At 73.2% G+C, this 57,461-nt stretch carries 50 protein-coding genes (2 of these 50 only partly in view); 35 read left to right on the top strand and 15 right to left on the bottom strand.

Annotated features, from left to right (window positions below; genetic code table 11):
• The 7 genes from ABD948_RS05745 to ABD948_RS05775 form a co-directional block, all read right to left on the bottom strand.
• Window positions 1-802: the 5' portion of a sensor histidine kinase gene (locus ABD948_RS05745; RefSeq protein WP_345263547.1), read on the bottom strand. 461 nt of this gene lie to the left of the window's left edge; only the first 802 of its 1,263 coding nucleotides appear in the window; it begins with the start codon at window positions 800-802; its stop codon lies beyond the left edge, outside the window.
• Window positions 799-1,818: an acyltransferase family protein gene (locus ABD948_RS05750; RefSeq protein ID WP_345263549.1), complete on the bottom strand. Its 1,020-nt coding sequence runs from the start codon at window positions 1,816-1,818 to the stop codon at window positions 799-801. Before ABD948_RS05750 ends, ABD948_RS05745 begins: the two co-directional genes overlap by 4 nt.
• A complete protein-coding gene (locus ABD948_RS05755) occupies window positions 1,815-2,783 on the bottom strand; it encodes a D-alanine--D-alanine ligase family protein (RefSeq protein WP_345263551.1) in 969 nt (322 codons plus the stop codon). The genes ABD948_RS05750 and ABD948_RS05755 overlap by 4 nt, the downstream gene beginning before the upstream one ends.
• The gene (gene alr, locus ABD948_RS05760; protein WP_345263553.1) at window positions 2,780-3,955 is read right to left on the bottom strand and encodes an alanine racemase; all 1,176 of its coding nucleotides are present in this window, start codon (window positions 3,953-3,955) and stop codon (window positions 2,780-2,782) included. The genes ABD948_RS05755 and alr overlap by 4 nt, the downstream gene beginning before the upstream one ends.
• Window positions 3,952-4,575: a M15 family metallopeptidase gene (locus ABD948_RS05765; RefSeq protein ID WP_345263555.1), complete on the bottom strand. Its 624-nt coding sequence runs from the start codon at window positions 4,573-4,575 to the stop codon at window positions 3,952-3,954. Before ABD948_RS05765 ends, alr begins: the two co-directional genes overlap by 4 nt.
• 90 nt (window positions 4,576-4,665) lie before the next feature.
• Complete coding sequence (locus ABD948_RS05770; protein WP_345263557.1) at window positions 4,666-5,097, bottom strand: CoA-binding protein; 432 nt, start codon at window positions 5,095-5,097, stop codon at window positions 4,666-4,668.
• Window positions 5,098-5,107: 10 nt separating this feature from the next.
• Complete coding sequence (locus tag ABD948_RS05775) at window positions 5,108-5,815, bottom strand: TetR/AcrR family transcriptional regulator (protein ID WP_345263559.1); 708 nt, start codon at window positions 5,813-5,815, stop codon at window positions 5,108-5,110.
• Window positions 5,816-5,946: 131 nt separating this feature from the next.
• Here ABD948_RS05775 and ABD948_RS05780 point away from each other — a divergent pair, with 131 nt between their 5' ends.
• The 8 genes from ABD948_RS05780 (at window position 5,947) to ABD948_RS05815 (ending at window position 13,869) form a co-directional block, all read left to right on the top strand.
• Complete coding sequence (locus ABD948_RS05780; RefSeq protein ID WP_345263561.1) at window positions 5,947-6,921, top strand: phosphotransferase; 975 nt, start codon at window positions 5,947-5,949, stop codon at window positions 6,919-6,921.
• A gap of 257 nt (window positions 6,922-7,178) precedes the next feature.
• Entirely contained in the window at window positions 7,179-8,354 is a 1,176-nt protein-coding gene (locus ABD948_RS05785; protein WP_345263563.1) for an acyl-CoA dehydrogenase family protein, read from the top strand.
• A gap of 221 nt (window positions 8,355-8,575) precedes the next feature.
• Complete coding sequence (locus ABD948_RS05790) at window positions 8,576-9,364, top strand: hypothetical protein (protein WP_345263565.1); 789 nt, start codon at window positions 8,576-8,578, stop codon at window positions 9,362-9,364.
• On the top strand, window positions 9,331-9,567 hold the full coding sequence (locus tag ABD948_RS05795) for a hypothetical protein (RefSeq protein ID WP_345263567.1): 237 nt from the start codon (window positions 9,331-9,333) through the stop codon (window positions 9,565-9,567). Before ABD948_RS05790 ends, ABD948_RS05795 begins: the two co-directional genes overlap by 34 nt.
• 16 nt (window positions 9,568-9,583) lie before the next feature.
• Entirely contained in the window at window positions 9,584-9,763 is a 180-nt protein-coding gene (locus tag ABD948_RS05800; protein ID WP_345263569.1) for a hypothetical protein, read from the top strand.
• A gap of 493 nt (window positions 9,764-10,256) precedes the next feature.
• On the top strand, window positions 10,257-11,684 hold the full coding sequence (locus ABD948_RS05805; RefSeq protein WP_345263571.1) for a hemolysin family protein: 1,428 nt from the start codon (window positions 10,257-10,259) through the stop codon (window positions 11,682-11,684).
• A complete protein-coding gene (locus tag ABD948_RS05810; protein WP_345263573.1) occupies window positions 11,681-12,721 on the top strand; it encodes a hemolysin family protein in 1,041 nt (346 codons plus the stop codon). Before ABD948_RS05805 ends, ABD948_RS05810 begins: the two co-directional genes overlap by 4 nt.
• Before the next feature lie 320 nt (window positions 12,722-13,041).
• Window positions 13,042-13,869, top strand: a complete 828-nt coding sequence (locus tag ABD948_RS05815) for a sigma-70 family RNA polymerase sigma factor (RefSeq protein WP_345263575.1) — start codon at window positions 13,042-13,044, stop codon at window positions 13,867-13,869.
• A gap of 45 nt (window positions 13,870-13,914) precedes the next feature.
• Here the strand turns inward: ABD948_RS05815 and ABD948_RS05820 are convergent, their stop codons facing one another.
• Window positions 13,915-14,790: a crotonase/enoyl-CoA hydratase family protein gene (locus tag ABD948_RS05820; RefSeq protein ID WP_345263577.1), complete on the bottom strand. Its 876-nt coding sequence runs from the start codon at window positions 14,788-14,790 to the stop codon at window positions 13,915-13,917.
• Between the two features lie 22 nt (window positions 14,791-14,812).
• On the bottom strand, window positions 14,813-16,102 hold the full coding sequence (locus ABD948_RS05825; protein ID WP_345263579.1) for an LCP family protein: 1,290 nt from the start codon (window positions 16,100-16,102) through the stop codon (window positions 14,813-14,815).
• Window positions 16,103-16,250: 148 nt separating this feature from the next.
• Between ABD948_RS05825 and ABD948_RS05830 the strand changes: the two genes are divergently transcribed.
• Window positions 16,251-17,672, top strand: a complete 1,422-nt coding sequence (locus ABD948_RS05830; protein WP_345263581.1) for an LCP family protein — start codon at window positions 16,251-16,253, stop codon at window positions 17,670-17,672.
• 199 nt (window positions 17,673-17,871) lie between these two features.
• Here the strand turns inward: ABD948_RS05830 and ABD948_RS05835 are convergent, their stop codons facing one another.
• On the bottom strand, window positions 17,872-18,687 hold the full coding sequence (locus ABD948_RS05835) for an inositol monophosphatase family protein (protein ID WP_345263583.1): 816 nt from the start codon (window positions 18,685-18,687) through the stop codon (window positions 17,872-17,874).
• 73 nt (window positions 18,688-18,760) lie between these two features.
• Here ABD948_RS05835 and ABD948_RS05840 point away from each other — a divergent pair, with 73 nt between their 5' ends.
• The 7 genes from ABD948_RS05840 to ABD948_RS05870 all read left to right on the top strand — a co-directional run bounded on the left by ABD948_RS05840 (window position 18,761) and on the right by ABD948_RS05870 (window position 28,443).
• Window positions 18,761-19,675: a glycosyltransferase gene (locus ABD948_RS05840; protein WP_345263585.1), complete on the top strand. Its 915-nt coding sequence runs from the start codon at window positions 18,761-18,763 to the stop codon at window positions 19,673-19,675.
• A 35-nt stretch (window positions 19,676-19,710) separates the two neighbouring features.
• The gene (locus ABD948_RS05845) at window positions 19,711-20,598 is read left to right on the top strand and encodes a glycosyltransferase family 2 protein (RefSeq protein ID WP_345263587.1); all 888 of its coding nucleotides are present in this window, start codon (window positions 19,711-19,713) and stop codon (window positions 20,596-20,598) included.
• Complete coding sequence (glf, locus tag ABD948_RS05850) at window positions 20,599-21,786, top strand: UDP-galactopyranose mutase (protein WP_345264475.1); 1,188 nt, start codon at window positions 20,599-20,601, stop codon at window positions 21,784-21,786. It begins immediately after the preceding gene.
• Window positions 21,783-23,870 carry a glycosyltransferase gene (locus ABD948_RS05855; protein ID WP_345263589.1) on the top strand — a complete coding sequence of 696 codons (2,088 nt, stop codon included), beginning with the start codon at window positions 21,783-21,785 and terminating at the stop codon, window positions 23,868-23,870. Before glf ends, ABD948_RS05855 begins: the two co-directional genes overlap by 4 nt.
• Complete coding sequence (locus tag ABD948_RS05860) at window positions 23,863-24,765, top strand: ABC transporter permease (RefSeq protein ID WP_345263591.1); 903 nt, start codon at window positions 23,863-23,865, stop codon at window positions 24,763-24,765. The genes ABD948_RS05855 and ABD948_RS05860 overlap by 8 nt, the downstream gene beginning before the upstream one ends.
• Window positions 24,762-25,580: an ABC transporter ATP-binding protein gene (locus ABD948_RS05865; RefSeq protein WP_345263593.1), complete on the top strand. Its 819-nt coding sequence runs from the start codon at window positions 24,762-24,764 to the stop codon at window positions 25,578-25,580. The genes ABD948_RS05860 and ABD948_RS05865 overlap by 4 nt, the downstream gene beginning before the upstream one ends.
• 676 nt (window positions 25,581-26,256) lie before the next feature.
• Window positions 26,257-28,443 carry an N-acetylmuramoyl-L-alanine amidase gene (locus ABD948_RS05870; protein WP_345263595.1) on the top strand — a complete coding sequence of 729 codons (2,187 nt, stop codon included), beginning with the start codon at window positions 26,257-26,259 and terminating at the stop codon, window positions 28,441-28,443.
• Between the two features lie 65 nt (window positions 28,444-28,508).
• Here ABD948_RS05870 and ABD948_RS05875 read toward each other — a convergent pair whose 3' ends face one another.
• On the bottom strand, window positions 28,509-29,240 hold the full coding sequence (locus ABD948_RS05875; protein WP_345263597.1) for a TIGR03089 family protein: 732 nt from the start codon (window positions 29,238-29,240) through the stop codon (window positions 28,509-28,511).
• Window positions 29,241-29,419: 179 nt separating this feature from the next.
• Here ABD948_RS05875 and ABD948_RS05880 point away from each other — a divergent pair, with 179 nt between their 5' ends.
• A complete protein-coding gene (locus ABD948_RS05880) occupies window positions 29,420-30,502 on the top strand; it encodes a mannose-1-phosphate guanylyltransferase (RefSeq protein WP_345263599.1) in 1,083 nt (360 codons plus the stop codon).
• A 12-nt stretch (window positions 30,503-30,514) separates the two neighbouring features.
• On the opposite strand, the gene ABD948_RS05885 is transcribed toward ABD948_RS05880, so the two are convergent.
• The 3 genes from ABD948_RS05885 to cofD form a co-directional block, all read right to left on the bottom strand.
• Window positions 30,515-31,285, bottom strand: a complete 771-nt coding sequence (locus tag ABD948_RS05885) for a DUF3105 domain-containing protein (protein WP_345263601.1) — start codon at window positions 31,283-31,285, stop codon at window positions 30,515-30,517.
• A 103-nt stretch (window positions 31,286-31,388) separates the two neighbouring features.
• Window positions 31,389-32,366, bottom strand: coding sequence for a coenzyme F420-0:L-glutamate ligase (locus tag ABD948_RS05890; RefSeq protein ID WP_345263603.1), 978 nt, complete (start codon window positions 32,364-32,366; stop codon window positions 31,389-31,391).
• Complete coding sequence (gene cofD / locus ABD948_RS05895; RefSeq protein ID WP_345263605.1) at window positions 32,363-33,412, bottom strand: 2-phospho-L-lactate transferase; 1,050 nt, start codon at window positions 33,410-33,412, stop codon at window positions 32,363-32,365. Before cofD ends, ABD948_RS05890 begins: the two co-directional genes overlap by 4 nt.
• Before the next feature lie 281 nt (window positions 33,413-33,693).
• Between cofD and ABD948_RS05900 the strand changes: the two genes are divergently transcribed.
• The 3 genes from ABD948_RS05900 (at window position 33,694) to ABD948_RS05910 (ending at window position 38,501) form a co-directional block, all read left to right on the top strand.
• Complete coding sequence (locus tag ABD948_RS05900; protein ID WP_345263607.1) at window positions 33,694-33,948, top strand: WhiB family transcriptional regulator; 255 nt, start codon at window positions 33,694-33,696, stop codon at window positions 33,946-33,948.
• Window positions 33,949-34,134: 186 nt separating this feature from the next.
• Window positions 34,135-37,122: a glycosyltransferase gene (locus tag ABD948_RS05905; RefSeq protein ID WP_345263609.1), complete on the top strand. Its 2,988-nt coding sequence runs from the start codon at window positions 34,135-34,137 to the stop codon at window positions 37,120-37,122.
• Window positions 37,119-38,501 carry a DUF5719 family protein gene (locus ABD948_RS05910; protein WP_345263611.1) on the top strand — a complete coding sequence of 461 codons (1,383 nt, stop codon included), beginning with the start codon at window positions 37,119-37,121 and terminating at the stop codon, window positions 38,499-38,501. The genes ABD948_RS05905 and ABD948_RS05910 overlap by 4 nt, the downstream gene beginning before the upstream one ends.
• Window positions 38,502-39,082: 581 nt before the next feature.
• Here ABD948_RS05910 and ABD948_RS05915 read toward each other — a convergent pair.
• Window positions 39,083-39,517: a metallopeptidase family protein gene (locus ABD948_RS05915; protein ID WP_345263613.1), complete on the bottom strand. Its 435-nt coding sequence runs from the start codon at window positions 39,515-39,517 to the stop codon at window positions 39,083-39,085.
• Window positions 39,518-39,567: 50 nt separating this feature from the next.
• Between ABD948_RS05915 and ABD948_RS05920 the strand changes: the two genes are divergently transcribed.
• The 15 genes from ABD948_RS05920 to secA all read left to right on the top strand — a co-directional run.
• Window positions 39,568-39,936, top strand: a complete 369-nt coding sequence (locus ABD948_RS05920; RefSeq protein ID WP_345263615.1) for a DUF3499 domain-containing protein — start codon at window positions 39,568-39,570, stop codon at window positions 39,934-39,936.
• Between the two features lie 45 nt (window positions 39,937-39,981).
• Entirely contained in the window at window positions 39,982-41,361 is a 1,380-nt protein-coding gene (locus ABD948_RS05925; RefSeq protein WP_345263617.1) for a phosphomannomutase/phosphoglucomutase, read from the top strand.
• Window position 41,362: 1 nt separating this feature from the next.
• Window positions 41,363-41,575, top strand: a complete 213-nt coding sequence (locus ABD948_RS05930; protein ID WP_345263619.1) for a Trm112 family protein — start codon at window positions 41,363-41,365, stop codon at window positions 41,573-41,575.
• A 7-nt stretch (window positions 41,576-41,582) separates the two neighbouring features.
• Window positions 41,583-42,629 carry an SIS domain-containing protein gene (locus tag ABD948_RS05935; protein WP_345263623.1) on the top strand — a complete coding sequence of 349 codons (1,047 nt, stop codon included), beginning with the start codon at window positions 41,583-41,585 and terminating at the stop codon, window positions 42,627-42,629.
• Between the two features lie 90 nt (window positions 42,630-42,719).
• Window positions 42,720-43,910 carry an acyltransferase family protein gene (locus ABD948_RS05940; RefSeq protein WP_345263625.1) on the top strand — a complete coding sequence of 397 codons (1,191 nt, stop codon included), beginning with the start codon at window positions 42,720-42,722 and terminating at the stop codon, window positions 43,908-43,910.
• A 33-nt stretch (window positions 43,911-43,943) separates the two neighbouring features.
• Window positions 43,944-44,888 carry a DUF808 domain-containing protein gene (locus tag ABD948_RS05945; RefSeq protein WP_345263627.1) on the top strand — a complete coding sequence of 315 codons (945 nt, stop codon included), beginning with the start codon at window positions 43,944-43,946 and terminating at the stop codon, window positions 44,886-44,888.
• Window positions 44,889-45,045: 157 nt separating this feature from the next.
• The gene (gene ahcY / locus ABD948_RS05950) at window positions 45,046-46,476 is read left to right on the top strand and encodes an adenosylhomocysteinase (RefSeq protein ID WP_345263629.1); all 1,431 of its coding nucleotides are present in this window, start codon (window positions 45,046-45,048) and stop codon (window positions 46,474-46,476) included.
• Between the two features lie 157 nt (window positions 46,477-46,633).
• Entirely contained in the window at window positions 46,634-47,347 is a 714-nt protein-coding gene (gene mtrA, locus ABD948_RS05955) for an MtrAB system response regulator MtrA (RefSeq protein WP_345263631.1), read from the top strand.
• A 37-nt stretch (window positions 47,348-47,384) separates the two neighbouring features.
• Window positions 47,385-49,106 (top strand): MtrAB system histidine kinase MtrB, encoded by a 1,722-nt coding sequence (mtrB, locus tag ABD948_RS05960; RefSeq protein ID WP_345263633.1) that lies wholly within the window; start codon window positions 47,385-47,387, stop codon window positions 49,104-49,106.
• Window positions 49,103-50,881 carry an LpqB family beta-propeller domain-containing protein gene (locus tag ABD948_RS05965; RefSeq protein ID WP_345263635.1) on the top strand — a complete coding sequence of 593 codons (1,779 nt, stop codon included), beginning with the start codon at window positions 49,103-49,105 and terminating at the stop codon, window positions 50,879-50,881. The genes mtrB and ABD948_RS05965 overlap by 4 nt, the downstream gene beginning before the upstream one ends.
• A gap of 100 nt (window positions 50,882-50,981) precedes the next feature.
• The gene (locus ABD948_RS05970) at window positions 50,982-51,680 is read left to right on the top strand and encodes a ComF family protein (protein WP_345263637.1); all 699 of its coding nucleotides are present in this window, start codon (window positions 50,982-50,984) and stop codon (window positions 51,678-51,680) included.
• 411 nt (window positions 51,681-52,091) lie between these two features.
• Window positions 52,092-52,718 (top strand): ribosome hibernation-promoting factor, HPF/YfiA family, encoded by a 627-nt coding sequence (gene hpf, locus ABD948_RS05975; protein WP_345263639.1) that lies wholly within the window; start codon window positions 52,092-52,094, stop codon window positions 52,716-52,718.
• 88 nt (window positions 52,719-52,806) lie between these two features.
• Window positions 52,807-53,490: a response regulator gene (locus ABD948_RS05980; protein ID WP_345263642.1), complete on the top strand. Its 684-nt coding sequence runs from the start codon at window positions 52,807-52,809 to the stop codon at window positions 53,488-53,490.
• 363 nt (window positions 53,491-53,853) lie between these two features.
• On the top strand, window positions 53,854-55,089 hold the full coding sequence (locus ABD948_RS05985) for a winged helix-turn-helix domain-containing protein (protein ID WP_345263644.1): 1,236 nt from the start codon (window positions 53,854-53,856) through the stop codon (window positions 55,087-55,089).
• 96 nt (window positions 55,090-55,185) lie between these two features.
• Window positions 55,186-57,461 carry the 5' portion of a preprotein translocase subunit SecA gene (secA, locus tag ABD948_RS05990; RefSeq protein ID WP_345263646.1) on the top strand. It continues 556 nt past the right edge of the window, so only the first 2,276 of its 2,832 coding nucleotides appear in the window; the start codon lies at window positions 55,186-55,188; its stop codon lies off the right edge, out of view.

Below are 57,461 nucleotides of genomic sequence, written 5' to 3' on the forward strand. Positions count from 1 at the left end.
CCCGCGCCGAGCCGGCGATCGTCGCGAGCGTCGCCTTCAGGCGCTCGGGGTCGTCGTCGGGCAGGTACTGCGCCGACTCGGCCTGCGCCAGGATCACGGCGAGTGAGTGACCGACGACGTCGTGCACGTCGCGGGCCAGGCGCCCCTGGGCCTCGCGCAGGTCCGCGATCTCGCGCTGCTGCTCGGCCACCGACCGCTGCTGGTCGGCCAGCTCGCGCTGGCGGGCGGCGTCCTGCTCGGCGCGCTCCTGCGACACCTTCGAGGCGCGGGCGCGGTCGCGGAAGCGGAACGCGAGCCCCAGCGCCCAGGGCACGCCGAGGAGCGCGAGCCCCAGCAGCGTCGCGCCCGCCAGCAACCCGGTGGGGAAGCCCCGCGCCAGGTCCAGCACCGCGGCGTAGTCCGAGAGGCCCGTCTGGAGCGGGTAGGCCCGGTACGCACCTGCTGCGGCGACCGCCACGGCCATCGGGATGGAGACGCCGCTGAGTGCGACGACGACGGTGCTGCCCCAGCGCGCGGCGGAGAAGGCGACCACCACCAGCGCCACCTGCGAGAGCAGGAAGGGGGTGCCGGTGACCAGCTGGCCCAGGAACATCAGCCACACCAGCGCGAGCGACCACCCGGGCCACCGCCGGGCCACCCCTACCGCCGTCGCGGTGCCCAGCACCACGAGCACCAGCAGCAGCTTGGAGTCGGAGCCGTACTCCCAGCCCCACGAGGTCATCGCCTCGAGCAGCCCGGCGATCACGACGGCGGCCGCCAGGCTCAGGGCCACCAGCAGGCCTCGTCGCTCCGTCTCGGTCACCAGGCCAGCTCCTGCCCGGCACGCGGCCGCGGCCCCGCCGCGGTGGGGCGCTCCACCCACCGCATGCTCGCCCACGCTGCTGCCAGGGTGAGCACGGCGGCCAGCGGTCCCGCCAGCCAGGCCGGGTCGGCGTGCGGCCGCAGCCACACGGTCAGCGGGTAGTTCCACAGGTAGGCGGCGTAGCTGACGGTGCCGAGCCACACGAGTGCGTGCAGCGCGCGGCCGCGCACCTCGAGCAGGTGACGCCAGCGCAGCAGCAGCACCGCGGTCAGCGTGGCGATGAGGGGACCTCCGACGAGGTAGGTGAGGGCGTGACCGCGCAATGGAACCACGGCCAGCAGACCCAGCAGCGCGAGCGCCACGGGCGCGGCAGCGGGAGGCACGGGCAGCCGGTCCTGGTGCAGCCGCGCCGCCGCTCCGACCACGAAGCACACCGCCCACGAGGTGGGCAGCACGTAGGCCAGGTCGGGCGCCTCGGCGAGCCAGAGCAGCGTGGCGCAGCACGCCGTCAGGCACAGGGCGGCCACCCCCAGCAGAGCGGCGCCCACCCGGCCCCGCGCGAAGGTGAGGGCCAGCACGGCCGGCCACAGCAGGTAGAACTGCTCCTCGGTTGCGAGCGTCCAGAGGTGGAAGGTGGCCGCGCTCGTCCCGTCCAGCGGGCCGAACGGCAGGTTCCCGGTCCAGGTGAGGGCGACGGCGACGGTGGTGCCCAGGCGGTCCCGGTCGCCGAGCGGGTCCAGCACCAGCGTCACCAGCACGACGCCGGCCACGAGAGCCACGAGCCCGGGCACCAGCCGGCGTGCCCGGCGACGGTAGAACCGGCCCAGGTCCACGCGGCCGCTGCGCTCGAGCTCGCCCACCAGCAGCCCGGTGATCAGGTAGCCCGAGAGGCTGAAGAACATCACGACGCCGACCACGCCCGCGCCCGGGAACGCCGTGGGCCAGGCGTGGCGCAGCATCACGAGCGCGATCGCGATGCCGCGCAGCAGGTCGAGCCCGGCGATCCGGCCGGTCATGCCGCCCGACGCGCGGCGACCAGCGCGTCGCCCAGCAGCAGGTCCAGCAGCTCGGGGTAGGGCAGCCCCGCCGCGGCGAACATCCGCGGCACCTGGGAGGTCTCGGTGAACCCGGGCATGGTGTTGACCTCGTTGAGCACCCATCCCCGGTCGGTGAGGAAGAAGTCGACCCGCGCGACGCCGGCGCAGCCCAGCGCGTCGACCACGGCGACGGCGTCGCGCTCCAGGCGCTGCAGGTCGAGGTCGCCGAGCGGTGCCGGCACCTCGAAGCGCGCGGTGCCGTCGTACTTCGTGGCGTGGTCGAAGAGGCCGCTGCTGTGGATCTCGAGCGCGGGGGAGACCATCCGGGAGCCGTCGGGGCGGGCCAGGACGGCGACGTCGATCTCACGCCCCGCGACGACGTCCTCCACCAGGGCCCGGGCGTCGTGCGCGAACGCGGCGGCCAGTGCCGGCGCGAGGTCGCGCTGGTGCTGCACCAGCGAGACGCCCAGGCTGGAGCCGGCGGCCACGGGCTTGACGACGACCGGTCCGGTGAGGCGCAGGGTGCTGGCGGTGGCGGGCACCACGAGTCGTCCCGGTGCCGTGCGGATGCCCAGGGCCTCGGCCACCAGCTTGGCGGCCCACTTGTCCATCGCGAGGGCGCCGGCCATCACGCCCGAGCCCACGCAGGGCAGGCCGGCCAGGTCGCACAGCGCGGCGAGGGTGCCGTCCTCGCCGCCCGGGCCGTGCAGGGCGGGCAGGACGACGTCGCAGGTGCGCAGCACGTGCACCGCGCCGGTCAGGCCGATCGGCCGGCCGCCGCGGTCGTACCAGCTGCCGTCGCGCCCGATGGTGAGCGCGACGACGTCGTAACGGCTCTCGTCGAGCGCACCACGGATGGAAGCGGCGGAGGCGAGCGAGACCTCGTGCTCGCCACTCGTGCCTCCGCCGACGACGGCGACGCGGGTGCGGTGGTCGCGCCTCATCGGGCCACCTCGCGCTGCCACCGTGCGCCGAGACCGGTCACGACCTCGTGCGGCAGCAGCCCGCTCCAGGCGGCCCACTGCGCCACGGTCGGCTCGCCGCGGCGGCCGGCGCCGAGCAGCAGCGCCTGCTCGCCGGGCTCCGGCACGCCCCCGTCCGCGCCGTCGCCGACGTCGACGACCAGCTGGTCCATGGAGATCCGGCCGACGACGGGGCGGCGGCGTCCGCGCAGCAGCACCTCGGCCTGTCCGGAGGCGGTGCGGGGCAACCCGTCGGCGTACCCCGCCGGCAGCAGCGCGAGGTGCGTGGCGCGCCCGGTGCGGTGGGTGTGCCCGTAGCCGACGCCGGTGCCGGCGCGGACGGCCCGCACCTGCACCACCGGCGCGCGCAGCTCGAGCGCGCCCTCGAGCCTGGCGCCCGCGAGGCTGCCGCCGGGGTCGATACCGACCAGCCCGGCACCGATCCGGCTCATCGTGTGGTGGGTGAGGCGGTCGGTGAGCGTCGCGGAGGTGGCGGCCAGGTGTCGGTGAGGCGGGCGCAGCCCGGCCTCGCGAGCGCGGGCGATCCCCCAGGCGAACCTGGCGCGACCGGGGGCGTTGGCCGTGCGCGCCGAGACCGCGTCGGTGTCGGCGCAGGGCAGGTGCCCCATCAGCCCGACGACGCGCACGTGCCCGGCGCCTTCGGCGCGGCGGGCGGCGCGGCACAGCGCTGGCCAGGCGGCCGGTGCGGCGCCGTCGCGTGCCAGGCCGCAGTCCAGGTGCAGGTGCACGCGGGCGGTCCGGCCGCTCAGCCGTGCGGCCAGCACCACCGCCTCCAGGTGCGCCCGGCTGGGCACCGCGACGTCGACCTCGCGGCGCAGGGCCGTCGTCCAGTCGGCGTCAACGGGGTTGAGCCAGCTGAGGAGCGGCGCCGTGAGGCCGGCGTCGCGCAGCGGCCACGCCTCGGCCAGGGAGGTGACGCCCAGCCAGGTGGCGCCGTGCGCCAGGGCGGTGCGGGCGACGTCGACGGCGCCGTGGCCGAAGCCGTCGGCCTTGACGACGGCCATCAGCCCGCCGGTGGTCGCGGCGGCCAGCCGGCGGGTGTTCGTGGCGACGGCGGCGAGGTCGACGCGCAGCACCGGACCGGCGGAGACGCGCGCCGCCGAGGGTGAGCCCACCAGGGTCAGCGCGCTCACGCCGCGCGCTCCACGACCATCGGACCGTAGAGGGCGGCGGGGGCGCCGGTGACCAGCGCCCAGTAGCGGTCGCCGAAGCTCCAGTGCCACCACTCGGTGGGGTAGTTGACCAGCCCGGCACCGCCGAGCGCACGGGCCATCAGCTCGCGGTGCTCGCGGGCCTCGCCGACCACGAGGTCCGACCCGGTGTAGCACCGGCCCCCGCTCTGCTCGGGGGTGGCGTCGACCTCGGTGCCGAGGTCGAGAGGGGCGCCGTCCGCGGTCACGAGGGTGAGGTCGACCGCGGCGCCCGCCACGTGCGGGGCCACCTCGAGCGGGGCGACGAAGCGGCTGGCGAGCACGCGCAGCTCGGCGTCGCCTGCGTCGGGGTGTCGACGGCGCAGCTCGGCGGTGTAGCGGGTGATGATGGCCGACTGCTGCGCGGCGGGCCGCCAGCCCTCGACGACGTGCAGGCGCACACCGTCGGGCAGGGCGGTGGCAGCCTCGGCGAGGCGGACGGCGAGTCCGGCGCGCACCCAGACGTCGCCGTGGGAGAGGCCGGCCTGGAGCAGGACCGGCTGATCGCCCGTGTCGCGCACGGGGACCGCGGCCACGCGCGGGTCGGAGAGGAGGATCGTCATGACCACGATCCTGGGCGGGTGTCGCCGCCCGCGGCTCCACCTGCGGTACCGGGGTCGCAGCCCCAGGTACCGGCTCGGGTCAGACCCGGGTCAGCCCCGGCGGCGCCACTCGATGGCGGGGCAGGTGTCCATCACCATCGGCACGCCCGCGGCGGTGGTGCGCGCGAACGCCGCCTCGTCGACGACGCCGAGCTGGAACCACACCCCGCGAGCACCGATCTCGACGGCCTGGTCGGCGAACTCGCCGGCCGCCTCGGAGCGGCGGAAGACGTCGACGACGTCGACCGGGAAGGGCACCTCGGCGAGGGTGGCGTACCCCTGCTCGCCGAGCACGGTGGGCGCGGCGGGGTGGATGGGCACGATCCGCTTGCCGCGCTCCTGCAGCAGCGCGGCGATCTGGTGGGCCGTGCGGCTGGTGTCCTCGGACAGGCCGACCACGGCCCAGGTCTCGCAGTCGTCGAGCATGAGGCGCACGGCCTCGGGGTCCTGCCAGCCGGTGCCCGGTGTGTCGGTCTCGCTCATGGTGGCGACGCTACTCCGGCGCGGAGGAGGCCGGCCCCGCGCTGAGTGCCCGGCGCACCGTGGCGGCGACGGCGGCGGGGTCCTGGTCGCTGCCGATGACCAGGACGGTGCTCGCGTTGGCCCCGGCCGGACGCCGGTGGACGGTCGTGACCAGCGCCATCGCCTCGTCGAGCTCCGCCTCGGCGGCGGCGTCGTCGACCGCGCCGCGCAGCCAGCGGCGCAGCACGTGGTTGTGGCCGACCACGATGCTGGCCGCCATCAGCTCGGCGCGCAGGTCCGCGCCGGCGGGCTCGCCGGTCCAGGCGCGCAGCGCGGTGCGGAATTCCTGCATGTACTGCTGCTGCTGCGCGATCTCGCGAGCGCGCAGCAGCGGGATGGAGCGGGTCAGCCGGTAGCGGGCGCGGGCCACCTCGCCCTCGGCGAGGTAGTGGCGCAGCACGATCCGGGCGGCGTCGGCGGCAGCCTCGGGCACCACGGCGGGGTCGGTTGCGGAACGGCGTCCGGCCGCGGCCAGCCGGTCGCCGACGCTGCTGAGCACCGCCGAGTGCTCCGGGAAGATCACGTCCTCCTTGGAGCCGAACGTGCGGAAGAACGTGGAGCGCCCGACGCCGGCGCGGTCGGCGATCTGGTCGACGGTGGTGGCCTCGTAGCCCTGCTGCTCGAACAGCTCGAAGGCGGCCTGCCGCAGGCGCACGGCCGCGGGCGGGGGAGTGCTCACCCGGGCAAGGCTACGCACCGGGACGACGGGGTGGCGCTCGCGGACAGGCCCGCCGTCACGCACGGTAACGATGGAGACACGCTTCCTCGCGCCTTCCTCACCCGAACGCCCGCGCGACCTAGGGTCGCCGGGTGCCCGCCGCGATGCTCGACGCCGACGAGCTGACCCGCTTCGCGGCGCAGCTGCTGGCCCAGGAGGCCGAGCCCGGGTCGCTGGTGCCGCAGGGCTGGTGCCGGCACACGCCGTCGAGTCGCGTGCTGATGGTGACCGATCGCGAGGAGCGACGCTGGTTCGTCAAGCAGCTCGAGCGCGGCTATAAGTGGCGTCGCGAGACCTCCGCCTACGAGAACTGGGCGCCGATGCTGGGCGACCGGATGCCGCGCCTCGTGGGCGGCGACCGCGGCCGGCGTCTGCTCCTGCTCGCCGAGCTCCCCGGAGCCACCCCCGCCTCCCGGGACCCCCTCGCCTACCGCCGCGCCGGGGAGGCGCTGCGGTCGCTGCACGCCGTCGAGACCGGTGACCACTGCTGGACGCAGTGGTGCGGCCACCTGGCCGAGCGGGTCGACCGGGAGCTGCACGAGCTGAACCGTGTCGGGGTGCGGGTGGAGGAGCGGGTGCTGAGGCGCGTGGTCGACGCGATCGGGGAGCTCGCACCGCAGCCGCTGGTGGCCAGCCACGGGGACTTCCTGCCCCGCAACTGGGTGGTCGAGGGCGACCGGCTCGCGATCATGGACTTCGCCGAGGCGGGCCACCACCCCGCCGTGGTCGACGTCGCCAAGCTGCACGCCACCACCATGTGGGGTCGCACCGACCTGCTCGAGCAGCTGCTGGCGGGGTACGGACGGTGCCTCGCGGCGGAGGAGGTCCGGCTGCTCGAGCTGGTCCGCGCCGTCCCCGCCCTGGCGCTGCTGCGGCGCGGCGTCGCGCGCGACGTGCCCGCCGTGGTGGAGCGCGGTCGCGCCGTGCTCGCAGCGGTCGCCGCCGACCGGCCCTTGCGGCTGACCCGCGCGGTCTGGCGGCGTACCGCGTCGGGGGCGGTGCGCCGGCTCGTGCCGAGCCGGGTGGTGCCCCCCGAGCCCGACCCGCTGCTCCCGCTGGACACCTGACCCCGCGACCCTGCTCCCGCGGCCGGCAGGGTGCCGGCCGGGGCGGCTGGGGGCCGTGCGCTGGGGCTGGAGTGTCTCCTGGGGCGGGTGTGGCGGAGGCGATCCCACGTGGACGTGTGATCACGGAACCGGAGGGCCAGAATTCTGGCCCCCCTGTTCCGCGTTCCCACGTGAACGTGGGATCACCGCCTGGGCGAACCCCGTGGAACTGAGTACCATCGGGAGGGATCTAGTCCCGAACCCCAGCGAGGTGCCCCATGTCCGGCAACGCAGCCTTCGACGTCTACCAGCTCAGCGAGGAGCACCGTGCGATCCGCGGCGCCGTCCGCGAGCTCTGCGAGGCCAAGGTGGCGCCGTTCGCGGCCGACGTCGACGAGCAGGCGCGCTACCCGCAGGAGGCGGCGGCAGCGCTGCTCGCGGCCGACTTCCACGCCCCGCACGTGCCCGAGGAGTACGGCGGTGCCGGTGCGGACGCGCTGGCCACCTGCCTGGTGATCGAGGAGATCGCCCGCGTGTGCACCTCCTCCTCGCTCATCCCCGCGGTCAACAAGCTGGGCTCCCTGCCGGTGATGATCGGCGGCAGCGAGGAGCTGAAGAAGAACTACCTCAGCCGCCTCGCCGCGGGCGAGGGGTTCTCCTACTGCCTCTCCGAGCCCGACGCCGGCTCGGACGCGGCGGCGATGAAGACCCGCGCCGTGCGCGACGGAGACCACTGGGTGCTCGACGGCGTGAAGCGGTGGATCACGAACGCGGGGGAGTCGCAGTTCTACACCGTGCTCGCCGTCACCGACCCCGAGAAGCGCAGCCGCGGCATCACCGCGTTCGTCGTCGAGAAGGACGACGCCGGCGTCAGCTTCGGCGCCCCGGAGAAGAAGCTCGGCATCAAGGGCTCACCCACCCGCGAGGTGTACCTCGACAACGTGCGGATCCCCGAGGACCGGATGATCGGCGCCGAGGGCGAGGGCTTCGAGATCGCCATGCGCACCCTGGACCACACCCGCGTCACCATCGCCGCGCAGGCCGTCGGCATCGCGCAGGGTGCCCTGGACTACGCCCTTGAGTACGCCCAGGAGCGCCAGCAGTTCGGCAAGCCGATCAGCGACTTCCAGGGTCTGCAGTTCATGCTCGCCGACATGGGCATGAAGGTGGAGGCCGCCCGGCAGATGACCTACGCCGCCGCCGCTCGCTCCGAGCGTGGCGACGGCGACCTCACCTTCTTCGGCGCCGCTGCCAAGTGCTTCGCCTCCGACGTCGCCATGCAGGTCACCGTCGACGCCGTGCAGGTGCTCGGTGGCTACGGCTTCACCCGCGACTACCCGGTCGAGCGGATGATGCGCGACGCCAAGATCACCCAGATCTACGAGGGCACCAACCAGGTGCAGCGGATCGTGATGGCCCGCCAGCTCCTGGCGGGGGTTCAGTCAGAGCTCTGACTGACGAGCCTCCGTGTCGTGGTTCCGAACTTGGGGCGGTTGTGCCGCGGGCGTGGTGCAGTGCAGTGGCTTCGACGCGGCGGGAATCGTCATTCCCGGGGACTGACCGGCGCCGCTGGAGTGGCGCCTGTGTGACACACCGACCGAACCGTCCGGCCCGACCCTCCGACGCATCGAACACCAGGGCGCTCAAGCTGCCCGCGGTCCCGCAGCGGTGACGCGTGCGAAACGGCACGGCCGGCCGGTTCTCTTCGGTCCTCGCGGTGCTGTCGCCGGTGGATGGCACGATCTGGTCCATGACCTCGACGGACCGTGTGGAGCCGAAGGAACGGCATCCGTTCTGGATGGTCGTGTTCTGGTTGCGGCGCCTGGCTATCGGCTTGCTGCTGGTCTGGGGCGTGGGCGTGGTGCTGTTCGGCGACTCGCTGACTGTGTGCGGAGAGCAGCTGGCGGATGCCGGCGAGGCAGTCGAGGTGTGTGAGGCCCTCACGCTGATGGATCCGCCGGTCTTGCTCTTCCTACTGATTTTGCTTGTGCTCCTGCTCCCGGAGGCGGCCGAGGTGGAGGTTGCCGGACTGTTCCGCATCAAGCGCCAGCTTGAGGAGGCGGAGCAGGACGTCGCTGGACTGCGGCAGTCGGTGTCGGCTCTCCAGTCGCAGGTCGCGTCTGCGGCGGCGACATCGCGCTCTTCGGCTCACAACACGACAACGGTCATCGTCGACCGAGCGGCAGAGACGGGTGGTGTCGCTGCCGGGGAGGCGCCGAGTGTGGACGAGTCCGGCGATGTCGGCGTCGGCCCCGCCGCGGTGTTGGCGTTCAAGGCCGCGTTCGAGGGTCTGACGACCTTGTTGCCTGCGTCCTTCCCGACAGCCGAGTTGGTCGGCTTCACGCTGCAGTCCGACGGCGCTCCGGTCGCGTCCTCGAGGACGCCGTCGTCGAACGGGCGGCGGACCTCGCAGACCGCTCAGGTTCTCGGATGGCTATTGACGTCGCCGACGGCTTCGGACTGATGAGCGCGGCAGCCAAGGATGACGACGGCACCCAAGTGGGCATCTTGGTCATGGTCATCGCGCAAGAACCGAGTGAGCCGGCATCGCAGGTGCTGAACAGGTTGGGCGCTCACGTCGCGGTGCTTGCGAGCGTGTACGCCCGCCTGTTGGTTGACCTCTTGGGGGAGACTGGCCTGGCAGCTTCTGGCGTAGAGACCGCGTAGGGGGGACACTGAACATATGACCACCACCGTGCCCGTGAACGCTGAGGCGACTCGCGAAGCCGTCGCGGAGATGCTGGCTGATGAGAGCCGGGTGAAGATCCGGCCGACGAGCGGTCAGAAACGTGCTCTGACGCGATCTCGGTACGTCGCGTCCTCCGGCAAAGTCGCGGGTGGTCGGGTACGCAAGACCGGCTGACCTGCTACTGGACCGTCTGTCAGTCCGCGTCGAGCTGGCTTCGATCTCCTCCTGAGCACTTGATGTCGGTGCTGGGCGTTGCTGTGAGCCGCGTTACCAGATCAAGGCATCGGTCGACAGTCGGGCGACCGTCAAGCCGCCTCAACACGGTCATGGAGAAAGTGCGGCTCAGCGTGGGAGGGCGCGTGCTGGGCCAAGATCACACAGACCCACGAGGGCACCAACCAGGTGCAGCGGATCGTGATGGCGCGGCAGCTGCTGCAGGGTGTGCAGAGCCGGGTGTCGTAGGCCACCGCGGCGCGGAGTGGGCGGACGGTTGAACGGTCTGGGACGATGGACGTCGCGTCCTCGGACGCGCCGCGGCCGGACCGGCTGCGGCACCACACCTGACTGAGACCGGAAGGCCCCAGCCACACATGGACTGCGACAGTAGCCCGCCCCTCCCGCGCTCGATCCGCACCCGGATCGCCGACACCGGGAGGGGCCGCTCCTGATGTGGGTGTTCACCCTCCTCCTCGGCCTGCTCGTCGTGCTGGCGATCACCGCCGCCACCGGCTACTTCGTGGCCCAGGAGTTCTCCTACATGGCCGTGGACCGCTCGCGCCTCAAGGCGCGTGCGGCCGCCGGCGACAAGGCCGCCGGCCGGGCGCTGGACATCACGGGGCGCACGTCGTTCATGCTCTCCGGCGCCCAGCTGGGCATCACGGTCACGGCGCTCCTCGTGGGGTACGTGGCCGAGCCGCTGATCGGTGAGTCCCTGGGCGAGGCGCTCGGCGGCGTCGGCGTGCCCGTGGGCGTCGGCATCGCCGTGGGCACCGTGGCAGCGCTGTTGGTCTCCACGTTGCTGCAGATGCTCTTCGGCGAGCTGTTCCCCAAGAACCTGGCCATCGCGCGCCCCGATCCGGTGGCGCTGCGCCTGGCCAGCTCGACCAAGCTCTACCTGCGCGTCTTCGGGCCCATCATCACCGTGTTCGACCACGCCTCGAACCTGCTGCTCAAGGCGTTGCGCATCGAGCCGGTGCACGACGTCGAGCACGCCGCCACGGCGCGCGACCTCGAGCACATCGTGGCCGACTCCAGGGCCAGCGGTGACCTGCCGGCCGATCTGTCGGTGCTCATCGACCGCGTGCTCGACTTCCCCGAGCAGGACGTGGAGCACGCGATGATCCCGCGCGGCCGCGTCGACGTGCTGCCGGCCACCACGACGATCGCCGAGGCGTGGCAGGAGATGGCCAGCGGCCACTCCCGCTACCCGGTGCTCGACGACGAGGGCGAGGTGGTCGGCGTCCTGCAGCTGCAGGACGTGCTGATCGCCGGTGCCTCGCAGCAACCCGTGACCACCCTCATGCGAGAGCCGCTGCTCCTGCCCGAGGTGATGACGCTGCCCGACGCCCTGGCGGCGCTGGCACGCACGCGCAACCAGCTCGCCTGCGTGCTCGACGAGTACGGTGGCTTCGCGGGGGTCCTCACCGTGGAGGACCTGGCCGAGGAGCTCGTGGGAGAGATCGCCGACGAGCACGACGAGGCCGAGACCGGTGTGCGGCCCGCCGGCGAGGAGGGCGTCTGGGAGATCACCGGTGACCTGCACCTCGACGAGGTGGAGCGACTGCTGGCGCGGCGCCTGCCCCGCGGTGACTACGAGACGCTCGCGGGGCTGGTGATCGCCGAGGTCGGCGAGCTGCCGCCCGCAGGCACCGAGGTGGTGCTCGAGCTCGAGCTGGACCCGACCGCCGAGGACGACGACGAGCCCGAGCGCGTCGTCGTGCAGGTGCTCGAGGTGGACCGCCACGTGCCCTCGCTGCTGCGACTGACGGTGAGCGACCCGCCTGACGACGAGCAGGCCCCGGCCCGCGAGGAGCAGCCGGCCGCGGAGCACCGCTCCGCCCCCACCGCGATGAGCACGGAAGGCAGCCCGTCATGAGCAACCCCCTGGTCGTCGTGGCCGTCTCCGTGGCGCTCATCGCCCTCAGCGCCTTCTTCGTGGCCGCCGAGTTCGCGCTCCTGGCCGCCAAGCGGCACCGGCTCTCCGACGCCGCGCAGAACAGCCGCTCCGCCCGCGCCGCCCTGCGCAGCGCCGACGAGCTGACCGTGCTGCTGGCTGGGTCCCAGCTGGGCATCACCGCCTGCGCCCTGGCGCTGGGCGCCATCACCAAGCCGGCCGTCAAGTACGCCCTGGAGCCGCTGATCGCGGACCTGGGCGCGGCCGCCTGGGTGGCCAGCGCCGTCGCGTTCACCCTGGCGCTCATCGTGGTGACCTTCCTGCACCTGGTGGTGGGGGAGATGGCGCCCAAGTCGTGGGCCATCGCCCACCCCGAGACCGCGGCCACGGTGCTGGCGCTGCCCATGCGCGGCTTCATGTGGGTCTTCCGTCCGCTGCTGGTCGCGCTCAACGAGGCGGCGAACTGGTGCCTGCGCCGGGTCGGCGTCGAGCCGCAGGACAGCGTGGCGACCGGTCAGACACCGGCCGACCTGCGCCAGCTGGTCGAGCACTCGGCCGACGCCGGGACGCTCGACGCACGGTCCTCCGAGCAGATCACCGAGGCGCTGAACCTCGCCGACTTGACCCTGGGCGACCTGGCGCGCTGGGACGCCTCGGTGACCGCGGCCCCTCTCGGCGCGAGCGTCGAGGAGGTGCGCGAGCTCGGTCGCACCTCGGGGCACCTGCGCATCCTGCTGCGCGAGGACGACGCGCCGGGTCGTGCGCCCGGCGGCCTGCGCTCCGTCGTCCACGTGCGCGACACGCTCGCCCTCTCGCCGGACGCACCGGCGCGCGACGTCGCCAGGCCGGTCTTCCACCTGGAGGCGACGACCCCGGTCTACGCCGCGCTCACCACCATGCGCGAGGAGCGGCAGCACCTGGTCCTGGTCACCGAGTCCGGCGAGGGGGGCCGGGTCATGGTGCTCACGATGGAGGACGTCATGCGCCGCCTGTTCCCGACCCCCGCCGGCGCCGCCTGAGCCGAACGCGGCGCGGGCAGGGCCAAGGCGCCACGCCGCTGGTCTGGACCGGTGGGGAAGTTTTTCGGCCTCCGCGCGCATAGCGGCAGGGGGGCCGGGTACGGCGCAGTCAAGGCCGGGGTCGCCGAATTCCCCCCACTTCGGCGGCCGCCGGCCTTCATGCTGCCCGGACGCGGTGCGCTACCCACCCGACGTCGGGCCATTCCCGCCAGAGCACTGATCTCTCCTGGCGCCGTTGCTTCTTGTGGGGCGCACGGGACGCGTGCGACGATCGAGACTGCCGCGCCAGGGGGTGCGCAGTCCGTGGGGGAGAAGTGCCGATGAGTGGAGCCGAGGAGTCGACGGCCGCCCGGGCGCGCCCGCGCCGCGCGCCGCATCCCGCGGGTGCCCCGCTCTCCGAGACGCGTCGTCGCATGGAGACCGCGCGCCTGCTCTCGCGGGCCCGGGCCAGCCGCGGTGAGGCTCGCCGGCGCTACGAGGACGAGGTGATCGCCCTCAACATGCGGGTGGCCCACGAGGTGGCCCGGCGCTACCACGGCCGCGGCATCGCCGGTGAGGACGTCGACCAGGTGGCGATGCTCGGGCTGGTCAAGGCCGTGCGCGGGTTCGACCCCGCCCAGGGCGAGGACTTCCTCAGCTATGCCGTCCCGACCGTGCGCGGCGAGATCCAGCGCTACTTCCGTGACGCCGGCTGGGCCGTGCGCCCGCCGCGCTCGGTGCAGGAGGTCCAGTCGCGCATCACCAGCGCGGAGGCCGAGCTCTACCAGCGGCTGGGTCGCGCCCCGCAGCCGGCCGAGATCGCCCGCTACCTCGAGGTGGCGGAGTCGTTGGTGCGCGACGCGCAGTCGGCCACCGGCTGCTTCACCCCCGCCTCGCTCGACGCCTGGCAGGCCGAGGCGGCCCCGGAGGACGCACCGGCCAACCGGCTCGGGGGGCTCGACCCCGCGTTCGCCACCACCGAGGCGCGGCTGGCGCTGCGCCCGCTGATGCAGGCGCTGCCGGAGCGCGACCGCCGCATCATCGAGCTGCGCTTCTTCGCCGGGCGCACCCAGGCGCAGATCGGCGACGAGGTCGGCGTCAGCCAGGAGCAGGTATCGCGACTGCTCACCGGCATCCTCAAGCGGCTGCGCGAGAGCCTCGCCGCCTGACACCCCCTGCCCGCAGCCCGCAGGGGCAGCGGGGCCGAGGTGTCGTCAGAAGATCTCGGGCAGCTGCGAGGCGCGGCCGGTGAAGCGCGGGCTGCGCTTCTCGCGGAAGGCGGCGACGCCCTCCTTGCCGTCGGCGATCGAGGTGTAGAACATCGCCAGCGAGTCCGAGAGGTGCGCCTCGAGCGGGTCGCCGGCGGCGCCGTTGCGGTACAGCAGCTGCTTGGCCAGGCCGAGCGCCACCGGGGAGCGGTCGCGCACGAAGGAGCGCACCAGCTCGTAGGTGGCCGGCAGCAGGTCCTCGGGCTCGTGCACCGAGCGCACCAGCCGGCCGGCGTGCGCCTGCTCGGCGGTCAGGATGTCGGCGGAGTAGACCCACTCCAGCGCCTGCTGGATGCCCACGATGCGCGGCAGGAACCAGCTTGAGCACGCCTCCGGCACGATGCCGAGGCGGCCGAAGACGAAGCCGATGCGTGCCTTGGTGGAGGCCAGACGCAGGTCCATCGCCAGCGTCATCGTGGCACCGATGCCGACCGCGGGTCCGTTGATGGCGGCCACCACCGGCTTGGGCAGCGCGTGGATCGCCAGCGTCACCTTGCCGCCGGTGTCGCGCAGGCCCTCGTGGAAGGGGGCCTCCTCCAGGTGCTCGCGCAGCTGCGCGGGCGTGGGCTCCAGGGACTCGTCGAGACCGAAGACGTTGCCCTCCGCCGAGAGGTCCATGCCCGCGCAGAACGCGCGACCCTCGCCGGTCACGACGACAGCGCGCACGTCGTCGTCGCGGGCGTCGGTGAGGAACACCTGCTCCAGCTCGCGGGCCATCGTCACGTCGAAGGCGTTGAGCGCGTCGGGGCGGTGGAGGGTGAGGGTGGCGATGCCGTCCTCGTCGACGCTCCAGCGCAGGGTCTCGTACTCGGTGGTGCTCACAGGTGCTCGCTTGTCCTCGTGCTCATCGCGCGACGCCGCTGGGCGTGCACTGGTCTCGGGTGATGTCCTCGGTGCGGTCCTCGATGATGGCATCGAGCAACGGCTGGGCGCGGTCCATGTCCCACGTCTCGGCCGAGCTGCTGGTGACCGGCATCGTGCAGGTCCGGTTGTCGCCGCTGCCGGTGCGGGTCATGGCCAGCGCCCAGCGGCCGGCGTCGAGCATGTTGGTGCCGTCGCCGAAGCCGAAGAAGTCGGGCACGGAGGTGTTCAGGCGCCACCACCGCACGGGGTTGACCACGGTCCACGGCGAGAGCACCTTCGACCCGATGGCGCCCACCACCTCGCGCTGGCGACGCACCCGGTCCAGGTCGCCGAGCGCGGACTCGTAGCGCGAGCGGGAGTAGGCCAGCGCCGTCTCGCCGTCGACCTCCTGGCAGCCCTTGGAGATGCGCAGCCCGGCGCGCCGGTCGACCATGCGCTCGCGGGGGCAGACCTCGATGCCGCCCACCGCGTCGACGACGCCGGCCACGCCGCCCAGGCCGATCTCGACGTACTCGTCGACCCGCACGCCCGTGGACTGCTCGATCGTCTCCACGAGCAGCGGGGCGCCGCCGCGGGGGAACGCGCCATTGATCTTGGCCGAGCCGAAGCCGGGGATGTCGACCACCGAGTCGCGCGGGATGCTCAGCAGCACGCTCGGGCCGGAGCCCGTGTGCAGCAGCATGATGGTGTCGGTCAGGTTGGTCTCGGGGTTGCCGGTGCTGAAGCGGCGCCGCTCCTCCTCGCTCAGCGAGGCGCGGGAGTCGTTGCCGACCAGCAGGTAGGTGGTGCCGGGCTGCTCGGCCGGCCGGTCGCCCTCGGGCTCGAAGGCCACGGGGTCGTTGCTCTGCCAGGCGATGAACGGCGTGGCGATGGTGAAGACCAACCACACCACGAGCAGCGCGAGCACGGTGCGGACCCAGAACCGCGGCCGGCGCAGCCGGGCCGACCAGCCACCCTGGGTGCGCGGCGGCCGGGGCTCGCGCGGGGGCGGGACGGGCCGCGGAGTCGGAGCCGGAGCCGGCGCGGGCCGGGCGTCCCCCTGGTGCGGCTGGCGCGGCTGCGTGCGCATCACCTGGGTGGCCTGGTCGTCCGGCGATGCCCCCGCGTCCGCGGCGGGTCGCTCCTGGCGCCGGATGGCGCGCGTCGCGTTCGGGTCCTGCTCGGGGGAGGAGCCCTCGGGGCGTCCTCCGTAGAGCCACGTGAAGTCCGGCCCCTCGCCCTGCGGGCCGCCGGAGCCACCCGACCTGCCGCCTGGGGGAGTCTGAGCCATGACCACGACGCTACCGCGCCCGCGGACGGCGGGGGCTGCGCGGGCACCTCGACGTCGTCCGGCGTGGCGTGACGGTTGTGACGGGTGTGGCTGGTGATACTTGGCGCGCCACCCTGCTCCTTCCCCAGCAGAAAGGCGCACACTCCCCATGTCGCCCGTCTCCGAGCGCGCCGCCCGCGTGCGCTTCCGCCGTGCCCTCTCCCTGATGGCGATGACCCTCGTGGTGCCCGGATCCGCCCAGCTGGTGGCCGGCAACCGTCGGGTCGGGCAGGCGGCGCTGCGCACGTGGCTCGTCGCGCTCTCGCTCTTCCTGGTCACCCTGCTCGCGGTCGCGATCCGGCCCTCGCTGGGCCTGACCCTCGCCACCACCCCCTGGCTGCTGCTGGTGCTGCGCCTCGCGCTGATCGTCGGGGCCGTGGGGTGGGCCTACCTCTTCGTCGACGCCTGGCGCCTGGGCCAGCCGCTCTCGCTCGCAATGGCGCACCGCCGCGCCGTGGTCGGCGTCAACGGGCTGCTGTGCCTCAGCGTCGCCGGCACCCTGCTGTTCGGCGCCCACGTGCTGGCCGTGCAGCGCGACGTCATCGTCACCACCTTCGGCGCCAGCGCCGTCAGCGACTCCCACGGCGGCCGCTACAACGTGCTGCTCATGGGCGGCGACGCCGGTGCCGGCCGCTGGGGCCTGCGCCCGGACTCCCTCACCGTCGCCTCGGTGGACGCCGAGACCGGCCGCACCGTGCTGATCAGCCTCCCGCGCAACATGGCCAACTTCCCCTTCCGCGAGGGATCGGTCATGGCCGAGCAGTTCCCGCAGGGGTTCGACTGTGAGGGCTGCTACCTCAACGGCGTCTCGACCTGGGCCGGCGACAACACCGAGCTGTTCGCGAAGTCCGAGCACCCCGGGGTCGACGCCACGATCATGGCCGTCGAGGGCATCACCGGCCTGCGGATGAACTACTGGGCGATGGTCAACCTCGAGGGGTTCAAGAGCCTGGTCGACGCCGTCGGCGGCGTCACCCTCAACGTGCGGGACCGGATCCCGGTCGGCGGCCTCGGCTCCGACGTCTACGACTACATCGAGCCCGGCGTCCAGGAGCTCGACGGCTTCGAGACCCTCTGGTTCGCCCGCGCCCGCGAGGGCTCGGACGACTACTCGCGCATGGCGCGCCAGAAGTGCGTGATGAACGCGATGCTCGAGCAGGTCAGCCCCCAGACCGCCGTCACCAACTTCGAGGCCATCGCCCGTGCCTCGGCCGACATGGTCGCCACCAACCTGCCGGCCTCCGAGCTCGACACCTTCGCCCAGCTGGCCATGCGCGCTCGCGAGGAGCCGATGAGCACCGTCTCCCTGGTGCCTCCGCTCATCGACACCGCCGAGCCCGACATCGACCTCGTGCACAGCACCATCGAGCGCGCCATCGACGTCGCCGAGGGCGACGCCGAGCCGGCGGCGCCGAAGCGCAAGGCCAAGCGCACGGCGCCCGCGGCGGACACGATGACGGGTGGCTCGATCGGCTCGCTCAGCGAGGGCTACGCCGCCAACGAGTCGCAGGACCTCGACGCCGTCTGCTGATCGGGTGGTCGCTGTTTCCGTGGTGGGTGTCTTGTGGTGGGTGTGCCCGCGCCGGTAGCACGGCCGGTCTCCCCGTCAAGGACCTCACTGCGTTCGGCCGCTTCGCGGGCGGAGCGCAGCGGAGCTCCTTGACGGCGAGAGTCGGACGGCTACGAGGCGCGGCCCACACCCACCCGAAGACACCAACCCGGCGCGAACCTCAGCCCAGCGGGTGCTCGGCAGCGCGGGCGACCAGCTCGTCGTAGGTGGCGCGGTCGGCGGCGGCGACCAGGGCGGGGCCCTGCTCGGTGGGATCGAAGGGGCGGCCGTCGAGGCGCCCCACGTGGCCGCCGGCCTCGGTCAGCAGCAGGGAGCCGGGGGAGTGGTCCCAGGGATGGGCGTGGCCGTAGAGCAGGGCGTCGGCGTCGCCGGCCACCAGGTGGGGGTAGTCGACGCCGCAGCACACCCAGGTCAGCTCGAACGGGCGCAGGCCGGGAATGCCCTGGCCCAGCCAGCGACGTCGGCTCGTGGTCACCCGCCACGTGGCGGGGGCCCCGACGGGGGGCGTCGTCGCGAGCCGCTCACCGTTGCGGAAGGCCCCGGCGCCGTGCTCGGCCACGTAGGCGTCCTGGTGCTGGGGCTGCCAGATCCACGAGCGCGTCACGGCTCCGTCGCGCACCTCGGCCACCATGACGGCGTGGTCGGGGGAGCCGTGCACGAAGTTCTTGGTGCCGTCGACGGGGTCGACGGTGAAGGCGTGCCCGCCGGCCCCGGCCGCGCCCGCGGCCGCGAAGCGGGTCACCAGGGAGGCGTCCTGGGCGTAGGCCTCCTCGCCCAGGACGACGGCCTCGGGGTAGGCGGCCAGCAGGGCCCGGGTGATGAGCACCTCGGCCTCGTGGTCGGCCACCGTCACCAGGTCGCCGGGGTTCTTCTCGTGCACCTCGCCCTCGGCGAGGGAGCGGAACCGCGGGTCGATCACCTCGGCGGCCACCTCCTGCAGCAGGCGCAGCACGGCGTCGGTGTCCAGCTCGGTCACGTGGCCACGGTAGTGCCGCGCCGCCGCCCGGGCGGCATCGCCGACTCCCGCACGGCCCGTTAGCCTGACCGCCGTGCGGGTGACGGCGGTGGTGGTGACGTTCGACCGCCTCGACCTGCTCCGCGAGCTGTTGGCCCGGCTGGCCGAGGTGAGGCAGCTGGAGCCACGGCTGCACGAGGTGCTCGTCGTCGACAACGCCTCCGCCGACGGCACCGGTGCCTACCTGCAGACGCTCGACGACCCTCGCGTGCAGCACCGCACGCTGCCCACCAACACCGGGGGAGCAGGCGGCTTCCACACCGGCCTGGAGTGGGCCGTCGAGCGCGACGCCGACCTGGTGTGGCTGATGGACGACGACGGCCTGCCCGACCCCGGGTGCCTCGCCACGCTGCTCGAGCACGCCGGCGAGCTCGACTTCTGGGGTCCCGTGGTCGTCGACCGCGAGCGGCCGGAGCGGCTGGTCTTCCCGATCAGGCTGCCGGGGCGCACGCGGGTCGTGCACGACCTCCACGACGTGCGCGCCGCGGCGCGCGAGGGGCTGATCCGCGACGTCGTGATCCCCTTCAACGGGGTGCTGGTGACGCGTGACCTGGTGGCGAGCATCGGCCTGCCGCGCGAGGAGTTCTTCATCTGGGGCGACGACCACGAGTACCGGCTGCGCGCCGAGCGGGCCGGCGCGCGGATCGCCACCGTGGTCGGGGCCCGGGTGCTGCACCCCAGCGTGGGGCAGCTCGGCAGCCCGATGATGCTGGGGCGCACCACCTACAACCACAGCCCCAGCGAGCTCAAGCACTACTGCATGGCCCGCAACAACACCCTCAACCTGCGCGAGTACCGCGGCTGGCTGCACGTGCTGCTGTTCTGGGCCAAGACGGTGTGGTTCTACCTGTTCACCCACCCGCAGCCGGGGCGCGTGCTCACCAGCGCCCGGGCCGCGGTCGCCGGGCTGCGCGGGGACTTCACCGGCCACCGGCGGTACCTGCGGTGAGCGGGCAGCCGGCAGGGGCAGGGGCAGGGGAGACCGTGGCGGTCGCCGTCGTCACGTACAACCGCGCCGACCTGCTCGTCGGCATGCTCGCCGGGCTGGCCGCGCTGAAGCGCGCGCCCGAGGCCGTGATCGTCGTCGACAACGCCAGCACCGACCACACCGCGCAGGTGCTGGCCGCCAGCGACCTGCCCGGCCTGCAGGTGATCCGCACGGAGGAGAACCTCGGCGGGGCGGGCGGCTTCCACCTCGCGGTGGGCACCGCCTACCGGCAGGGCTTCGACCGGATCTGGCTGATGGACGACGACGTCGTGCCCGCGCCCGACTGCCTGGGCGTGCTGATGGCGCAGGACGAGGCGTGCCTGACCAGCGTCCGCGAGGACCGGCACGGCCGGCTGGTCGAGAAGGCCGCGATCCGCTTCGACCTGGCCAACCCGCTCGCTCTCAAGCCGAAGACCGCGATGGTCGAGACCACCTTCGGCACGCGCGAGGCGATGCCCGCCCGGGTGCAGGTGGAGAACGTGGCCTTCGAGGGGTTCCTGGTGCGCCGCGAGGTGATCGCCGCCGTCGGGCTGCCGGACCCGAGCTACTTCATCTTCTACGACGACGTCGACCTCGCGATCCGCGCCCGCCGCGCCGGCTACCGGATCTGGGCCGTGCGCGACGCCGTGCTCGTGCGGCAGCTGGACTTCGACCAGCAGCACGACCTCGCGGGGTGGAAGGGGTACTACATGTACCGCAACCTCTTCGCCGTGCACCTGCGCTACGGCGAGAACGTGCTCGTGCGCCTCAAGCCCTGGCTGCTCACCCTCGCGGTGGTGCTGGCGAGCCCGCTGCGCGGCGGGCGGGGTGAGGCGCGCAACGTGACCCGGGCCATGCGGGACGCGCGTCGGATGCGGAGCCTGCCCTCTTCGTCCGTAGACTGACTGATCGTGTCCACGCCAGATCTCGTCGTCGTCGGGTCCGGGTTCTTCGGGCTCACCATCGCCGAGCGCTGCGCCGAGGAGCTCGGGCTGCAGGTGCTCGTCCTCGAGCGGCGGTCGCACCTCGGTGGCAACGCCTACTCCGAGAAGGAGCCCACCACCGGGATCGAGGTGCACAAGTACGGCGCGCACCTGTTCCACACCTCCAACGAGCGGGTGTGGGAGTACGTCAACCGGTTCACCTCCTTCACCGACTACAAGCACCGGGTCTTCGGCAAGTACCAGGGGCAGGTGTACTCGCTGCCGATGAACCTGGGGCTGATCAACCAGTTCTTCGGGCGCTCGCACACCCCCGACGAGGCCCGCGCGCTGATCGCCGAGCAGTCCAGCGAGATCGCCACCGAGGACGCCACCAACCTCGAGGAGAAGGCGATCAGCCTGATCGGGCGCCCGCTCTACGAGGCGTTCATCAAGGGCTACACCGCCAAGCAGTGGCAGACCGACCCCACCAAGCTGAGCGCCGACATCATCACGCGGCTGCCGGTGCGCTACACCTTCGACAACCGCTGGTTCAACGACACCCACGAGGGGCTGCCGGTCGACGGCTACACCGCGTGGCTGACCCGGATGGCCGAGCACCCGAACATCGAGGTGCGGCTGGAGACCGAGTGGCGCGACGTCGCCGAGCAGTACCGCGGCAAGGTCCCGGTCGTCTACACCGGGCCGGTCGACGAGTACTTCGACAACTCCGAGGGCCGGCTGTCGTGGCGCACGGTCGACCTGGAGGCCAGCGTCGTCGACGTCGACGACTTCCAGGGCACCGGCGTCGTCAACGCCAACGACCAGGACGTGCCGCACACCCGGATCATCGAGTTCAAGCACTTCCACCCCGAGCGGGTGAAGACCCACCTGCCCGGCAAGACCGTGATCGTGCACGAGTACAGCCGCTTCGCGGAGGAGGGCGACGAGCCCTACTACCCGGTCAACACCGCCGAGGACCGCGCGATCCTGCTGCGCTACCGCGAGCTCGCCAAGGCCGAGCCCATGGTGCTCTTCGGCGGCCGGCTCGGCACCTACCAGTACCTCGACATGCACATGGCGATCGGATCGGCGCTCTCCATGGTCGACAACCGGCTCCGGCCCCACTTCGCCGAGGGAGCACCCCTGACCAGCGGAGGCGTCGCCGAATGACGAGCACCACCCAGCAGTCCACCGACCAGTCCAGCCAGTCCAGCGAGTCCGGCCAGTCCAGCGAGTCCGGCCAGTCCACCGTGCGGCGCCTGCTGCAGCGCCAGATCATGCCCCTGGACCGCGACTTCAGCGTCATGGCGCTCTACGTCGACCCCGAGGAGGCGCGCCTGGACGCCGACAAGTACGAGATCGGTGGCAACCGCGCGGCCAAGGACCTCAACAACGCCGCGATCCGGCAGTCCACCGCGCAGGGCAACGGCATCCACCCCGACCAGATCGAGTCGCGCACCGCGCTGCGCGTGCGCTCGGGCGAGAAGCTCTCCTTCGGCACCTACTTCAACGGCTTCCCGGCCAGCTACTGGCGGCGCTGGACCGTCGTCTCCGCGGTGACGCTGACCGTCACGGTGGAGGGCTCCGGCGCCACGCTCATCGTCTACAAGTCCATGGCCAACGGCCGCTCGCAGCGCGTGGAGTCCGCCTCCACCGGCACCGAGCCCGGCGCCACCTTCAGCTTCGACCTCTCGCTGGTGCCCTTCGTCGACGGCGGCTGGTACTGGTACGACGTCATCGCCGGCGACGACGACGTGGTGGTGGCCTCGGCCGAGTGGCACGCCGAGGTGCCGGCCGACCGCGCCGAGCTCGGCAGCGTCGACGTCGCCATCACGACGATGAACCGCCCCGACTACTGCGCCAAGCTGCTGACCCAGATCGGCGAGGACGCCGCTCTGGCGCCCTACCTCGACACCGTGATGGTCATGGAGCAGGGCACCCAGCCGGTCACCGGCTCCGAGCACTTCCCGCGGGCGCAGAGCGCACTGGGGGAGCGGCTGCGGGTCTTGGAGCAGGGCAACCTCGGCGGCTCGGGCGGCTACGCCCGCGGCCAGCTGGAGTCGGTGCGCAAGGGCACCGCGACCTACGCGCTGATGATGGACGACGACGTCGTCTGCGAGCCCGAGGGCATCATCCGCCAGGTCACCTTCGGCGACCTGGCCCGCCGTCCCACCATCGTCGGCGGCCACATGTTCAGCCTCTACTCCCGCTCGCGCCTGCACAGCTTCGGCGAGATCATCCAGCCGTGGCGCTTCTGGTGGCAGACGCCGCTCGACGGCTTCAGCGACTGGGACCTCGCCGCCCGCAACATCCGCTCCTCGCGCTGGCTGCACAAGCGCGTCGACGTCGACTTCAACGGCTGGTTCTCCTGCCTCATCCCGCGGGTGGTGCTGGAGGAGGTCGGCCTCTCGTTGCCGCTGTTCATCAAGTGGGACGACTCCGAGTTCGGGCTGCGCGCCAAGGCGGCCGGCTTCCCGACCGTGACCTTCCCGGGTGCCGCCGTCTGGCACGTCCCGTGGGGCGACAAGAACGACGCGCTGGACTGGCAAGCCTACTTCCACCAGCGCAACCGGTTCGTCGCCGCGCTCCTGCACTCCACCTACCCGCGTGGCGGGCGGATGGTCTTCGAGAGCCGCAACCACACCATCTCGCACCTGGTCTCGATGCAGTACTCCACCGTGGAGCTGCGCCTGCAGGCGATGGAGGACGTGCTGGCCGGCCCGCAGCACCTGCACGGTGTGCTCGCCACCAAGCTGGGCGAGGTCAACGCGTTCCGCAAGCAGTTCGCCGACGCCCAGCTGGAGAAGGACCGCGACGCCTTCCCGCCGGTGCGGCGCAACAAGCCGCCGCGCAAGGGTCGCGACATCGTCGAGATCCCCAGCCGCCTCTCGCAGCTGGTCACCGCCGGACTCGCCCCGATCCGCCACCTCAAGCCCGCGCGCCCGATGGCGCGGGAGTACCCCGAGGCCGAGATCCCTGCGATGGACGCCAAGTGGTACCGCCTGGCCAGCTACGACTCGGCCGTGGTCTCCATGAACGACGGCACCTCGGCGGCCTTCTACCAGCGCGACGCCGCCCGCTTCCGCGAGCTGCTGGGCCGCACGCTGGCGCTGCACGAGCGCTTCCGCCGCGAGTGGCCGCGCCTGGCGCAGGAGTACCGCGCGCAGCTGGACGAGATCACCTCGCCCGAGGCGTGGGAGCGCACGCTCGCACCCTGGCGGGAGACCACGGCAGGCACGACGGGCGATGACTGAGCCGACCAGGGCGACCACGGGGACCAGCTACCTGGTCGACGCCCCGCTGGCGCCGCCGTCGGCCACCCAGGGCCTGCTCGAGGTCTTCCGCCGCCGCTACCTGCTCAAGCTGCTGGTGCGCCGCGAGATCAACGCGCGCTACTCCGGGTCGTTCCTGGGGCTGATCTGGTCCTACATCAACCCGCTCTCGCAGCTGTTCATCTACATCGTCATCTTCGGCGTCCTGCTCGACCGCAACCGCACCGAGCAGTTCGCCGTCCACGTGTTCTGCGGCTTCATCGTGGTGCACTTCTTCACCGAGACCTTCAGTGCCGGCACCCGCTCGATGGTGCGTAACAAGGCGCTGATCCGGAAGATGGCGCTGCCCAAGGAGATGTTCCCGGTCGCGTCGATGCTGGTCTCGCTCTACCACGTGGCGCCGCAGCTGCTGATCCTGCTGATCACGGTCTTCGTGGTGGGCTGGTCGCCCACCGTGCTCGGGATGGCGGCCTTCCTGTTGGCGCTCGGCATCGTGATGCTCCTCGGCACCGCGCTGGCGCTGATGTTCAGCGTCGCCAACGTCTTCTTCCGCGACTTCGGCAGCGCGGTCAACATCCTCACCAACTTCGTGCGCTTCGGCGTCCCGATGATCTACCCCTACTCGCTGGTCTCCGAACGCTTCGGCTCCTTCGCCGAGTACTACCTGTGGAACCCGCTCTCGAACGCCGTGCTGCTCGTGCAGCGGGGGTTCTGGGTGCCCACCACCTCCGACCCCGCATCGACCGTGCGCACCGAGCTGCCCGACCACCTGTTCAGCCGCGGCTTCGTGATGCTGGGCATCTCGGCGCTCCTGCTCGTGGTGGCCCAGCTGGTGTTCCGGCGGTTCGAGGAGAAGATCCCGGAGCGACTGACATGAGCAGCACCGCAAAGGACTACCCGGCCTCGACCTCGATCGTGGTCGAGGACGTCTCCAAGACCTTCTCGCTGCGCTTCCACCGCACCTTCAAGCAGGTCACGGTCGCCAAGCTGCGCGGGCAGCGCACGCGCGAGGACTTCAACGCGGTCGACCACGTCTCCTTCACCGTGGAGCAGGGCGAGTCGATCGGCCTGATGGGGCTCAACGGCTCCGGCAAGTCGACGCTGCTGAAGCTGGTCAACGGCACGATGCGCCCCGACACGGGCCAGGTGCTCACCCGGGGCCGGATCGCCGGGCTGATCGCCACCGGCGCGGGCTTCCACCCCCAGCTGAGCGGACGCGACAACATCTACCTCAACGCCGCGGTCTTCGGCCTCACCGAGCAGGAGACCAAGGACCGGTTCGACGACATCGCGGGGTTCGCTGACATCGGCAAGCACCTCGACTCGCCCGTGGGCAACTATTCCTCCGGCATGGGCTCGCGACTGGGCTTCGCCATCGCCATCAACGTCGACTGCGACATCTTCCTGGCCGACGAGGTGCTCGCGGTGGGGGACCGGCCCTTCAAGCGCAAGTGCATGGAGAAGATGGAGGAGATCCGCGACAGCGGCCGCACCCTCTTCTACGTCAGCCACGCCGCCGCCTCGGTGCGCAAGATGTGCGACCGGGTGCTGGTGCTCGACGAGGGCCGGTTGGTCTTCGACGGCGACGTCGACGAGGGTCTCGCGTTCCTGAACGACGAGGACGACGCCGACCCCCGCAAGGTGCGCGCGGGCGAGGAGGAGCTGGACGAGGAGCTCGGCGCCGACGTCTGAGCTGACCCGTTGGGTCCTCGGGTTGGTGTCTTCGGGCCGGTGTGCCCCGCGCCGGTAGCACGGCCGGTCTCACCGTCAAGGACCTCACTGCGTTCGGCCGCTTCGCGGTGGCCTGCGGCCATCCGTTGACGGCGAGCCTCGTCGGCCGTGCTGATGGCCGGCACTGGGGCGGCGGCAGGCCGCCGCCCTCCAGGCGCGGGCCTTCGGCCCGCCCCTGTCCCAGGTGGTGAGACCGGGGCCGGACTTGTCGGCCAAAACCCTGACTTGTCGGCCAACGCGTTGGCCGACAAGCTCCACAACTGGCCGACAAGTGCCCGGCTGGTCCCGCATCCCGAGAGGAATCGCCTGCTCCGGGCCTGGTGCGGGGCCCGGAGGGGCCGCGCCCTGCGGGGCGGCGGCGGAGCCGCTGCCCCTACGTGGCGCGGGCCAACTCCCAACACAGGCACCACGGCGGCAGCACACCGGAGCAGCCAGCACGCAGCCATCGAGCCATCGACACGTCGACGCCCGAAAACCGCCCGAACGCCCTCGGAAAGTTGCAAAATCTGGGAGTCATCGGCGTGTCGACTGGAAATTACAACGTTGTAGTTACTCAGTTCCCCTTCCGTGACGGGTGTGACGGATGTGAAAGTTGAGCCTCGTGTGAACTTCCCCCGCACACAGGAGCAGCCTTTCCATGTCATTCCCGCCCGAACGCCGAGCCGCGCGCACGCCCGAGCGCCGCTCCCGCTTCGTCACCCTGTGCCAGCAGCTGCTGGCCCTCGGTCTCGTCATCGCCGCCCTCACCCCGGCCGCCCGGATCGTCTCCCTCGAGGTGGTGCCGCAGGGCCCCGCCGACGGGGGAGCGGGCGCTGCCGGACGCGGCACCGCCCAGGGTGAGTTCGCCGCCTACCTGGCGGCCAACCAGAAGCCCTCCCGCGTGCCCACCGCCCCGGTCGAGGCCAAGGTCACCGAGGTGTCGTTGACGACGCCGGCCGGCGTCAGCGCCCGTACCGGAGTCGTCGCCCGCACCCAGGCCACGCCCGAGGGCGGCAGCGCCATCACCAGCGCCCCCCAGGCGGTCACCGGGTACGGCGCCGTCGGCGTCTCCTGGGGGCACGGCCAGCAGCTCGCCGACGACGCCATCTCCGTGCAGGTGCGCCTGGACGAGGGCGCCGGCTGGTCGGACTGGATGCCGGTGGAGTACCACGCCGAGCACGGTCCCGACCCGGACAGCGCCGAGGGCCAGCAGGCCCGCGTCGGCACCGACGCCCTGCTCGTCGGCGAGGTCGACCAGGTGCAGGTCAAGATCGAGACCGACGGCGCCGCCCCCAGCGACATGAAGCTCGCCGTCATCGACCCCGGGGTCGAGGCGGCCACCGAGCTCGAGGCCCCGGCCATCGACACCGGCGCCGGTGACGCCCCGGTCACCGAGCTGCCCGCGGGCGCCCCGGCCGTGCCGTCCAACACCCAGGGCCTCGAGCCCGTCGAGCAGGACGCCCTGGAGCTGCAGCGGGCGGTCTACACGCCCAAGCCCACCATCTACTCCCGGGCCCAGTGGGGTGCCGACGAGCGGATGCGCAGCGCCAGCTCGCTGCGCTACTTCGAGATCCACGGCGGCTTCGTGCACCACACGGTCAACGCCAACAACTACACCCGCGCCCAGGTGCCCGGCATCCTGCGCAGCATCTACGCCTACCACACGCGCTCGCTGGGCTGGAGCGACGTCGGCTACAACTTCCTCGTCGACCGCTTCGGTCGCATCTGGGAGGGCCGCGCGGGCGGCGTGGACCGTCCGGTCGTCGGTGCGCACACGCTCGGCTACAACGACGACTCCTTCGCGATGTCGGCGATCGGCAACTTCGAGGTGGCTCGCCCCTCGGCGGCGATGATCCAGGCCTACGGTGCACTGTTCGCGTGGAAGCTCTCCATGCACGGCGTCAATGCCGCCTCCACCAAGCAGTTCATCACCTCGCGCAACTTCCAGGCGATCAGCGGCCACCGCGACGCCGGTTCCACGGCCTGTCCGGGCGTCTACCTCTACAACAAGATCCCCGAGATCCGTCGTCTCGCCGCCCAGGGCCAGAAGGGCTTCACGGGCCGGCAGCTGGAGTCGAACCTGGCCTCGGGCCCGCTGCCGGACCTCGTGGTGCGTCGGGCCTCCGACGGCAACGCGATGGTGCTGCCGCTGCAGAAGAAGAAGGACGGCGCCTTCAAGCTGGGCAAGGCGATCGACACCGGTCGCAGCGTGGCGATGGCCAACCGGGTCATGAACGCCGGCGACTGGGACCGCGACGGTCACAGCGACATCATGTTCCGCCACAAGGGCAACGGCGCGCTGTACCTCTACCGGGGCAACGGCAAGGGCGGCGTGATCGACGGTCCGCACCGGATCGCCCTCGGCTTCGGCACCGTCGGGCTGCTCGCCGCGGTCGGCGACGTCACCGGCGACGGGTGGCCCGACCTGATGGGCAAGCCCAAGGGCAGTGCCACCATGCGCATCTACCCCGGCGTCGGGCTCGGCGGCTTCCGTGCCAGCTACGTGGGCTACGGCAACGTGCAGGGCAACCGGCAGGTGCCGGTGGGCCTCTGGGACGGCGACGGCGCCCCCGACACGATGGTGCGCAAGGGAGCCGCGCTGACCCTCTACCGCGGCAACGGCCCGGGTGGACTCGTGGGCAGCCGTGCGATGCCGCTCAACGTCGGCGGCTTCGACTGGGTCGTGGGCGTCAGCGACGTCCGGCTCACCGGGCACCCCGACCTGGTGGTGCGCAACAAGACCGACAAGCGTCTCTACCTGGTGGAGGGGACCGCGACCAGCTTCGCGGCGCCCGTGCTGCTCGGGGGAGGCTCGGCCCTCGGGGCCTACGACATGGTGGGGTAGGGGCCCCACCCGCGATCCTGGCGGGGCCGGACCAAGGCTGGACCCAGGAGGGGATCTGGGCCGGACTAGGCCCGGTAGCGCGCGGTGACCTGCTCGGAGGCGGCGATCGCCTCGAGCCGCTCCGCGTCGGCCCGGACAACCAGGACCAGCGAACCGCCGCGGGCGAGCGGTTCGCAGAAGGAGGCGATCCCCGGTGGGGAAGCCGGGTTCGCCTCCGTCAGGAGGCGGCCGCCGTCGGGGACGAGCTCCCCGGCGGCGGCCGCGCTCCACAGCTCCGCCTGCGTGGGGGCCGCGCCGGCCAGGTCGTGCGCGACGTCGTCACCCTGGGGCGGGTCCCAGGGCGTGAAGGCGTCGGGCTGGCCCCACACCTCGACCCCGACGTCGTGCACGCCCGGCGGCACCGGCTCCGCGAAGCGGACACCGAGCGGCCGCAGCGCGCACGCCAGCACGACGACGTCGTCGGCGTGCCGTGCCCAGCGCGCGAGCGAGTCCGGCCCGCACGCGACGGCGGCCAGGTCGGCGGGATCGTCACCGTCGGTGACGCGCATGCCCACCGTCCACGCGGCACCGAGGAAGACCGGGGTCAGCCAGTGCGCGGGCAGGTCGACCCGGATCGCGTCGCCGCGCTCGAGGTCGTGCTCCTCGACCAGCAGCGAGGCCGTCTTGGCCACCCAGTTGGCGTAGGTGGTGGCGGAGAGCTCGACCCGCTCGCCCGTGCCCTCGTCGTAGAACGTGATCAGGGGGCCGCCGGGGTCCCTGCGCAGTCGGGCGGTCAGCACGTCGGTGAAGGTGGTCACCCCACCAGTCTCCCGCGCTCGCGATCCGCACACCATCTCGCAGCCTGCGCACGCACCTCGCGGCGTGGACGACGCTGGAGAGACGCCCAGTCTGACTGCGCGCCGTCCCCTTGCGATGCACGCACGCAGACGACGATCTGGCGCACGGCTCGCCGCGCGCGGGAGACTAGTCTCCCGCCATGACCACGCTGGACGACTTCTGGGCCGTCATCCCGGCGGGTGGGGCGGGCACGCGGCTGTGGCCGCTCTCGCGCTCCACCTCGCCGAAGTTCCTGCACGACCTGACCGGGCAGGGGCGCACCCTGCTGCAGGCCACCCGCGACCGGCTGGAGCCGCTGGCGCAGGACCGCTTCTGGGTGGTCACCGGCGCTGCCCACCGCGAGGCCGTGGTCGCGCAGCTGCCCGAGGTCGACCCTGCCCAGGTGGTGGCCGAGCCCTCGGCCCGCGACTCGATGGCGGCGATCGGCCTGGCCGCCGCCCTGCTGGAGCGCCGCGACCCGGAGGCGGTCATGGGCTCCTTCGCCGCCGACCACGTGATCACCGATCCCGCGGGGTTCCGTGCGGCGGTCACCACCGCCGTCGGCGCCGCCCGCGAGGGCTGGCTGGTCACGCTGGGCATCGAGCCCACGTTCGCCTCGTCCGCCTTCGGCTACATCCACCTCGGTGAGGCGCTTCCGGGCCACGACGGCGCCTTCGCGGTCGCCGAGTTCGTCGAGAAGCCCTCGCCCGCCACCGCGGCCGCCTACCTGGAGACCGGCCGCTACCGCTGGAACGCCGGCATGTTCGTGGTCCGGCCCGGGGTGCTGCTCGACCTGCTGGCGCAGGGCGACCCGGAGTTCGCCGCGGCGCTGCGCGGCATCGCCGCCGAACCCGGCACCCTGGCGCAGGTGTGGCCGCAGCTGCCCAGGATCGCGCTCGACCACGCCGTCGCGGAGCCCGCGGCCGCAGCCGGCCGCGTCGTCGTCGTGCCGGCGGCCTTCGGCTGGGACGACGTCGGCGACGTCGACTCGCTCGCCACCATCCTCGGTGCCGCGGCGGGAGGCTCGGCAGTGCTGGGCGACGCCGACCTCGTGCACGCGCTGGGCGGTGCCTCCGGGCTCGTCGTCCCGGGGTCGGGACGCACCGTCGCCGTCCTCGGCCTGGAGGACGTCGTCGTCGTCGACACCCCCGACGCGGTGCTGGTCACCACGCGAGCGCACGCCCAGCAGGTCAAGGACGTCGTCGCCGAGCTCAAGCGGCTCGGCCGCGACGACCTCGTGTGAGGCCGGCGGGACTCAGAGGTCCTGCGGGCTGAGGGCGTTGGGCTCGGGCGAGTCGAGGTAGGGGTACTTCTCCATGAAGTCCACCAGCGCCTCGCCGCTGAACTCCGAGCAGTACTGCCACACGCCGACCTGCTGGGTGGTGTCGGTCTCGCCGACGCCGCCGATCGACCAGTGCGTCATGGCGATGTGCTGGCCCTCGGGGAAGTCCCCGCCGTCCTCGGAGGTCCACGGCACGGCGAGGAACTTGTAGCGGTAGTCGGAGCTGCCGGGGAACTTCTTGGCCACGGCCTCGAGCTCGTTGACGGCGCTGCTGTCGTCGGCGACCGTCTGGTCGTACCAGACGATGGTGAAGCCGTGCTCGCTGTTGTGCACCAGCTGCTCGAGCTCGGGCCGGTCGCCGTCGGTGAAGAACTTGCGGTCCATCGGCACCGGGGCGGTCTCGTTGTTCCAGTGCGGGCCGAACGCCGGCGGGGCGTCGTCGTAGGTGACCTGCTGGGTGTCGGGCACGTGCTCGCCGCTGCCCTCCGCGCTCTTGGTCTCCTCCTCGACGCACGACGAGGCCGGCCCACCGATCTCGGCGAGGGTCATGTCGGCGTAGCTGCGCAGCGCGATCGAGTCCGCGATCGGGCGGTAGGCCGCAGCCCCGACGATGACCACCGCGAGCACGACGAAGACGCCGACGATCATGAAGCCGCGGCGCTGGTCGGCGCCCTTCTGCTTCTTGCGGATGTCGTCGATGACCTTCTGCCGGTCGGACTTGGCGGACTTGGCGGACTTGGCCACGGGAGCGATTCCTCGATCAGGCTGGGGTGCGGTGGGACAGACGGGTCCGGACGGGTCCGGACGGGTCTAGACGGGTGGCGGCCCTCACGGGCCACCGGCGAGTCTACGGAGTCGGTGCGCGCCAGCGCAGACCGGCGTCCGAGGCGGACCCGGGCACCGGCTCCCACCCGTGGGCGAACACCACCGCCCGCACCGCCGGCGAGTCGGGGGCGACCACCTCGTGCTCGCCCTCCGGCAGGGCGCTCACCCCCACCCGACCGAGGGCGCCGAGCAGCTCCTCGCGCGACACGGGGCTGCCGAACGCGCGCTGGTCGGCGGGGTCGGCGGTCAGCGCGCGCAGCACGGCCTCGCGGGCGCCGTAGCCGAACAGGTCGCCGCCGTCGGGGCGCACGAGTGCCGCGGCACCGGCACCGTCCTCGCCGAGGGGGAGGACCAGGTGCGCCAGTCCGCGCACCAGCGTCACCGGCCGGCCACCGAGCTTGCCCGAGGCCAGCTCGGCCAGCCCGGCCACCTCGTCGGCGACGGCGGGGGCGGTGACGGCGAGCTCGTTGCCGTGGGCGTCGCGGCGTCCGGCGAAGGAGACCAGCGGCACGATGCCCGCCGCCCCGACCGCGATGTCGGTCTGTCCCTCGCGCCACGCGCGGCCGGCGGTGTCGCTCACCACGACGCCGACCGAGCGGCCCGTGCGGCGTGCCAGCCCGGCGCGCAGGCGCGCGGCGGAGGCGTCCGGGTCGCGGGGCAGCAGCACGGCGTGCCCGGCCCGCACGTTGGAGCCGTCGATCCCCGCCGCCGCCATCGTCAGGCCGTGGTGGGTGCGCACGATCGTGGTGGGTCCCCGCCGCGCCACCACGCGGGCGGTCTCGCCGGCGAGCAGCTCCTCGCGGGTGCCCGCGACCACGCGGCCCTCGGCCTTGCTGACCACCTTGCTGGTCACCACGAGCACGTCGCCGTCGACCAGGTCGGCCAGCGGCAGCACGTGGTCGAGGAGGTCGAGCAGGTCGTCGCCCTCCCGCACCTCGGGCAGGCCGTCGGGCGCCTGGGCGACGACGCTGCCGGGCACCCCCAGGACCGGGTCGCTCACCGCTCCGCGACCAGCCCGGCGGCGGCGGCGGCCATGGCCGCGGTGGCCGCGTCGTCGGTCATCATCAGGGGGACGGCGAGCGTGCGCAGGCCGGCGGTCTCGCAGCGCGCGACGGCGTCGGCGTCGCGCTCGTCGACCAGCCAGCCGTCGAGCAGGCCGCCGGACGCGCGGGCACCGTAGTGCAGACCGACGCCGGCGGCGCTGACCTCGACGCCCACCGCGGTGAGCATCTGGCGCGCCATGCCGCGCACGTGGGTGCCGCCCACGATGGGGGAGAGCCCGACGACGGGGGCGGGCGAGGCGCGCAGTGTGTCGCGCAGGCCGGGCACGCCGAGGATCGTGCCCACCGAGACCACGGGGTTGGAGGGCGGCAGCACCACCAGGTCGGTGTCGGTGAGCGCCTCGAGGACGCCGGGGGCCGGCGTGGCCTGCTCGAGCCCGACCACGAGAACCTGCTCGGCGGGCACCTCGGCGCGCAGGCGCACCCAGTACTCCTGGAAGTGCACCACCCGGCGGCCGCTCGGTGCCTGCGTGTCGGCGATCGCGACGTGGGTCTCCACGCGGTCGTCGGTCATGGGCAGCAGACGCACGCCGGGCTGCCAGCGGCGGCAGAGCGCCTCGGTGACCTGGGAGAGCCGGTAGCCGGCCTCGAGCATCTGGGTGCGCACCAGGTGCGTGGCGATGTCACGGTCGCCGAGGCCGAACCAGGTGGGCTCGACGCCGTAGGTGGCCAGCTCCTCGCGCACGCTCCAGGTCTCCTCGCGCCGGCCCCACCCCCGCTCGGGGTCGATGCCGTCGCCGAGGGTGTACATGAGCGTGTCGAGGTCGGGGCAGACCTTGAGCCCGTGCACCCACAGGTCGTCGGCGGTGTTGGCCACCACGGTCACCTCGGCGTCGGGCGCCACGCCGGGCAGCAGGCCCTGCGCGATCCCGTGCAGGAGCCCGGCGGTGAACCGTGCCCCGCCCATGCCGCCGGAAAGCACCGTGACGCGGCGCACCGCGCCGGGCAGGCCGTCGGTGGGGCTCTCGGTTCGCTCGGCAGACATGGCACGTACTCTGCCGCCTCGCGCGCGAGCGCCCCCACCCGGTCCGGTCGCCGTCGCGCCGCGACCGGTCCAGCCGGGTTGCTGCGCGGACGGCCTGATTCCCGCATATACCAGAACTCCGCTTGACTTCCGTGGTACGACAGGCATGTAATTCCCACAGTGTTGTTCCGGCGCGTCGCGGGGCACCGGCGGGGAGAGATTGCTGGGGGAATGGCGCCACGGCGTCCAGCAGGGTCGTAGCAACAACAGGGTCGAAGCAGGGTCGAAAGGGGCGTCAGCCGATGCGAGAGCTAATTCTTCTCGAACCGGACGCCGAAGAGGCGGGTTGGCAGGACCGCGCACTGTGCGCGCAGACGGATCCGGAGGCGTTCTTCCCCGAGAAGGGCGGCTCCACCAGGGAGGCCAAGAAGGTCTGCCTCACGTGCGAGGTCCGGGCCGAGTGCCTGGAGTCCGCACTGATGAACGACGAGCGCTTCGGCATCTGGGGTGGTCTCTCCGAGCGGGAGCGCCGCAAGCTGAAGAAGCGCGCCGTCTGAGCTGAGCCAGGCCGACCTGCCCTTCGGAGCACGGTGGCCGGCCCGGGTGACCGGGCCGGCCGCTCCCTCCGCCCTGGCCGCCGTGACGGCTGCGCGCGCGGCCGTCTCGTCGAGGGCTGACGAGCCCCGCGGCGGCTGATCGGGCCGCTCACCGGCCACGGGTGCGGCCCACTACTGTGGTCGATCGTGTCGTCCGCCCCCTCCAGCACCGCCAGCACCACCGGCGTCCCCGCCGAGCGCGCGGCGCGCGACGAGCAGGTCGCGGTGCTGCTCGTCAGCCACGACGGCGCCCGCTGGCTGCCGACCGTGCTCGAGGGCCTCGCCGGCCAGCACGGTGTGGACGGCCGCATCGCGGCGTTCGTCGCCGTCGACACCGGCAGCCGGGACGGCAGCGCCGACCTGATCGGAGCCGCGCCGCTCGCTCCGACCCCGCACGTGGTGGAGACCCGCGGAGGCACGTCCTACCCGGAGGCGGTGGGCCTCGGGCTGGACCACGTGCGTGAGGTGGCGCCGCACGCGACCTGGGTGTGGCTCCTGCACGACGACGCCACCCCGGCCCCCGACGCGCTGGCCGCCCTGCTGGCCCAGGCGCACGCGCGCCCCGAGGCCGCACTGCTCGGCCCCAAGCTGCGTGAGTGGCCCTCGCTGCGGCGCCTGCTCGAGGTGGGGGTCACGATCTCCGGCACCGGTCGCCGCGAGCTCGGGCTCGAGCGCGGCGAGTACGACCAGGGTCAGCACGACGAGGTCCGCGAGGTGCTGGCGGTCAACACCGCGGGGCTCCTGGTGCGCCGCGAGGTCCTCGAGCAGCTGGGCGGCCTGGACCCGCAGCTGCCGGTCTTCGGCAACGACCTCGATCTCGGCTGGCGTGCTGCCGCCGCCGGCCACACGACCCTGGTCGTGCCCCGGGCCGTCGTCTTCCACGCCGAGGCCGCCCACCGGGGAGTGCGCCGCACGCCGCTGACCGGGCGGCACACCCACTACCAGGAGCGCCGGGCGGCACTGTGGACGCTGCTGGCCAACGCCCCGGCTCGCTCGCTGCCGCTCACGCTGGTGCGGCTCGTGCTCGGCACGCTGCTGCGGATGCTCGGGTTCTTCCTGGTGCGCTCGCCGGGGGAGGCGCTCGACGACCTGGCGGCGCTCGTCTCGGTGTACTCCCAGCCCGGACGGCTGCGGGCGGCGCGTCGGGGGCGAGCGGCCACCCGCCGCGACGACGACGCGACACGCGCCCGGGTGCGTGCGCTGCGCGCCCCGTGGTGGCTGCCCTACCGACACGGCCTGGACACCGTCGGCGACGTCGTCTCCGCGCTCACCGACCAGGCCAGCGACGTGGCGCAGCGCCGGCGCGCGGCCGCGGCGGAGGCCGACCCGTCGTCGATGGCGGCACTGCGCCTGCAGCGCGACGCCAGCGACCTCGACGCCGTCGAGGAGGACGACGAGCAGCGCTACGCCGACACCGGCGTGGTCGCGCGCTTCGCCACCAACCCGGTCGCCCTGCTGCTCGTGCTCGTCGTGGTCGCGGCGCTGGTGCTGGCCCGGCCGGCCTACGGCGCGGTGGTGGGCGGTGCGCTGGCGCCCGTGCCCGAGGCCGCGGGCGACTGGTGGGCCCTGCTGACCCGCGGGTGGCACCCCCTGGGCAGCGGCACCGACGTGCCCGCCCCGGCCTACCTGCTGCCGCTCGCGCTGCTGGCCACCGTGGTCGGCACCACCGCGACCGTCTCGGCCCTGATGGTGCTGGCCGTGCCGCTCTCCCTGTGGGGGGCCTGGCGGCTGCTGCGGGTGGTGGGCCGCTTCGTCAGCCCGCTGGGCGCGCCCCGCTGGTTGCTCCTGGCGGGCTCGCTCACCTACGCCCTGGTGCCGCTGACCTCCGGTGCGTGGGGCGGGGGACGGCTCGGCCTGGTGGTGCTCGCCACCGTGCTGCCCTGGCTGGGGCACGCCGCGCTGGGCTTCGCCGACCCCGAGGCCGACCGGCGCTGGCGTGCCGCGTGGCGCTCGGGGCTGCTGCTCGCGCTGGCCACCGCCGTCGCGCCGCCGCTGTGGTTCGCGGCGGTCGCCGTCGCGGTGGTGGTGCTGCTGGCGGCCGCCGGCGTCGTCCGGGGGGCGCTGCGTGAACGCTCGGTGTGGGCGCCGCCCGCCGTCGCGCTGGTCGCGACCCCCGTCCTGCTGCTGCCGTGGTGGCTGCCTGCCCTGCTGACCGGGGCGGGGGAGGCGCTGCTGCTCGACACCGGACGACTGCCGGGCACGCGCGTCGGCGCGCTCGACCTGCTGGCGGGTCGCGTGGGCGACCAGGTGGCCCCGGGCGCCCCCGTCTGGCTCGGGCTCGTGCTGCTGGTGCTGGCCGCGCTGGCCCTGGTGCCTCGGGCCACGCGCGTGCCGGTGCTGATCTGCTGGGTGCTCGCCGTCGTCGTGGCCGCGGTGGCCGCGCTGCTGGTGCGGGTGCCCGTGCGCCTCGAGGCGCTGCGCGTGGAGGTGGAGCCCGGGCTCGGATCCTCGGTGGTGCTCCTCCAGGCGCTGCTGGTGACAGCCGCCGTGCTCGGTGCGCTCGGCGCGGTGCGCGCCCGCGGCTCGCGGCCCGCGCGCTGGCTGGTCGTGTCGCTCGCGGTGGTGGCTGCCGTGCCGCCCCTGGGCGGGCTGGTGTGGGCCACCCTCGACGGCGGCGGGGTGCTGACCTCCACCGAGGACGGCGACGTGCCCGCCTACATGGTGCAGCGCGCCGAGACCGCGCCCGAGCGGGGCGTGCTCGTGGTGCGCGGCAGCCTCGACGACGGCGTCGGCTACCGGGTGCTGCGCGGCGACGGCGACACCCTCGGCGAGGACGAGGTGCTCGCGCTGGCCGCCGAGGACGACGAGCTGACGGCGACCGTGCGCGAGCTGGTCTCGCGCCCCACGCCCGCCGTCGTGGCCGCGCTGGGCGAGGCCGGCGTGCAGTACGTGGTGCTGGCGGCGCCCGCGGACGGTCGCGTGGCGGCGGGCCTGGACGCCTCGGGCGGGCTCACCCAGGCCAGCGCCGACGACCGCGGCACCCGCGCCTGGGAGGTCACCCGGGAGCTCTCGGCCGCCTCGGTGACGGGGGAGACCCCGTGGTGGCGCGTGCTGCTCTGGGTGGTGCAGGCCGCGGCACTCCTGGTGGTGCTGGTGCTCTGCGCGCCGACCGTGCGCGGACGGAGGGACCGATGAGCCGGACCGGAGGAGCGACCGGCAGCAGGGCCACGCGCTCGCGCCGCGGGTTCGACCTGACCGTGCTGCTGGCGGTGCTGCTGCCACTGGCGTTCGTGGGGCTGCTGCTGCTCGTGCAGCCCGACCCCGAGCCGCCCACGTCGGCTCGCCCGCCGAGCACCGACACGCTCACCCGGGGCACCCTGGTGTGCCCGGGCGCCGGGTCCTCCTCGCTGCTGACGACGGCCGGTGAGGGCAGCGGGGAGCTGCAGCTGCGCGTCGGTGAGCAGGAGCGCGCGGTGCCCGTGGAGCCCGGCGGCGTCACGGCGGTCGAGACCCGAGAGCCCGTGGTGGCGCTGGGGGTCGACGACCTGGCCCCCGGGCTGGCCGGCACGACGCAGGGCGACGCCTCCGCCACGGCCTGCACCCCGCCGCGCAGCGAGGTCTGGTTCACCGGGGTGGGCGCCGGCGCCCGGCACAGCTCGGTGCTCGAGCTGGTCAACCCCGACGCCGGCCCGGCCACCGTCGACGTGCTGGTGCACGGTCGCGAGGGTCTGGTCGAGGTGCCCGCCCTGCGCGGCCTGGCGGTGCCCGGCGGCGGCCGCAGCCGTGTCGAGCTCGCCACCGCGGTCCCGCGCGGCGACGACCTCACGCTGCACGTCACCACGACCCGCGGCCGGGTGGCGGCGCACCTGCTCGACACCGTCGACCAGCTGGGCGCCGGCGCCGTCTCGAGCGAGTGGCTGCCGGCCCAGTCCGCTCCCTCCACCGACAACCTCCTGCTCGGACTACCCGGAGGCGCGGACGGCCAGGGGCAGCGGGTCCTGGTGCTGACCAACCCGGGCGACGACGAGACCCGCGCCGCGCTGCAGCTGGTGACGGCGGAGGCCGCCTTCACGCCCGAGGGCGTCGAGGAGATCGTGGTGCCCCCGGGTGCCACCGTCCGGGTGGCGCTCAACCCGCTCCTGCGCGGCATCGACCTCGGCGACGCCCTGGGCCTGCGGCTCACCTCGGGCGCACCCCTGACCGCCGACCTGCGCTCCTTCATCGACGGCGACCTCGCCCACGTGGTGCCCGCCGACCCCGTCGGGTCGCCCACCGTGACCGCGCTCCCCGAGGGCGCGCAGCAGCTGCTGCTGGCCGCCGCGGAGGCGAGCACGGCACGTGTCGAGCCGCTCGACGCCCAGGGCGACCCGCTGCGCAGCCGTGAGGTGGAGCTGGCGGCCGGCGCCACCGCCGCCGTCGAGCTGCCCGAGGGCGCGGTCCTCGTGCGTGTGACGCCCCAGGGCGGTTCGCTCGTCGGCTCGGTGCTGGTGGGCTCCCCGCGGCTGGCCGTGGTGCCGCTGCTCGAGCCCGAGCGCGAGAGCCTGGTGGCCGACGTGGTGCCGCTGGCGCGCTGAGCGAGCGGTCTTGCCAGCGGCTGGGTGTCTTCGGGTCGGTGTCTTGTGGTGGATGTGCCCGCGCCGTTAGCACGGCCGGTCTCACCGTCAAGGACCTCACTGCGTTCGGCCGCTTCGCGGTCGGCTCCGCCGATCCGTTGACGGCGAGCCTCGTCGGCCGTGCTGATGGCCGGCACTGGGGCGGCGGCAAGCCGCCGCCCTCCAGGCGCGGGCCCTCCGGGCCCGCCCCTGTCCCAGCGTGTGGGACGAACCGGGGACTTGTCGGCCAACACCAACGCTTGTCGGCCAACGCATTGGCCGACAAGTCACACGACAGGCCGACAAGTCCCCGGCTGATCCCGCATCCCGAGACACACCACCCGATCAGGGCCTGGTGCGGGCCCGGAGGGCCCGCGTCTTGCGGGGCGGCGGCGGAGCCGCTGCCCCTACGTGCCGCCCCCAGCCGTCCGACCGAGGCTCGCGGTCAAGGATGGCCGCAGGCCATCGCAAGCGGGCGGAGCGCAGCGGAGCTCCTTGACGGCGAGAGTCGGACGGCTACGCGGCGCGGGCCACACCGACCCGAGGACACCGACCCGCAGCCCTCAGTCGTCGTCCAGGTCGCCGTAGCGCGGGTCCACCTCGGCGGCGTCGATGCCGAGCAGGTCGGCGACCTGCTCGACCACCACGGTCAGCACCAGCGCCTCGAGGTCGGAGCGGCTCTCGGCGCGGTGCTCGATGGGGCGGCGGAAGAGCACGATCCGGCTCGGGCGGGGGCCGGCGCCGCGCACCAGCGAGCCGAGCGGGACGTGGTCGGCGTCCCAGTCGTCGGGGAGGAGCGGTGTCTCCTCGACTGCGAACTCCACCAGGCCCAGGCGGTCGCGCCAGCGCTCGTCGACCTCCCCGACGACGCCGAGCACGACGGCGTCGAAGCGCTGCCGCGCGGTGGGCCGCTCGGGGGTGTCGGGGTGCCGGGGGAGGATCGCCGGGCCGCGCATCCCACGACCGCGCCGGTCGCGGGTCCGGCGGCGCGTCGTCATGACCGCGAGCCTAGTCCCGCGCGGCGGGGGGCCGGGGTAGCGTGCGGAGCGTGAGTCTGGCCCGCCGTTGTTCGCGCACCCCGTGCGGTCGCCCCGCGGTGGCGACCCTCACCTACGTGTACGCCGACCAGACGGCGGTGCTCGGTCCGCTGGCCACCTACGCCGAGCCGCACGCCTACGACCTGTGCGAGCAGCACAGCGAGCGGCTCTCGGCACCTCGTGGCTGGGAGGTGCTGCGCCTGCCGATGGAGCGCCAGGCCCCCGGCCCGAGCGAGGACGACCTGCTGGCGCTCGCCGACGCCGTCCGCGAGGCCGGCCGCGCGCCGCTGCTGGCGCCCGCGCGCCGCGTGGAGCCCGCGCAGGAGAACGGTCGCGAGACCACGCGCAAGGGTCACCTGCGCGTGCTCACCAGCGACTGACCGGCGCCGCTCGGCCGCAGCGGGTCATGCCCTAGGGTCGGCGTCATGGTCGACAGCGGGACGCTCGCCCCCGACAACGTGCAGTCGGTCTTCAAGGCCTACGACGTGCGCGGCCTGGTGCCGCAGCAGGTCGACGAGGAGCTCGCCCGGGCCACCGGCGCCGCGTTCGTGCAGGTGCTCGGCGCCACCGAGATCGTGGTGGGCCACGACATGCGGCCCAGCTCGCCCGGCATGGCCGGGGCGTTCGCCGACGGCGCCACGAGGGCGGGTGCCGACGTCACCATGATCGGGCTGGCCTCCACCGACCAGCTCTACTTCGCCTCGGGCCACCTCGAGCGCCCGGGTGCGATGTTCACCGCCAGCCACAATCCCGCTCAGTACAACGGGATCAAGCTGTGCCGGGCGTTCGCGCAGCCGGTCGGCACCGACACCGGTCTGGCGCAGATCCGCGACCTGGTCGCGGGCGGGGAGGCTGTCGCCACCAGCACGCGCGAGGGCTCGATCGACGAGCTGGAGGTGCTCGAGGCCTACGCCGCGCACCTGCTCGCCCTCGCCCCCGTGCGCGGGCGTCGGCTCAAGGTCGTCGCCGACGCCGGCAACGGCATGGCCGGTCACACCGCGCCGGCGGTGTTCGCTCGGCTCGGCCAGGAGCAGGTCGAGCTGGTGCCGATGTACTTCGAGCTCGACGGCACCTTCCCGAACCACGAGGCCAACCCGATCGACGCCGCCACCCTGGTCGACCTGCAGCAGCGCGTGGTGGCCGAGCGCGCCGACGTCGGGCTCGCCTTCGACGGCGACGCCGACCGCTGCTTCCTCGTCGACGAGCAGGGCCGCGCCGTCTCGCCGTCCGCGGTCACCGCGCTGATCGCCGCCCGGGAGCTGGCCAAGCACCCCGGCGCCACGGTGATCCACAACCTGATCACCAGCCGTGCGGTGCCCGAGCTGGTCACCGAGCTCGGCGGCACCCCGGTGCGCACCCGGGTGGGCCACTCCTACATCAAGGCCACGATGGCCGAGACCGACGCCGTCTTCGGCGGCGAGCACAGCGGCCACTTCTACTTCCGTGAGTTCTGGCGCGCCGACTCCGGCATGCTTGCCGCCCTGCACGTCCTCGCCGCCCTCGCCGAGACCGACCAGCCGCTCTCGCAGCTGCTGGCTGCCTACGAGCGCTACCCGCTCAGCGGCGAGATCAACTCCACGGTCACCGACCAGCGGGCCGTGCTGGCCGACGTCGAGGCCACCTACGGCGGTCTCGACGGCGTGACCATCGACCACCTCGACGGGCTGACCGTGGCCCACGCCGACTGGACCTTCAACGTCCGTGCCTCCAACACCGAGCCGCTGCTGCGCCTCAACGCGGAGGGCAAGGACACCGCCACCATGGAACGCGTGCGCGACGAGGTGCTCGCCCGGATCAGGAGCTGACATGACCGAGAACCCCCAGGCCGGCCAGCAGGTCGACCCCGCCCTGCTGGAGATCATCGTGTGCCCCGCGTGCCGCGCCGAGCTGGACCTCGTCGCCCACGAGCCGGCCGCCGAGCCGGCCGCCGAGCTGGTCTGCCGCGGGTGCGGCCTGGCCTACCCCGTGCGCGACGGCATCCCGGTGCTGCTGGTCGACGAAGCCCGCAAGCCGGCCTGACGCGCACATGGCCACCTGGTTCGACGAGTCCCGCCTGGACGACGAGAGCGCGCTGCGCAGTGTCGACCTGCGCCTGCGCACCCTCGCCGAGTCCGGGGCGCGCGTGCGTCGCGAGGCCGGCGACGCGTCGACCGTGATCGAGCACGCCCTGGCCTCCTCGGCCCGCGCCGACGACGGCGTCTCGGCGCGGCCGCGCGCCGTCATCGCCGCCGGGCCCGACTCGCGGCTGCTGCGCGCCGTCCTCGAGCCCTGGTGCCCCGTGCCGTTCGTGGCGTGGCCCGGCCCGGCCCTCCCCGGGTGGGCGGGCAGCCTGGACCTCGTCGTGGTGCTCGCCCCCAGCGGCTCGGACTCCGGCACGGCCTCGGCGGTGGCGGAGGCGGTGCGTCGCGGCTGCCAGGTGGTCGTGGCCGCCCCGGTGGGCTCCAGCGTGTCCGAGCACGCGGCGGGTCGCTGGAGCACGATCATCCCGACGGCCACCCGTGACCAGCTGGCCACCGCCGTCGTGGTGCTCGACTACCTGCACCACCTGGGTCTGGGGCCGCACTCGGCCCCCGAGCAGGTGGCCGAGGCGCTCGACGACGTCGCGGTCTCCTGCTCGCCCCACCGCGACCTGGCGGTCAACCCGGCCAAGATGCTGGCCATCGCCCTGGCCGACGCCTCGCCGCTGGTGTGGGGCGGCTCGGTGCTGGCCGCGCGTGCCGCGCGGCGCGTCGCCGAGTCGGTGCGGCGCACCAGCGGCCGCACCGCGCTCGCCGGCGACGCCGAGCACCTGCTGCCCGTGATCGAGGCGACCCGTCCCCGCGACGTCTTCGACGACCCCTTCGCCGGCGGCGGCGGCGAGCGTCGTCCGGCGCTGGTCGTGCTCGACGACGGCGCCCAGGACCCGGTGGTCCGCGAGCAGCGCGGTCGCCTGCAGGCCGCCGCGGCCGAGCACGGCGTCCGCGTCGAGACCGTCACCACGCAGGCGCCCTCGGAGGTCGCGCGCTACGCGTCGCTGCTGCTCACCGGCACCTACGCCGCCGAGTACCTGCGGCTGGGGCTCGTCGAGGACTGACCTCCCCGGGCCGTCCAGGGCCCTCCCGGGTCGTCCAGAGCCGGAGGAGCCCCGGACTCGGCGGGGTGCGCCGCGGGTACCTTCTGCTGCATGGCGCGTCGTGATCCCTGGCTCGACAACGCCAAGATGGCCCTGGTCACCTTGGTGGTGGTCGGCCACGCCTGGACGCTGGCGCCCCCGGGTCCGCTGCGCGACCACCTCTACGACTTCCTCTACGCCTGGCACGTGCCGGCGTTCGTGCTGGTGACCGGCTTCCTGTCGAAGTCCTTCGCCTACACCCGGGCGCGCTGGTGGATGCTGGTGCGCACCGTGGTGGTGCCCTACCTGGTGTTCGAGGCGGGGATCGCGGTCTTCCGCATCTACGTGGGCGGCGAGCAGCTCGAGGACCTCTTCGCGGACCCGCACTGGCCGATGTGGTACCTCGCGGCGCTGTTCTTCTGGCGCGTGATGACCCCGCCGTTCAAGGCGATGCCGACGCCGGTCGCGCTCACGGTCGCGGTGGCGGCGAGCCTGGTGGCCGGTCTCTACTTCTCCGACCTGCTCGACCTGGCGCGGGTCTTCGGGCTGCTGCCGTTCTTCGTGCTGGGACTCAAGGCCACGCCCGAGCGGCTGGAGCTGTTGCGGGCCCGCGGGGTCGCCTGGGTGGCGGTCGGCGTCTTCGCGGTGATCGCGGTCCTGACGCGGTTCACCGACGCGATCGCCGAGACCGAGTGGCTCTACTACCGCGCCCGCTACGACGAGCTGGTGGCCAGCGACACCGAGGCCTTCGCGATCCGCGCGGGCGTGCTCGCGGTGGGGCTGTGCGGCGCCCTGGCCTTCCTCGCGCTCGTGCCGCGGGTGGAGGGCTGGTTCACCCGGATGGGCGTCTACACGCTGGTCGTCTACCTCTTCCACGGCTTCGCCGTGAAGGGCGCCTCCTACGCGGGCTTCGACGAGTGGGCCGTCGACCACGCGGGGCTCTCGCTGGTGATCACCACCGTCGGCGGGGTGGGGCTCGCGCTGCTGCTCGCCTGGCGACCGCTCGCGAGCGTGCTCACCGAGCTCGTCGACCCCTTCGGCTACGCCGAGCGCCACACCACGCAGGCCGTCACGCTGGCCGAGGTGGTCGAGGTCGTCCAGGAGACGCCCGTGCAGCTGATGGACAACGACCTCGCCGACGCCGCGGTCGTCCCCGAGATCCCGACCCCGGGCGAGGTCGCCCGCGCTGAGGCGGCGCTGGAGCCCGAGCCCGCGACCCCGGCCGGTGGGGTGCCGCCCGCCCAGCCCGACCGCGACGGCTGAGGGCGCGCGGCCGGCTGCGACTACGCTGCGCGCATGGCAGGCGGACTGGTCGGACTCCTCGACGACGTGGCGGCGCTGGCGCGACTGGCGGCGGCCTCGGTCGACGACATCGGGATGGCGGCCGGACGCGCCACCGGCAAGGCGGCCGGCGTGGTGATCGACGACGCCGCGGTGACCCCGCAGTACGTCACGGGGGTCGACCCCTCGCGCGAGCTGCCCATCATCCGGCGCATCGCGATGGGCTCGCTGCGCAACAAGTTCCTCTTCATCCTGCCCGCCGCGCTGCTGCTGAGCGCCGTCGCGCCGTGGCTGCTGACGCCGATCCTGATGCTGGGCGGCGGCTACCTGTGCTACGAGGGCGCGCACAAGGTCTGGGGCCGGCTGCGCGGCCACGAGCACCACGCCGAGCCGGCCAGCCGGCGCGGTGCCGACGCCGAGGACGCGCTGGTCTCGAGCGCGGTGCGCACCGACTTCATCCTCTCCGCCGAGATCATGGTGATCGCCCTGAACTCGGTGGCGAGCGAGAGCTTCGTGAGCCGGCTGGTCATCCTCGCCGTCGTCGCGCTGGTGATCACGGTGGCCGTCTACGGCGCCGTCGCCGGCATCGTCAAGATGGACGACGCCGGCCTCAAGCTGGCCGCGCGCCCCTCCGAGGCCGCCCAGCGCGTGGGCCGCGGCCTCGTCGCCGGCATGCCGCGCCTGCTCGCCGTCCTCTCCGTGGTGGGCACCGCCGCCATGCTGTGGGTCGGTGGCCACATCGAGCTCGTGGGCCTGGAGGAGCTGGGCTTCACGGCGCCCTACGACGCCGTCCACCACGTGGAGGAGATCGTGCACGACGCCGTCCCCGGCGTCGGTGCGGTCCTGGCCTGGCTGGTCAACACCGCGGCCTCCGCCGTCCTGGGCCTAGCGCTCGGCCTGGCGATCCTCGGCGTGGTGCACCTCGTGCCGCGGCGCGAGAAGGCCGCGGCCGCGCACTGACCGCAGGCGGCCGCGCGAGGGACGTGGGCCGGGTCACGGCGAGGATTCCCGCTCCGGCGACACCGCGGCCTACCCTCGAAGGGTCAGCGCGGGAGATCCCGACAACGTGCGGATGCACGGCGCGGACGTGAGCCTCCAGACTCCGAGGAGACAACTGATGGACTTCAAGGTCGCCGACCTGTCCCTGGCCGACTACGGCCGGACCGAGATCACGCTCGCCGAGCACGAGATGCCCGGCCTCATGGCCATGCGCGAGCAGTACGGCGAGGCCAAGCCCCTCGCCGGTGCCAAGATCGCCGGTTCGCTGCACATGACCATCCAGACCGCGGTGCTCATCGAGACCCTGGTCGCACTCGGCGCCGACGTGCGCTGGGCCTCCTGCAACATCTTCTCCACCCAGGACCACGCCGCGGCCGCCGTCGTCGTCGGCCCCGAGGGCACCGTCGAGAACCCCTCCGGTGTGCCGGTCTTCGCCTGGAAGGGCGAGACGCTCGAGGAGTACTGGTGGTGCACCCAGCAGATCCTCGACTGGCCCGCGGGCGAGTTCGCCAACATGATCCTCGACGACGGTGGCGACGCCACCCTCCTCGTGCACCTCGGCGTCGAGGCGGAGAAGACCGGTCAGGCCCCCGACCCGGCCACCGCCACCTCCGGCGAGCAGCGGATCATCTTCGAGGTCCTGCAGGCCTCGCTCACCCAGAGCAACGACCGCTGGACCAAGATCGCCAACGAGATCAAGGGCGTGACCGAGGAGACCACCACCGGTGTGCTCCGCCTCTACGACATGATGCGCGAGGGCTCGCTGCTCTTCCCGGCCATCAACGTCAACGACTCGGTCACCAAGTCCAAGTTCGACAACAAGTACGGCTGCCGCCACTCGCTCATCGACGGCATCAACCGCGCCACCGACGTGCTCATCGGCGGCAAGGTCGCGGTCGTGTGCGGCTACGGCGACGTGGGCAAGGGCTCGGCCGACTCGCTGCGCGGCCAGGGCGCCCGCGTCATCGTCACCGAGATCGACCCGATCTGCGCGCTGCAGGCGGCCATGGACGGCTACCAGGTCTCCACCCTCGACGACGTCGTCGACACCGCCGACATCATCATCACGGCCACCGGCAACAAGGACGTCGTGACCGTCGACCAGATGAAGCGCATGAAGCACAACGCGATCCTGGCCAACATCGGTCACTTCGACAACGAGATCGACATGGCCGGCCTCGAGGCCGACGGCGTGGCGACCCGCAAGAACGTCAAGCCGCAGGTCGACGTGTGGACCTTCCCCGAGGGCAACGCGATCATCGTGCTCTCCGAGGGCCGCCTGATGAACCTGGGCAACGCCACCGGCCACCCCAGCTTCGTGATGTCGAACTCCTTCACCAACCAGGTGCTCGCGCAGATCGAGATCTACTCCAAGACCGAGGAGTACCCCGTCGGCGTGTACGTGCTGCCCAAGCACCTCGACGAGATGGTGGCGCGCCTCCACCTCGACGCGCTCGGCGTCAAGCTGACCACCCTCACCGACTCGCAGGCCTCCTACCTGGGCCTCGACGTCGCCGGACCCTACAAGTCCGAGCAGTACCGCTACTGAGCACCACGACACCGCACCGGGACCCCACGGGGCCCGGTGCGGTGTCGTTGCGGGACCCCGAGCGGGTCCCGCGGCACCGACACGCCGCGCGGCGTCAAGGGACGGGCGACCGCGCGCACGAGCAGGACCGGACTCCGGGGGTGGCACTATGGAGATCATGAGCCAGAGCACCGACCACGCCGCGAACCTCGCGACGAAGGGCCGGGTGCTGGTGGTCGACGACGATGCCGCGCTGGCCGAGATGCTGACGATCGTCCTGCGCCAGGAGGGTTTCGACTCCCGGATGTGCGTGCGCGGCGACGAGGCGCTGGAGGTCTTCCGCGACTACCGGCCCGACGTCGTCCTGCTCGACGTGATGCTGCCCGGCAAGGACGGCATCGACGTGTGCAAGGAGATCCGGGCCACCTCGGGCGTGCCGATCGTGATGCTGACCGCCAAGGGCGACACCGTCGACGTCGTGGTGGGCCTGGAGTCCGGCGCCGACGACTACGTCGTCAAGCCCTTCAAGCCCAAGGAGCTCGTGGCGCGGATCCGGGCCCGGGTGCGCCGCAACGACACGGCCGAGCCGGAGTCCCTCACCATCGGGGACCTGGCCATCGACGTGCCCGGCCACGCGGTGAGCCGCAACGGCACGCCGATCAGCCTCACGCCGCTGGAGTTCGACCTGCTGCTGTGCCTGGCGCGCACGCCGTGGCAGGTCTTCAGCCGCGAGACCCTGCTCGAGCAGGTGTGGGGCTACCGGCACGCCGCGGACACCCGCCTGGTCAACGTGCACGTCCAGCGGCTGCGCTCCAAGGTCGAGCACGACCCCGAGCACCCCGAGATCGTCGTCACCGTGCGCGGTGTCGGGTACAAGGCCGGCGTCTCGTGACGTCCGGACGCTGACGGCCCGGGCGGCCGAGCGAACCATGGCCTCCCTGCGCCCCCTGCGCCTGCCCCGGCTGCCGCGACGCGACCCCGCGCGCCCCTCCCGGCGCTCGCAGGGGATCTCGCGCGTCGTACCCGCCGGGGTGCGGCGGGCCTTCACCTTCTGGCGCCGCTCGATCCAGGCGCGCGTCGCCACCAGCACCGTGCTGCTCTCGGCCGTGGTGATCGCCGGCGTCGGCTGGCTGCTCACCGAGCAGACCCGCGACGGTCTGCTGCAGAACCGGGCCGAGGTGGTGGTCGCCGAGGCGATCAGCGAGACCAACCAGGCCACGGACCGGCTCGCCGCCGCGGAGGGCACCGAGTTCGACGCCGTCAGCCAGCAGGCCGAGCTGGCCCGCCCCATCATCCGCGCCGGCGAGGCGCGCGACTTCGGGGTGCTGCTGGGCGGTCCGGTCGGAAGCGGCACCCGCCTGGCCGACGGTGGCGCCGAGCGCACCGCCAACCTCGAGACCGCCTCCGTGCCGGAGTCGCTGGAGGCGCGCTTCGACGAGGTGGCCACGACCGCCTGGACGTTCAGCGAGGTCGTCCGCTCGGACCCCGAGACCGGCGAGACCACCCGCGAGCCCGGGATCGTCGTCGGCTCCCAGGTGCAGCTGCCGGCCGACGGCAACGTCTACACGCTCTACTACGTCTTCCCGCTCGAGGAGCAGCAGGAGACCCTCGCGCTGGTCACCCGCGCGCTGGCCACCGGCGCGGTCGTGCTGCTGGTGCTGGTCGCCGCGATCACCTGGCTGGTCACCCGGCAGGTCGTCACCCCCATCCGGATGGCCCGCCGCGTCGCCGAGCGGCTGGCCGCCGGCCGGCTGCAGGAGCGGCTGCGCGTGCGCGGCGAGGACGACCTGGCCCGGCTGGCGATCTCGTTCAACCAGATGGCGGCCAACCTGCAGAAGCAGATCCGCCAGCTGGAGGAGCTCAGCCGGGTCCAGCAGCAGTTCGCCTCCGACGTCTCCCACGAGCTGCGCACGCCGCTCACCACGGTCCGGATGGCCGGCGACGTGCTGCACGACGCCCGGGCGGACTTCGACCCCGTCACGGCGCGCTCCGCCGAGCTGCTGCAGACCGAGCTGGACCGGTTCGAGACGCTGCTGGAGGACCTGCTGGAGATCAGTCGGTTCGACGCCGGCGCCGCCGTCCTGGACCTCGAGGACATCAACCTCGCCGACGTCGCCCACCGGGTCGTGCACACGACCCGCACCCTGGCCGAGCGTCGCGGGGTCGACGTCCGGGTGCTGCTGCCCGAGGGGCCCACGGCCCGGCCGTGCGTGGCCGAGGTCGACGCCCGGCGGGTGGAGCGCGTGGTGCGCAACCTGGTCACCAACGCCATCGACCACGCCGGTCCGGACGGCCAGGTGCTGGTGCGCCTGGGCTGCGACGGCGACGCCGCCGCCGTCGCGGTGCGCGACTTCGGGGTGGGGCTGGCGCCCGGGGAGTCCGCGCTGGTCTTCAACCGCTTCTGGCGCGGCGACCCCGCGCGCGCCCGCACCAGCGGCGGCACCGGCCTGGGCCTCTCGATCTCGCTGGAGGACACCCGGTTGCACGGCGGGTGGCTGCAGGCCTGGGGCCGACCGGGCGAGGGATCGCAGTTCCGGCTCACCCTGCCGCGCCACGCCGGCGACACCCTGCGCTCCAGCCCGCTCTCGCTCGTGCCGGACGACGCCGCCCGCCGTCCCGGGCCCGACCGCCGGGGGGTGGGTGCCCGGTGAGCGCACGGCTGCGTCGTCGTCGGGCCCCGCGGGCGCTGCTCGTGGCGCTCGTCGGCGCGCTCGCCCTGCTGGGTGCGGGCTGCACCGGCATGCCCACCAGCGGGCCCGTCGTGGAGACCCGGGCCGACCCCGAGGTCGACCAGGCCCGGCCGATGGGCATCGACGCCGCGCCCCCCGAGCCCGGAGCCTCACCGGCCGAGGTGGCGAACGGGTTCCTGGACGCCATGAAGGCGTGGCCGCAGAACTTCGAGGTGGCCCGGCAGTACCTGGCGCAGGAGGACCAGGCCTCCTGGAACCCCGACCAGGCGACGATCGTCTACGCCGACCGCGGCCCGATCCTCACCGACGCCGGTCCCCAGGGGTCGGTGGGGCTGCGGCTCGTGGACGCCGCCCGGATCGACGCGACCGGGGCCTGGCAGGGCGACCTGCCGGCCTCGGCCGAGACCCTGCGCCTGCGGCTGGTGGAGGAGGACGGCGAGTACCGCATCGCCGACCCTCCCGACCAGCACGTGGTGCCCACCGACTGGTTCGCCGAGCGCTTCCGGCAGGCCAACCTGTACTTCTTCGACCCCACCTCGCGGATCCTGGTGCCGGAGCCGGTCTACGTGCCGGTGGGGGAGCAGCTGGCCAGCACGCTGGTGCAGCGGCTGATCGCCGGGCCGGTGGTGCCCGACGTCACGACCACCGCCTTCCCCTCCGGTCTCCAGGTCGAGCTCTCGGTGCCGGTCTCCGACGACGGCGTCGCCGACATCCGGCTGGAGGGCGCACCGGCCCCGCGCTCCCAGGACGTCGTCGACCGGATGCTCGCCCAGCTCGCCTGGACCCTCGGGCAGGAGGGCATCACCGCGGTGCGGCTCAACATCGCCGGGGAGGAGATCCGGGCCTCGGGCGCTCCGACCTCCTCCGACGGCGCCTACGACGTCGACCGGGCTCCGCAGGTCGACCCCGCCGGGGCCAACGCCAGCACGGCGCTCTTCGGCCTCGCGAGCGGACGCTTGGTCAGCGGCACCGTCGAGGGTGCGCTCACCCCGGTCTCGGGCCCCTTCGGCACGCGCCCCTCGGGCCTGCGCGCCGTCAGCGTCGACCCCGACGGGGAGACGGCGGCCGGCGTCTCCCTCGACGGCACGCGGGTGCTCGTGGCCCCGGTCGCGGAGCCGCTGGCCGAGGAGCCCGTCGAGCCCGTCGAGGTGGCCAGCGGCACCGACCTGCTGCCGCCCGCGTGGGACTTCGACGGACGCATCTGGCTGGTCGACAGGACCGGGGCAGGGGTCGAGGTCTCGTACGTCAGTCGCGGTGCGCAGCGCGTCGTCGAGGTGCCCGGCGTCACCGGGCAGCAGGTCTCGGCGTTCACCGTCTCGCGCGACGGCACCCGCTTCGTGGCAGTGGTCCGGGGCGCGGACGGCGACGAGGTCCGGGTCGGCCGGGTGGTGCTGCGCGACGCCCGGGCCATCGCGCGCGTGCTGCCGGCCACCTCGATCGAGACCGAGACCGGTCAGGGCCGCATCGTGGACCTCACCTGGACCTCCACCACGACCCTCGCGGCGCTGACCCCGGTCGTCCTGCGCGAGCGCTACGAGGTGCGCAGCCTCGGCGTCGACGGCGCCCCGACGGTCTCCGACACCACCTCGGTCAACGGCGCGGTGCTCGGGCTGGTGGGCACGCCGGTGCCCGACCAGTCCGTCTACGCCGCCACCGCCGCCAGCCTCTTCGACCTCACCACCTTGACCTCACGGGTCTTCGAGGGCCCGATCATCTCGCTGGACTACGCCGGCTGAGCACCTGCCGCGCACCTGCTGGGCACCGGCTCACCGCGGCTCCTCCACAGATCGCGCGGAGCAGGTTGACCGCGCCCCGGGCCGGTGGTGGCATCACCGCGTGCTCCGCGACGCCGCCCTCGACCTGTTGCTCGGCGGCTCGTGCGTGGGCTGCGAGGAGCCCGGCCGGCTGCTGTGCGGCTCCTGCCGTGGCCTGCTCCCGAGCACGCCGCTGGCGGTGAGCCTCCCCGGCTGGCCGCATCCCGTCCCGGTGCGGGCGGCCGGGCCCTACCGCGGCACCGTGCGGGCCCTGGTGGTCGGCCACAAGGAGCGCGGGCTGCACGCGCTGCGAGCGCCGCTGGCCGCCCTGCTGGCCGGCGCCGTCGCCGCGGCCCGGCCCGCGGGCGTCGCCGGGTCGGTCCTGGTGCTCGTGCCGGTGCCCTCGCGTCGCTCCTCGGTGCGCGCCCGCGGTCACGACCCCACGCTGGCGATGACCCGCGGCGCGGCCCGCTCGCTCGCGGGCTCCGGGCCGAGCACGGTGCTCGTCGCGCCGCTGCTGGTGCAGCGACCCGGCGTGCTCGACCAAGGAGGTCTGGACCGCGTCGCCCGCGCCCGCAACCTCGAGGGGGCGCTGGCGTGCCCGGCGGCCGGGGTGCGTCGCCTGGCCCGCCGGGTGGGCGCGGCGCGGGTGGTGGTGTGCGACGACGTCGTGACGACGGGCGCCACCGCGGCCGAGGCGGTGCGGGCGCTGCGTGCCGCGGGCGTCGTCGTCGCCGGGGTGGCGGCGGTCGCGGCGACGCCGCACCCGAGAGTCTCCTGAAAGTTCGGGGGACCTCCTTCCCCGCCCGCGGGCCACCCACTAACGTCACTGCATGGAGTCCGCCCGGGTCCGTGGTTGCGCCGTCGGTGCCTCCGCGCCCGCACGGCAAGCCGATGCCAGTCGCAGGCGAAACGGTCCACGTAAGTCCCCCCGGGGACGATCACGGTGCGGCTTAGAGGTAAGTCCTGCCTCGCCCCGCGCGTCAGATGCGCGCGCCGGCGGGAGAAGGCGGGTAGTGGCACTCAAGCTGCGAGAGCCTCAGCAGGCGGTTGTGGGGTCGAAGACCAGGTCGGCCGGGCGGGCTCCATCCACGCACGCCCCCCTCCCTCACCATCCGAGGGCAGGTGGGGCCTGACCGAGCCCGCCCCACCGGGCCGGTCCGACCAACCCAATCAAGCGGGAGGTTTTCGCATGGAAGTTGTGGTCACCGGACGTCATTGCGAGGTCACGGATCGGTTCCGTGAGCACTGCGCCGAGAAGCTCGCCAAGCTGGAGAAGCACGATCACCGCATCATGCGGGTGCACGTCGAGATGGAGTGCGAGGCCAACCCGCGACAGCACGACCAGTCCGTGCACATCGAGCTGACCGCCTTCTCCAAGGGTCCGGTGATCCGCGCCGAGGCCGCCGCCGACCACCAGATGGGGGCGCTGGACCTGGCGCTGGACAAGATGGCCGCGCAGATGCGCAAGGCCGCGGACCGGCGTCGTGTCCACCGGGGCCGTCACGCCCCGGTCTCGGTCGGCCAGGCGCTGGCGAGCATGCCGACCGTCGAGCCCGCGACCGAGCAGGTCGACGAGGACGGGGTCGCCCACCACCGGGTCGGCCCCATCGAGGTCACCGGCGACGGGCCGCTGGTGGTGCGGGAGAAGAGCCACCCCGCCGCGGCGATGACGCTGGACCAGGCGCTCTACGAGATGGAGCTCGTCGGCCACGACTTCTACCTCTTCGTCGACAAGGAGAGCGAGCGACCCTCGGTGGTCTACCGCCGCAAGGGCTACGACTACGGCGTGATCTCCCTCGACCTCGGGGAGGACTGACCGGCCCCGCGCCGCTGGCGCACCGCCACGACCCCGTCTGGGCCCGGACCGTCCTGCGGTCCGGGCCCAGCCGTGTCATGATGCAGACGTGGCAAACGGCACAGGCGGTTCCGGGACCGAACCCATCCGGGTGCTCGTGGTCGACGACCAGGAGCTCTTCCGGCGGGGACTCACGATGCTGCTCGCTGCCGAGGAGGGCATCGAGGTCGTGGGGGAGGCCGGCGACGGCGTCGAGGGCACCGACCTCGCGGCCAGCGCCGCCCCTGACATCGTGCTGCTCGACATCCGGATGCCCAAGCGCACCGGCATCGACGCCTGCCTGGCGATCAAGGAGTCCGTCCCCTCGGCCAAGATCATCATGCTCACCGTCTCCGACGAGGAGGCCGACCTCTACGAGGCCGTCAAGAGCGGCGCCTCGGGCTACCTGCTCAAGGACTCCTCCATCGAGGAGGTCGCCCAGGCCATCCGCGTGGTGGCCGAGGGCCAGTCGCTGATCAGCCCCTCGATGGCGGTCAAGCTGATCGACGAGTTCAAGCAGCTCTCCCGCCCCGAGCGCGAGCCCGGCGCCTCCTTCCGCCTCACCGAGCGCGAGCTCGACGTCCTCAAGCTGGTGGCCCGCGGCCACAACAACCGCGCCATCGCCGCGGAGCTGTTCATCAGCGAGAACACCGTCAAGAACCACGTGCGCAACATCCTGGAGAAGCTGCAGCTGCACTCGCGCATGGAGGCGGTCATGTTCGCCGTCCGCGAGAAGCTGCTGGAGCTCCCCTGACCTGAGGGGAGCAGGCCGAGCCTGCGAGGCCTGCCCCCCCGCAGGTCAGGCCCAGGAGCGAAGGTCGAGGAGCGCTCGGCTCGCGCGCGACGAAGGAGCGCGGGAGCGACCCGTCTCGAGACCGTCGGGCTCACGGGCAGGGCGTCGGTGGGGTCGGCGCTTCGGGCCGGTGTGTGGCCCGCGCCGGTAGCACGGCCGGTCTCACCGTCAAGGACGTCGCTGCGCTCCGCCGCTGCGGGGTCGGCTCCGCCGATCCGTCGACGGCGAGAGTCGGTCGGCTACGCGGCGCGGGCCACGCCGACCACGAGACACCAGCCCCCCACCCGGCTGGCACCTGTCGGCGCCGGATGGTCGAATCGCCCCGTGAGCCGACCGGAGACCCTCTCGCGCGCCCAGGCCCGTCGGGTGGCGTTGGCGGCGCAGGGGTTCTGCGACCCGCCGCACACCGTGCCGACCCTGCGCACCCTGCAGCGCACCGTAGAGCGCACCGGGGTGCTGCAGGTCGACTCGGTGAACGTGCTGCAGCGGGCCCACTACATGCCGCTGTACGCGCGGATGGGCCCCTACGAGACCAGCCTGCTGCCTCGCGCCGCCGAGCGCCCGCCCCGCAGGCTGGTGGAGTACTGGGCGCACGTGCAGGCGTTGATGCCGGTGGAGCTGTGGCCGGTGATGGCGCACCGGATGGCCGACTACCGCGAGCGGCGCGGCAAGTGGGGCGGCGGTGACGACCCGGCGCTCGCCGCCCGGCTGCTGGCCGAGGTCACGGCGCGGGGCGCCAGCACCGCCCGCGACCTCGACGACGGCGCGCCCAAGGAGTCGGGCCACTGGGGCTGGAACTGGTCGCAGGCGCGGCGCGGGCTGGACTACCTCTACTCCTCGGGACAGCTGGCCATCGCCGGTCGCACCCGCTCCTTCGAGGTGGTCTACGACCTGCCCGAGCGCGTGCTGCCCGCCGCGGTGCTGGCACAGCCGACACCCACCCGCGTCGAGGCCGACGTCGAGCTGGTGCGCCGCGCCGCGGCCTCGCACGGCGTCGCCTCGGTGCGCTGCCTGGCCGACTACTACCGGATGGGCACCCGGCCCACGGCGGCCGCCGTCGAGGTCCTGGTGGAGACCGGGGAGCTGACGCCCGTGCGGGTCGAGGGGTGGGCGCGACCCGCCTACCTGCACCACGCCGCGCGGCTGCCGCGCCGCGTGCCCGCGCGCACGGTGCTGAGTCCCTTCGACCCGGTCGTGTGGCTGCGCGAGCGCACCGAGGCGCTCTTCGACTTCCACTACCGCATCGAGATCTACGTGCCCGCCCACCGGCGCGTGCACGGGTACTACGTGCTGCCCTTCCTGCTCGGCGACCGGCTGGTGGCCCGCGTCGACCTCAAGGCCGACCGGACCACCGGGCTGCTGCTGGTGCCGGGGGCCTTCGCCGAGCCCACGGCGACCGAGACCTCGCCGGGCGAGAGCGTGCTGCACCTGGCGGCCGAGCTGCGCCGCCTGGCCGGCTGGCTCGGGCTCCACGACGTCGTCGTCGGCGACCGCGGGGACCTCGCCGCGCCGCTCGCCGTGGCGCTGCGCGCCGGCGCGCAGACCCTGCCTCCACCGTGATCCCGCTCCCATTCGGGCAGGCCGCGACCGCTGGGTAGAGTGGCGGCGGCCGTACGCCGACGCTGCAGCCAACCCACCGCAAGGAGTCACCCCGCCGTGCCCGCCATCATCGACAAGCTCCTCCGCATCGGAGAGGGCAAGATCCTGCGTCAGCTCGAGACGGTCGCCAAGGCCGTCAACGCGATCGAGGACGACTTCGTCGCCATGAGCGACGAGGAGCTGCAGGGCATGACCGTGGAGTTCCGTCGTCGCCTGGCCGAGGGCGAGACCCTCGACGACCTCATGCCGGAGGCGTTCGCCACGGTGCGCGAGGCCGCCAACCGGGTCATCGGCCAGCGGCACTACGACGTGCAGATCATGGGCGGCGCGGCGCTGCACATGGGCAACATCGCCGAGATGAAGACCGGTGAGGGCAAGACGCTGGTCGCCACCCTCCCGGCCTACCTCAACGCGCTCGAGGGCAAGGGCGTCCACGTCGTCACGGTCAACGACTACCTGGCCAAGTACCACGCGGAGTGGATGGGCCGCGTGCACCACTTCCTCGGGCTCACGACCGGCGTGATCCTGCCGCAGATGCGGCCCGCGGCGCGGCGCGAGGCCTACGCCTGCGACATCACCTACGGCACCAACAACGAGCTCGGCTTCGACTACCTGCGCGACAACATGGCGGGCTCGGTCGAGGAGTGCGTGCAGCGCGGCCACAACTTCTCCGTCGTCGACGAGGTCGACTCGATCCTCATCGACGAGGCGCGCACGCCGCTGATCATCAGCGGACCCACCCAGGACGAGGTGAAGTGGTACGGCGAGTTCTCCAAGATCGCCAAGACCCTGGTGCGCGACGAGGACTACGAGGTCGACGAGAAGAAGCGCACCATCTCGGTGCTCGGCCCCGGCATCACCAAGGTCGAGGACCACCTCGGCATCGAGAACCTCTACGAGTCGGCCAACACCCCGCTGATCTCGTTCCTCAACAACTCCATCAAGGCCAAGGAGCTGTTCCGCAACGACAAGGAGTACGTCGTCATCGACGGCGAGGTGCTCATCGTCGACGAGCACACCGGCCGCATGCTCGCCGGGCGCCGCTACAACGACGGCCTGCACCAGGCGATCGAGGCCAAGGAGGGCGTCACGGTCCGCGAGGAGTACCAGACCCTCGCCACGGTCACGCTGCAGAACTACTTCCGCCTCTACGACAAGCTCTCCGGCATGACCGGCACGGCCATGACCGAGGCCAGCGAGTTCGACAAGATCTACAGCCTCGGCGTCGTCCCGATCCCGACCAACCGCCCGATGCAGCGCATCGACCAGCCCGACCTCGTGTACCGCACCGAGGAGGCCAAGTACGACGCCGTCGTCGAGGACATCGTCGACCGGCACAAGAAGGGGCAGCCGGTGCTCGTGGGCACCGTGTCGGTCGAGAAGTCCGAGTACCTCTCCACCGCCCTGCGCAAGCACGGCGTCCCCCACTCGGTGCTCAACGCCAAGGTGCACGCCGACGAGGCCAAGATCGTCGCGATGGCCGGCCACAAGGGCGCCGTCACCGTGGCCACCAACATGGCCGGTCGCGGCACCGACATCATGCTCGGCGGCTCGGTGGAGTTCCTCGCCGACGAGGCGCTGCGCAAGAAGGGCCTGCAGCCCACCGGTGAGACCGCCGACGAGTACGAGGCCGCCTGGCCCGGCATGCTCGAGGAGATCAAGGCGCAGGTCGCGGCCGAGCACGACGAGGTGCGTGAGCTCGGCGGCCTCTACGTCGTCGGCACCGAGCGCCACGAGTCGCGCCGCATCGACAACCAGCTGCGCGGCCGCTCGGGCCGTCAGGGTGACCCCGGCGAGTCGCGGTTCTACCTCTCGCTGCAGGACGAGCTGATGCGGCTCTTCAAGTCCGAGTGGGTCGACCGCGTGCTGACCATGCTCAAGATCCCCGACGACGTGCCGATCGAGAACAAGCGCGTCACCAGCGCCATCGCCAACGCGCAGGGCCAGGTGGAGTCGCAGAACTTCGAGTCGCGCAAGAACGTGCTCAAGTACGACGACGTCATGGACCGCCAGCGCAAGGTCATCTACGCCGAGCGCCGCGAGGTCCTCGAGGGCGCCGACCTCGCCGACCAGGTCCGCACCTTCATCGACGACGTCGTCACCGGCACCGTGATCGGGTCGCTCGACGAGTTCGCGGAGGAGTGGGACCTCGAGCAGCTGTGGACCGACCTCGGCCAGATCTGGCCCATCTCGGTCGACCACCGCGAGCTCGAGGAGAAGGCCGGCGGGCGCGCCGAGCTGCAGCGCGACGACCTGATCGCCCTGCTCAAGGAGGACGCGCACCGCGCCTACGACGAGCGCGAGGAGGAGATCGGCGAGGAGGTCGCCCGCGA

The organism is Nocardioides nanhaiensis (genome assembly GCF_039542785.1).
Classification (GTDB): Bacteria; Actinomycetota; Actinomycetes; order Propionibacteriales; family Nocardioidaceae; genus Nocardioides; species Nocardioides nanhaiensis.

Bases quoted from the DNA above. Each gene is read 5' to 3' on its own strand.
- ABD948_RS05750 (WP_345263549.1), bottom strand. From the start codon at position 1,818: ATGACCGGCCGGATCGCCGGGCTCGACCTGCTGCGCGGCATCGCGATC.
- ABD948_RS05755 (WP_345263551.1), bottom strand. From the start codon at position 2,783: ATGAGGCGCGACCACCGCACCCGCGTCGCCGTCGTCGGCGGAGGCACG.
- ABD948_RS05765 (WP_345263555.1), bottom strand. From the start codon at position 4,575: ATGACGATCCTCCTCTCCGACCCGCGCGTGGCCGCGGTCCCCGTGCGC.
- ABD948_RS05770 (WP_345263557.1), bottom strand. From the start codon at position 5,097: ATGAGCGAGACCGACACACCGGGCACCGGCTGGCAGGACCCCGAGGCC.
- ABD948_RS05785 (WP_345263563.1), top strand. From the start codon at position 7,179: ATGTCCGGCAACGCAGCCTTCGACGTCTACCAGCTCAGCGAGGAGCAC.
- ABD948_RS05795 (WP_345263567.1), top strand. From the start codon at position 9,331: ATGGCTATTGACGTCGCCGACGGCTTCGGACTGATGAGCGCGGCAGCC.
- ABD948_RS05800 (WP_345263569.1), top strand. From the start codon at position 9,584: ATGACCACCACCGTGCCCGTGAACGCTGAGGCGACTCGCGAAGCCGTC.
- ABD948_RS05805 (WP_345263571.1), top strand. From the start codon at position 10,257: ATGTGGGTGTTCACCCTCCTCCTCGGCCTGCTCGTCGTGCTGGCGATC.
- ABD948_RS05810 (WP_345263573.1), top strand. From the start codon at position 11,681: ATGAGCAACCCCCTGGTCGTCGTGGCCGTCTCCGTGGCGCTCATCGCC.
- ABD948_RS05815 (WP_345263575.1), top strand. From the start codon at position 13,042: ATGAGTGGAGCCGAGGAGTCGACGGCCGCCCGGGCGCGCCCGCGCCGC.
- ABD948_RS05825 (WP_345263579.1), bottom strand. From the start codon at position 16,102: ATGGCTCAGACTCCCCCAGGCGGCAGGTCGGGTGGCTCCGGCGGCCCG.
- ABD948_RS05830 (WP_345263581.1), top strand. From the start codon at position 16,251: ATGTCGCCCGTCTCCGAGCGCGCCGCCCGCGTGCGCTTCCGCCGTGCC.
- ABD948_RS05855 (WP_345263589.1), top strand. From the start codon at position 21,783: ATGACGAGCACCACCCAGCAGTCCACCGACCAGTCCAGCCAGTCCAGC.
- ABD948_RS05860 (WP_345263591.1), top strand. From the start codon at position 23,863: ATGACTGAGCCGACCAGGGCGACCACGGGGACCAGCTACCTGGTCGAC.
- ABD948_RS05865 (WP_345263593.1), top strand. From the start codon at position 24,762: ATGAGCAGCACCGCAAAGGACTACCCGGCCTCGACCTCGATCGTGGTC.
- ABD948_RS05870 (WP_345263595.1), top strand. From the start codon at position 26,257: ATGTCATTCCCGCCCGAACGCCGAGCCGCGCGCACGCCCGAGCGCCGC.
- ABD948_RS05880 (WP_345263599.1), top strand. From the start codon at position 29,420: ATGACCACGCTGGACGACTTCTGGGCCGTCATCCCGGCGGGTGGGGCG.
- cofD (WP_345263605.1), bottom strand. From the start codon at position 33,412: ATGTCTGCCGAGCGAACCGAGAGCCCCACCGACGGCCTGCCCGGCGCG.
- ABD948_RS05900 (WP_345263607.1), top strand. From the start codon at position 33,694: ATGCGAGAGCTAATTCTTCTCGAACCGGACGCCGAAGAGGCGGGTTGG.
- ABD948_RS05910 (WP_345263611.1), top strand. From the start codon at position 37,119: ATGAGCCGGACCGGAGGAGCGACCGGCAGCAGGGCCACGCGCTCGCGC.
- ABD948_RS05915 (WP_345263613.1), bottom strand. From the start codon at position 39,517: ATGACGACGCGCCGCCGGACCCGCGACCGGCGCGGTCGTGGGATGCGC.
- ABD948_RS05925 (WP_345263617.1), top strand. From the start codon at position 39,982: ATGGTCGACAGCGGGACGCTCGCCCCCGACAACGTGCAGTCGGTCTTC.
- ABD948_RS05930 (WP_345263619.1), top strand. From the start codon at position 41,363: ATGACCGAGAACCCCCAGGCCGGCCAGCAGGTCGACCCCGCCCTGCTG.
- ABD948_RS05935 (WP_345263623.1), top strand. From the start codon at position 41,583: ATGGCCACCTGGTTCGACGAGTCCCGCCTGGACGACGAGAGCGCGCTG.
- ABD948_RS05940 (WP_345263625.1), top strand. From the start codon at position 42,720: ATGGCGCGTCGTGATCCCTGGCTCGACAACGCCAAGATGGCCCTGGTC.
- ABD948_RS05945 (WP_345263627.1), top strand. From the start codon at position 43,944: ATGGCAGGCGGACTGGTCGGACTCCTCGACGACGTGGCGGCGCTGGCG.
- ahcY (WP_345263629.1), top strand. From the start codon at position 45,046: ATGGACTTCAAGGTCGCCGACCTGTCCCTGGCCGACTACGGCCGGACC.
- mtrA (WP_345263631.1), top strand. From the start codon at position 46,634: ATGAGCCAGAGCACCGACCACGCCGCGAACCTCGCGACGAAGGGCCGG.
- mtrB (WP_345263633.1), top strand. From the start codon at position 47,385: ATGGCCTCCCTGCGCCCCCTGCGCCTGCCCCGGCTGCCGCGACGCGAC.
- hpf (WP_345263639.1), top strand. From the start codon at position 52,092: ATGGAAGTTGTGGTCACCGGACGTCATTGCGAGGTCACGGATCGGTTC.